Here is a 57,671-nt window from a genome sequence, read left to right as displayed (position 1 = left end):
AAAACTACCTCTCTAAAGTATCATCTTATTATGTTTTTAGTGAATAAAAAAGCCACCTTACGGTGGCTTTCTCAATCTTAAATCAGCAATTACATTGCACGATTCTTGATTTTACGAATGGTTTCAAGCTGAGCCGCTGTTTCTGCAAGCGCAGCAAGGGCAGCAGCCGAGTCCAAATCACTCTTTTGATTTGCTAACAATTGTTCAGCTTGTTTACGAGCTTCCATAATTGCAGCTTCATCCAAGTTGTCAGCACGGATTGCAGTATCTGCAAGCACAGTCACAACATGAGGTTGAACTTCTAACACACCGCCTGATACATACACGATTTCTTCTGTACCATTTTCCAACTGAACACGGATCGGCCCCGGTTGGAGTAAAGTTACAAGTGGCGCATGCCCTGGTAAAATACCTAGCTCACCACCCGCACCTTTTGCGATTAACATGGTTACTTGCCCAGAGTAAATTGACTCTTTGACACTTACCACATCACATTGCATTGTCGCCATGAGAATCTCCTTAAATTAGAGTTGCTAATTAAAGTTTCTCGGCTTTAGCAATCACTTCGTCAATACCACCAACCATATAGAACGCTTGTTCTGGGATGTGATCGTATTCACCAGCTAATAGACCTTTAAAGCCACGAATCGTTTCTTTAAGTGGTACTAATTTACCAGGAGCACCAGTAAACACTTCAGCTACGTGGAATGGTTGAGAGAAGAAACGTTGGATTTTACGCGCACGGTAAACAACCAATTTATCTTCTTCTGCTAACTCATCCATACCCAAAATTGCGATGATGTCTTTAAGCTCTTTATAACGTTGCAATACGTTCTGTACAGAACGTGCAATTTCATAATGCTCAGCACCAACAACCAATGGATCTAACTGACGTGAAGTTGAGTCAAGTGGATCGATCGCTGGATAAATACCAGAAGATGCGATGTCACGGCTCAATACTACTGTTGCATCTAAGTGAGCAAATGTAGTCGCAGGCGATGGATCTGTTAAGTCATCGGCAGGTACGTATACTGCTTGGATCGAAGTGATCGAACCAGATTTAGTCGACGTAATACGCTCTTGAAGAACACCCATTTCTTCTGCAAGTGTCGGTTGGTAACCTACTGCAGATGGCATACGACCTAACAATGCTGATACTTCAGTACCTGCAAGTGTATAACGGTAAATGTTGTCGACGAATAATAATACGTCACGACCTTTACCATTTTCGTCTTTTTGATCACGGAAGTATTCAGCCATGGTCAAACCAGTCAACGCTACGCGTAAACGGTTACCCGGTGGCTCGTTCATCTGACCGTAGACCATTGCTACTTTATCAAGAACGTTAGAATCTTTCATTTCGTGATAGAAGTCATTACCTTCACGAGTACGCTCACCAACACCAGCAAACACAGATAAACCTGAGTGTGCTTTTGCGATGTTGTTGATCAATTCCATCATGTTTACGGTTTTACCAACACCCGCACCACCGAATAGACCAACTTTACCACCTTTCGCAAACGGGCAAAGTAAGTCAATGACTTTAATACCAGTTTCTAAAAGATCAGTAGATGCAGCTTGCTCAGCATAAGAAGGTGCTTGACGGTGAATCGGCAAACGCTCTTCAGTTGCTACAGGACCTGCTTCATCAATCGGGCGACCCAAAACGTCCATGATACGACCAAGTGTCGCTGTACCTACAGGAACAGAGATTGGTGCACCAGTGCTAGTTACGTTAAGACCACGTTTAAGACCTTCAGTAGATCCCATCGCGATAGTACGAACAACACCATCACCAAGCTGTTGCTGAACTTCCAAAGTCGTTTCAGTACCATCAACTTGGAGAGCTTCATAGATCTTAGGAACGCTATTACGTTCAAACTCGACGTCGATAACCGCGCCGATGATCTGAATGATACGACCGCTACTCATTGCTGTCTCCTCAATTCAAAAATAATGTTAAACGGCAGCGGCACCGCCAACGATCTCGGAAATTTCCTGAGTAATCGCGGCTTGACGCAGCTTGTTATAAATGAGTTGTAGGCTCTTGATGAGATCACCTGCGTTATCTGTCGCTGCTTTCATAGCGACCATACGTGCAGATTGCTCACAGGCGATGTTTTCAATCACACCTTGATAAACCATAGACTCGATATAGCGAACCAACAAACCATTTAACAAATCTTCTGCTTCTGGTTCATAGAGGTAATCCCAACCATAAGTACGGTTAAGATCATCACCTGCGGCTGCTGGTGCCAAAGGAACAAGTTGTTCTACTTTAGGCTGTTGTGTCATTGCATTGATGAAGCCATTTGATACGAGATAGATACGATCTAATTCGCCCTTATCAAATGCATCAAGCATAATTTGCACTGAGCCAGTTAACTGTTCCAAACTTGGCGCATCACCTAATTGAGTGGTTGCACCTAGTACTTTACCGCCGTAACTCTTAAAAAACGAAACCGCTTTTTGACCAATCAAAGCAAATTCAACTTCAATTGACTGCTCTTGTTGTGCTTTGACATGCTGCACAACTTTCTTGAACAAGTTAATGTTCAAGCCACCTGCCAAACCACGATCTGAAGACACTACGATATAGCCAACGCGCTTAACAGGGCGATCAACCATATAACGATGTTTATATTCAGGGTTTGCTTGGACCAAATGAGCAATTACACGGCGCATATTATCGGCATACGGACGGCCCTGAGCCATGCGCTCTTGCGCACGACGCATTTTAGAAGCAGCTACCATTTGCATCGCGCGAGTAATCTTTTGCGTGCTCTTGATACTAGCTACTTTGGCGCGAATTTCTTTTAAATTTGCCATACGCTTAACCTAGTATTCGAAAGCCCTTTCGAGCTTCCGAAGGTTGATCCGTGAACCAAACTTAACTAAAGCTTAACTTAGTAAGTTTGAGTCGCTTTGAAGCTCTCAATACCTGCTTTGAATGCTGCTTCGATGTCTTTGTTGTAATCACCAGTTTCATCGATCTGTTGCATTAACGCAGCATATTCAGAACGGAAGTAAGAAATTAACGCAGTATCAAAGTCTACGATTTTCTTCACTTCTACGTCAGTCATATAACCTTCGTTAGATGCATAAACAGAAACAGCTTGGTCAGCAATTGAGTAAGGAGCATATTGTTTTTGCTTCATTAACTCAGTTACACGTTGACCATGCTCAAGTTGCTTACGAGTTGCTTCATCAAGATCAGAAGCGAACTGAGCAAACGCAGCCAACTCACGGTATTGTGCTAAAGCAGTACGGATACCACCAGACAATTTTTTGATGATCTTAGTTTGAGCAGAACCACCAACACGAGATACAGAGATACCCGCGTTCACAGCAGGACGAATACCTGCGTTGAATAATGATGTTTCTAAGAAGATCTGACCGTCAGTAATCGAAATTACGTTGGTTGGTACGAATGCAGATACGTCACCCGCTTGAGTTTCAATAATCGGTAATGCAGTTAAAGAACCTGTTTGACCAGTTACTGCACCGTTAGTGAATTTCTCAACGTAATCAGCTGAAACGCGCGAAGCACGTTCAAGAAGACGCGAGTGAAGATAGAATACGTCACCTGGATACGCTTCACGACCTGGTGGACGACGTAATAACAATGAAATTTGACGGTAAGCAACAGCTTGCTTAGACAAATCATCATAAATAATTAACGCATCTTCACCGCGGTCACGGAAGTATTCACCCATTGTACAACCAGAGTACGGAGCTAAATACTGCATTGCTGCAGGATCAGCGGCCGCAGCTGCGACAACAGTTGTATACGCCATAGCGCCAGTTTCTTCTAGCTTACGTACAACGTTTGCAATTGTTGATTGTTTTTGACCAATCGCAACGTATACACATTTAATGCCAGAGTTTTTCTGAGCGATGATCGCATCGATCGCCATTGCTGTTTTACCAGTTTGACGGTCACCAATAATCAACTCACGCTGACCACGACCTACAGGGATCATGGTATCAACTGATTTATAACCCGTTTGAACAGGTTCGTCGACAGACTGACGCCAAATTACGCCTGGTGCTACTTTTTCAACAGCATCAGTTAATTTCGCATCAATTGGGCCTTTACCATCAATAGGATTACCCAAAGCGTCTACGACACGGCCAAGAAGTTCAGGACCAACCGGAACTTCTAATACACGACCTGTACAACGAGCTTTTTGACCTTCTTGCAGGCTTAGGTAGTTACCTAAAACAACGGCACCCACTGAATCCTGTTCTAGGTTCAGTGCCATACCAAATAAGCCGCCGTCGAATTCGATCATTTCACCGTACATTGCATCCGCAAGACCGTGAATACGCACGATACCGTCAGATACCATGACGATAGTACCTTCATTCTTCGCGGTCGCGCTGGTGTCCAGATCGCCGATACGCTGTTTAATGAGCGCACTGATCTCGGATGGATTCAGTTGTTGCATTGCGCTATTCCTCAATCTTTTTTAAGTTCAGTCTTATTGCTATTACGCAAGAAGACGAGTCCGCATTTTTTCAAGCTTGTTAAGCGCAGAGTCATCTATCACTTGGTCGCCTGCATGAATCACAACACCTGCGATTAACGCTGGATTAACGCTAACAGTCACATGAACAGTTCTGTTAAAACGTTTCTCAAGCGCATGAGCTAAAATATGCTCTTGTGTCGCATCAATTGGAAAAGCAGATTCAATTTCTACTTCCAATGTGTTGTTGTTCTGCGATTTAAGTAACTCATATTCTGCTGCAATTTCAGGCAATAAAACTAAACGATCGTTGTCTGCAAGCAATGTCAAGAAATTAGACACAGCTTGAGTTTGATCTTCACCTAAAACTTTCGCAAAAAGACTTACCTGCTCCGCAGGAGTCAGCTCAGGGCGATTTAAATAAGCGGAAAATGCTTCATCTTGCACCGCAGCACTGAGCACTTGTAACGCATTCGACCAATTGTCAGTTGCACCTTGCTCAGAAGCGAAAGCAAATGCTGCTTTTGCATACGGGCGTGCTAACGTCAAGAGTTCAGCCATATTTCGCCTCGCTTATAGTTTAGCAGCCAGCTGAGTCAGCATGGCATTATGAGCTTCTGCGTCAACTTGTTGGTTCAGAATTTTTTCTGCGCCAGCAACTGCCAAAGCAGCAACTTGTTGACGTAATTCTTCGCGAGCAGCATTGATGTCTTGATCAACAGTTTCTTTCGCCTGTTGACGAATACGTTCACCTTCAGCAGATGCTTGGGTACGCGCTTCTTCGACCAATTGTGCTGCACGACGGTTCGCTTGTTCGATCAATTGAGCCGCTTGTGCTTTTGCTGCGTCTAATTCTGCCTTAACTTGTGCTTGCGCATCAGCAAGGTCAGCTTTCGCTTTTTCAGCAGCATTTAAGCCATCAGCAATTTTACGCTGACGCTCACTAATCGCATTGATTAGTGGTGGCCAAACGAATTTCATACAAAATGCGACAAAGATCGCAAATGATATCGCCTGACCAATCAATGTGAGGTTGATATTCATTTCGCTATTCCTCAAATGGTGGATTTAGAAATGAAGCCAATTAACCTACAAATGGATTAGCGAAGATGAAGAACAAGCCAATACCAACACCGATCATAGGCACAGCATCAAGAAGACCCGCAATTAAGAACATACGAGTTTGAAGTTGTGGAGCCAATTCTGGTTGACGAGCAACAGCTTCTAAGAAGCGGCCACCTAAAAGACCGAAGCCAATCGCAGTACCTAAAGCACCGAAAGCGATCAAGATAGCAGATGCAATTGCAACTAGACCTAAAGTGAGTTCCATGAAAAATTCCTCAGAGGTTAGGTTATTACCAAATTAAACTAAAATTTAAGCCTAACTATCGGTTGATAATTAGGCAATACCATTAATGCTTTTCGCTTGCCATGCTCAAGTAAACGATGGTCAGCATCATAAAGATAAATGCTTGCAGCGTGATTACAAGAATGTGGAAGATAGCCCAAGGCACAGATAACGCCCACTGGATATAGAACGGTAATAACGCGATTAAGATGAAGATTAACTCACCTGCATACATGTTACCGAACAGTCGTAGAGCCAACGAAACTGGACGAGCAAGGAAAGTTACTAATTCCAAAATTAAGTTCACTGGAATCAATAACGCTTTTGCAACTGGGTTACTTGGGTTAAATGGGTTAAGTGCCAATTCACCGACGAAACCGCCGATTCCTTTTTCACGAATACTATAAAACAAGATAAGAACAAATACAGACAATGACATACCAAGGGTAATGTTAGGATCTGTAGATGGAACAACCTTGAAATATACGTGGTGAGGATCCATACCAAATACGCTTGCACCAATCTGTTGAGCTATGAATGGAATCAAGTCAACAGGAATCAAGTCCATTGCGTTCATGAGGAAAATCCACACGAAGATGGTCAAAGATAATGGAGCAATTAAACGCGATTTGCCGTGGAAAGTATCACGAACACTTGAGTCCACAAACTCGATAATCATTTCAATTGCAGATTGGAATTTAGTTGGAACGCCAGCATTTGCAGCTTTCGCAACTGTCCAAAATAACAAACAGAAAATCACACCAAGTCCGATAGACCAACCCATTGAATCCAAGTGAATTGCAGTGAACCCCATCGAATGAGCTTCTTCAGCAGTCTCAGCCAACTTCCATGATCCATCTGGCATTTTGCCATAGGTCATATTAGTCAAGTGATGCTTGATATACTCGGTCGAAGTCAGGGCATGTTCTTCAGCAGCCATAAATCACACCTGGTCAATGTCAATCATTAAAAAGAAGCGAAACAAATCATGCGAACTGCAATAATCTCGTTCCTACTTCCAAAAATCTCAAAATGTGCCTTACACTCGTTTTTTTAAACGTGATGCCCAAAAAGGTGCAACCCACGTCATTGCTTGAACAAGTATAAATCCACCAAACAACGCAACCGGTGACAACGGTTTTACATTGCTTAAAATTAAAATAAAACCCACAATCACAATTGCAAACTTGCCGAGCATCCCTCGATACATATTGAGCATGACTTGTTTTGATGCTCTTGCGCCTGCCGTTCTAAACGACTGCCAAGCAAAATAACAATGCGCCAACCAACAGACCAAAGCCCCAAGCGCAGCACTCAAGGCAGCAATAGTGTCCTGAACACCCCATGCAAGCAAAGCCGCAACAGGAATCATACACGCCTGTAAGAAGACCAAAGCTTTTGCTAATCGTCGGTCAATCATACGACTAGTTTGGCTCATTTTTTACCCACTTACAGTACAACTGCTTGACAAGTTTTATTGATGATCGTTTCGAATCGCAGGCATTATAGAGTTACACCCTTGAACATGCAATCTTTTCTCGACTTAAGTCGGTTTTTTTCGTTAGCATATTTTTCGACGCTAGAGTCAACTCATTTTTATTTTTTTTATCAATTTTGAGCACTTAGTACGCACTTGTCAGTTTTTGCAGCCAATTTCTTCCACGCTGTTACAAAATTATCCTCACCACGCATACTCTCATCAACAGATTGAAAGATGACTGGATTTAATTTTTGATATTGACTGCTGCTTGCTGAAGTTTCCGCCAACAAACACATTTCAACTTTAGGGCGGCTGTCTTTTAAGTATTTAATTTGCGCAATTGTGGGTGCAATATGCGGATCATCAGTTAATGCACCTGCAAATTTTAAATTCAGTGCTCGTTCTAAATATTGATATGCATCATGATACGACCAATAAGGTTTCGCTTTATTCGAGCTTTCATATTGCTGTGAAGCCTGTAGCATTTGTTGTGCAAAGCTTTTCGCGTTATTTAAGTACTTTATTTTATTATCTGGATATTGTTGCGAACGTAATGTTGCGATAAAAAATGCAATCCGCACTGCATTATTCGGGTCTAACCATACATGACTATCTACCGTATTTGCTAAAGCGCCACCACGTAAATTACGTTGTGGAAGCGTTGTTAAGATACCTGAATTTAAGAGTGCGATTGCTTTACGATTCTGACTTAACAATTTTTCCAAAGGTGCTTCATGCGCTTTACCTAACCATAACACCAATGAAGCATCTTGAATGGCTTTACGGTGCGCTGGTGTAAGTTGAACATCATGACCCGTTTGATCTCGAAGCAGTAGTACAGGTTCTTCTATACCCTGAGTCACTGCTTTTGCAATCAAGTAAATCGGATGTGTTGAAACCACCAAACTTTGAGTCCATCCCCATGTACTTAACATCGAAAAGAAAACAAAAACAAAAAGGCGCAACATCGCAATAGTACTCAATTTAGCAAACACGTTATAATATAACAAAAGTTAAAAAATGCCTATGCCTATTTTAGATTGATTACGCTATCTTCCACACGCTTAACTTATATAGATCGTTATTCTGAATTGCATGTTATGATAGCGAGTCTATTGAAATGCCAATAAAAGCTACGGCTCATGAACAATCAATAGATTCTACAAAAATAATGGGGTCAAATTATGGGTTCTTGTTCTCATGAACATGACAATGCTTTACATGGTGTCCACGGTCATCATGATATTAAAGCTCGACTTGCTGAAGCAGAAAGTTTATGTACTGCGGTTGGCGCTCGCCTAACCCCTTTGCGTAAAGAAGTACTTGAACTCATTTTAAATGCATCGGCACCCATGGGAGCTTATGATTTATTGGCTAAAATTAAAGGACAAGCAGACCGCCCTGCTGCCCCACCAACAGTTTATCGCACTTTAGACTTTTTATTAGAGAAAGGCTTAATTCATAGATTAACCTCTATTAATGCTTATATTCCATGTTGCCATCCACGTGAAGGACACCAAGCTGCATTTCTGATTTGCACTGAATGTCATTCGGTCAAAGAAGCTTCAGCACAAGGCTTGATTCAACAGCTTGATCAACTTGCTGCTTCTGACCAATTTTCTGCTCAACACAGCATTATTGAGATTTCTGGAAAATGTCATCAGTGCAACACACCTCAGTAAGTACTCCACTTATTCAATTGGAGAATATTTCGGTTCGACGGGATGAGCGAGATATTTTGAGAAATATTGATTTTGCATTACAAGCAAAAGAAATTGTAACGCTCATAGGACCAAATGGTGCAGGTAAGTCGACGTTAATTAAAGTCTTACTTGGCATCATGTCACCCAATAAAGGAAAAGTTCACTTTTCTAAGAAATTAAAACTGGCTTACGTCCCACAAAAATTCAACCCTTCGGCTAGTCTCCCCTTACGTGTTCAGGACTTACTTGATTTAGAAATTTGTGCCGCTGATTTACGTGAAGAAATCAGTCGTGATACAGGGATTCAAAAACTGCTGTCCTCAAAAGTACAACAACTGTCAGGCGGTGAACGACAACGGGTTTTACTCGCACGCGCTTTACTACGTCAACCTGATATTTTAGTGCTTGATGAGCCAATGCAAGGTTTGGATATTCAATCCGAAGCTGAACTCTACGACTATGTCCGCAGCTTACCTGAACGTTATGGTTGCGCAGTGTTAATGGTCTCCCATGATTTGCAATGGGTGATGCAAGGTACGCATCGCGTGGTCTGTCTCAATAAGCACATTTGCTGTAGTGGTTTACCTGAAAGCATTCAACAGCATCCTGAATACCAAGCGATTTTTGGCACTCAGCGCATGTTCTACCAGCATCATCACAATCATTGTGGGCATAGTGACCATGCCGAACCATGTTCACATGATCCGCGCCCACATATTCACCCCGAACCAAAGGTCTAAGCAATGATGGAATGGTTACAACTCCTATTACCTGCTTGGATTATGGGGTCGCTACTGGTATTCCTGACAGCACCACTCGGCTGCCTGATGCTTTGGCGCAGAATGTCTTTTTTTGCCGACACCATGGCGCACGGAACTTTACTGGGTGTCGCTATTGCAGGTTTATTGCATTTACCCTTTTGGTTAGGTGTAGCCAGTTTAGCTGCATTATTGGTAGCGATTTTATGGGTTCTGCATGATTCTCGCCTACCCAATGATGCCCTCCTCGCTCTAAGCTCAGCAACCTTACTCTGCTCAGGCTTGCTCTTGATTCAGCATATTCCGAGTTTACGTCCCGAATTATTGAGCTATTTGTTCGGTGATCTACTCAGTATCGAATGGGCTGATTTACCCATGTTTGCCGTAGTCATTGTGAGTTCACTGGCTGTGCTTTATCGCTCATGGTCAGCGCAAATCCAAATTGCGATTGACCCTGATATTGCCATGAGCGAAGGAGTCAGTGCCAACTGGCAACGTTTAATTTTCATGCTATTACTGGCTTTATTTACTGTACTTGCGCTACGTGCAGTGGGTTCGCTACTGATGGGCGCATTGCTCGTCATTCCTGCGCTGAGCGCACGTTTGCTCGCACACTCACCGAAGCAAATGGTGATTTGGGCATTTTTACTGGCACAGTTCGGTGTCACTGTCGGTTTATGGTCAAGTGCAGCATTAAATATTGCCACAGGTCTGAGTATCGTTTTATGTATGGCGCTTTGCTTTGCACTCATTTTTACAGCGCAAAAACTCTTACCAAGTTTCAAAACCAATTAACCGTTTAGATAAGCAACCCACTTCTTCTCATTATTCCTATTTGCAATGATGAGCATCGTAAAATTCGTCAGAAATAAACTATTCAGCTCTGCCGACATCAGGCACAATCATGGCATTAAGTCACTTAAAAATAATGAACTAAGGAGAGCTTCATGACTGCTCAATCTGTCATTCTTCCATTACCGTCCGACCATGCTCGTTTTATTGTTTTACGTTTAAAAGATTTAAGTATTTCGGAACTCAAGCAGCAGATTGAAGCTCTGCTTTCAACTCGTGATCGTCTTATCACTCAACACCCAAATGATCAGATTAAAACTGCGATTGCATTTGGCCCTGAGCTTTGGTCGAGACTTTATTCACAAACGCCTGAGGGGTTTAAACAACTCGACCCTCAACAAGGGGCGTTTAATATGCCTGTCGTACCCGCCGATGTGTTTATTCATATCGCCAGCGCTCGTGCCGATATTTGCTTTGCCATCAGTCAAGCATTCTTCAGTGGCATTCAAAACAAAGTTGATGTTTTAGATGAACGCGCGTGTTTCCGTTTCTTTGATGGTCGCGATATGACTGGCTTTATTGATGGCACAGAAAATCCACAATTTCCAGATGACCGTGCTGAAACGGCATTACTTCCAGCAACAGCAGACGCTTTTGCGGATGGAAGTTTTATTTTTGCACAACGCTATATTCATGATTTGGCAAAATGGCAACAGCTCAAAGTCGACGCTCAAGAACATGTCTTTGGACGTACCAAACTTGAATCTATCGAACTCGATGATGAAATCAAACCTCAAAACTCACATGTCGCACGTACCGTGGTGGAAGATGAGGATGGCGAAGAGATGGAAATTCTACGTCATAGCTTACCTTATGGAGATGGTAGAGGAGAACAAGGTCTATTTTTTGTTGCCTATACCAACAATCTCAGTATTCTCGATGCAATGCTAGAACGCATGTTCGGTACAACAGGTGATGGTATACATGACCGTTTATTGCATTTTACCACAGCGATTGATGGTGCTTATTATTTCGCACCGAGTGATGAATTATTAGAACAAATAATTAAATAATAGAATTGAAAAAAATTAGATAAAATTTAATATAATCATAAAATGCTTTGCGGTATAAAAACTAAGATCAGGTTATTTAAATGTACTGCAAAGCCTATTACCTTAATTATTTAATATGTAAAGAAAAATATGAACGACATACAAAAATCGACAAATGAGAAATTTGAAAAACTAATTATTAGATTACAGGATAAAATCAAGAGAAATCCAAAAGGCTATCAACTACAGGTATTTATTCTCGCTCTTCTAGGAAATCTATACATTGGAGGTATGATTTTATTTTTATTAGCACTTATTCCATTATTATTCTTATCTATTCTCGTTTTAAAAGCCTTTGCAATTAAACTCATTTTAATTGTAGGGTTTTTTATTTGGGTCATTTTACGATCATTATGGGTGAAACATGCTCCACCACAAGGCTATGCAATTACCGCAACAGATGCACCTGAATTATTTAGTATTATTCAAAAACTACAACGGCAATTAAATGCACCTCATTTTCATAAAGTCATTATCGTTGAGGACTTAAATGCAGGTGTTGTTCAAATCCCACGTTTTCTAGGTTTAGGCTCATCTCAGAATTACCTGTTACTAGGCTTACCATTACTCAAATCTTTAACCATAGAGCAATTTACTGCTGTCTTAGCGCATGAGTTTGGGCATTTAGCCAAAAATCATGCGCAATTTTCGAATTGGATTTATCGTCAACGTATTCGCTGGGCACAACTGGTTGAAGTTTTAGAACAAAACCAAAGTCGTGGAGATTTTTTATTTAGACCCTTTCTGAGTCGTTTTGTTCCTTATTTTACTGCATATTCTTTTCCCCTTGCTCAAGCGAATGAATATGAAGCAGATATGATTGCCGTTCAGTTAACCTCTGCTCAGGCAGCGGCAGAAGCGCTGACAACAGTCAGCATTATTAGTCAGTATCTGGATGAAAAGTATTGGACTGAGATCTACAAACGCGCTGATGATACACCTCAACCACTGGTTGCTCCTTTCTTTCAACTTAGCCATGCACTGGCACATGATTTGGAAAAAGAAAATACAGCTGCTTGGCTATCGTTATCCATGCAACAAACCACAACACATCAAGATACGCATCCCTCTCTACAAGATCGTTTAAAAGCGATTGGTGTATTTCCTGAGTTTAAATATCCTTCTGCGGGGCAAAGTGCAGATCGACTTTTGGGACATCAGCTCGAAAAAGTCACTACAACGTTTGATCAAATGTGGCAAAGCAATATTGCCTCTTCATGGCAAGATAGATACCAAGTTATTCAAGGTGGAAAACAACGTCTTACAGAGTTGGAGCAAAAAATTCAACAAGCTGAGGAACCCAGTATTGATGAGGCTTTTGAACGTGCTCAACTCACCCTTTTTATTGCAAAACAAACTGATTCAGCTTGTGAACAACTTGCGATACTTTATGAAAAAGCACCTAATCATGCTGAAATTTGCTTGGAATACGGCAAACTTTTATTAGAAAGAGAAGATGATCAAGGCTGTTTCTATATTGCTCGCGCGGCAGAACTGAATGAATTTATGATGACAACTTGTTATGAATTGCTGAGAGATTTTTATTGGCAACAAGAACAACATGAGCAAGCACATTATTATCATGGTTTATTCTTAGCACGATTTGAGCTTGAAAGTCATGCGCAACAAGAACGGAACCAAATTCACTTAAAGAACAAATTCATTTCTCATGATTTAACTGAGGTAGAATTAAATCAACTTACTAAATCATTAAAGAAAATTAAGGCGCTGAAAAAAGCTTATTTTGTCAAAAAGAAAGTGAATTATTTGCCGTATCTTCCCTGTTATGTTCTCGCATTTTCAACGGGCAGTTGGTATCAACTCACCAATAAAAAACGGATCGAAGATGTCTTACAACAAATCCAACAGGCGATTAGCTTAGATCAACAAGTTTTGATCCTCAGCATCGAAGGTGAAAATTATAAATTTGGTCGAAAAATGCGATGGATCAAACGCTCTCGCATCATTTAATAACGCTGATTTTAGAAAAGAGATTCTGTTCATACAGGGTCTCTTTGCATTTAACAAAAAAGATTTATGTGAATATGTTAATTCCACTTCAATCACTCTCCCCTTAAGCCCCCAAAATTTGCTATATTTGACGTTTTTCCGCGACATTTATTTCGGTAACTATGAATACGGCAATACAAGCAGCTCTTGATCATGCGGTGCAATCCCTTCAACAACAAGGGGTACTTCCTTCAGATTGGACAAATACGAGCCATTTAACCCGTACTAAAGACCGAAGTCACGGTGATTTTGCTTCAAATATTGCTATGATTGGCTCTAAAGTCGCGGGTATGAAACCACGTGATCTTGCTGAAAAAATCTTGGCTGCCCTCCCTGAAGTAGCTGATATTACTAAAGCAGAAATTGCAGGTCCTGGTTTTATTAACTTCTTCTTAAACGCAGACCAACGTTTCGCTGTACTGGATCAAATTCAAGCACAGAAAGATCATTACGGTCGCACTCAAGCCAATGCAGCTAAAAAGATCCAAGTCGAATTTGTTTCTGCCAATCCAACCTCTAGCCTACATGTAGGACATGGTCGTGGTGCAGCTTATGGGATGACTGTTGCTAACCTACTCGAAGCAACAGGTGCAAAAGTTGACCGTGAATATTATGTCAACGATGCAGGTCGTCAAATGGATATTTTGGCAACCTCAACGTATTTACGTTATTTAGAACTCACGGGACAAACACTGGTTTTCCCTAAAAATGCATATCAAGGCGACTACGTCAAAGAAATCGCACAAAGCATTATTGATAAAGATGCAGATGCGCATGTTCGTCCAGTTGCTGACATTTATAAAGATGTGCCTGAAGACGTTCAATATGCAGAAGAACTCGATGCTGAAGGCAACAAAGTTGTCCTTACTGGCGACAAAGAAAAACATATTGATGGTTTAATTGCCAATTCACAGCAATTGATTGGTGCTGGCTACCGTGTATTCCACCAAGCAGCGTTACATGCCATTTTAGATGACATCAAAGATGACCTTGCTGACTTTGGCGTGACCTTTGATCAATGGTTCAGTGAAGCTTCATTGGCTGACAAAATTGATGAAGCGCTCGAAACTTTAGATCAACGCGGTTTCCTCTATGAGAAAGAGGGTAACATTTGGTTTAAATCGACTGAATTTGGTGATGAAAAAGACCGTGTTGTGAAACGCCGCAATGGTCAAACCACATATTTTGCATCTGATATTGCTTACCACTTAAATAAGTTACAACGTGGCTATACCGACCTCATTGATATTTGGGGCTCAGACCACCACGGCTATATTTCTCGTGTGAAAGCAGCCATTGATGCAATGGGTTATGACTCGAAGAAATTGACCGTGCTTTTGGTTCAGTTCGTGAGCTTATGGCGTGGTGGCGAGATGGTGCAAATGTCATCTCGTTCGGGTCAGTTCGTGACTTTACGTGACCTACGTAAAGAAGTGGGCAACGATGCTGCACGTTTCTACTACGTGATGCGTAAATCTGAACAACACATCGACTTTGACTTAGACCTTGCAGTTTCACAAAGCAAAGATAATGCGGTGTATTACATTCAATATGCACACGCCCGTATTTGCCGTATGTTAGAGAAAGCAGCATCTACAGATCTCAGTTTTGATGCTGTTTCGGCACGTGAACATGCAAATCGTTTAGAACTTGACGCTGAAACTGAAATTCTAGCAAAACTTGCCGCTTATCCAGATATTTTAGTACGTGCAGCAAATGCGTATGAACCACATCAAATCGGCAACTATCTGAAAGAGTTAGCAGCCTTATTCCACGGTTGGTACAACGAGCATAAAGTCCTTGGCGATGATGTGACACTTACACAAGCACGTTTATTACTTTCAATCAACGTACAGCAAGTTCTGCGCAATGGCTTAGAATTACTTGGTGTATCTGCACCTGAGACAATGTAACTAGCAAAGCAACGCTTTGCACATTGTCGCAAGACAAGGGCTATGCCCGCGTAGAAATGTAACTAGCAAAGCAACGCTCTTGCAACATTACCCAGATCGTAAAACAAAGCATTATTTTAAACATAATGCTTTGTTTTTAAGCAGTTTCAAGTTACAAATAACCTAATAGGATTAGGATCAAGAGGAATTTCAGGTGTTTGGAAAAACGCAACGTGGTGTATCTGAACGACCCAACAAGCCCAAGAAACCACTTGTACCCAAGTGGTTAGGAATGCTTGTCGCAATTCTTGCGATCCTTTGTGTGGGTGTCATGCTGATGCTATGGCAACCTTGGCAACCCGTTCCCGCAAAGAATCAAGTCACATCTGAACACTACCAAGAAGAAGATACCAATAAAGACTATCGATTCTACGATCTATTACCTCAACAGCAAGTCACACCAATTCCTGAACAAGCAGTACCTGAAACTAAGCAGCAAGGTAGTGTCGTAATTATTGAATCACCTAAACCTGAAACAACAACCACAGAAGACCCAACCAATATCACCTCAAGTGAACAAACTACATCAACTCAAGCAAGCTATATTTTACAAGTACGTAGTTATCCTGATCCCGATAGTGCAGATGCGCGTCGTGCAGAAATTATTTTGAATGGTTTATCTGCCGATGTTATAAAAACCGTTGAGAATGGTCAAACATGGTATCGTGTTTTCTCTGGTCCTTATGATAGCCAAGATGCAGCACTTGCTGCTCAACAAACCTTGCAACATAGTGGTATTGATTCGATCGTGATTAAACGATAAATTGCTAGATCAGTTGATATTTTCAACAAAAAAGGAACGATTAATCGTTCCTTTTTTGTTATTGAGGATATTACGCACACTGTGAATGTAAACTTGCTTGTTCGGCCCGTTGAAATGCTGAACGCTGCTGAACACGTTGAACAAAGGCTTGAATATTCGGATATTTGCCATGTAAACGTTTTTGAATTGCAATCAGTGGGAATGCCATTTGAATATCTGCGAAAGAAAACTCTCCCGCGAAATAATCATGTTCTGCCAAATACTGCTCAAGATAGAGAATATGTTCTTTTACACGAGGACGAACAAAACCAGCTTTTATACCATTGGTAATTTTTTCAGCAACAGGGCGAATAACCCACGGAACATGCTTGCTTACATTATTGATGACGAGAGTCATCACCAACAATGGCATAAGAGAGCCTTCTGCATAGTGCATCCAATATGAATATTGAAGCTGATCTTTGAACTGCTGTGGTTTAAATTGTTGTGATTCATCATACTGTTGTTGTAAATAATCTAGGATAACAGCCGATTCAACAATGACCTCCTGATTATCTACCAAAATCGGTGCTTTACCTAATGGATGAATTTGTTTAAGACTTTCAGGGGCTGCATAACTAGGTGACCTTTGATAATACTCAACTTGGTAATCCACACCAAGTTCTTCTAATGCCCACAGGATACGGAATGAACGTGAGCATTGTAGGTAATGTAAGGTAATCATTTTTGTGCCTGCTTTTTTACTGTGTAACTGCGGTTCTAATCCCTCTCACAGTTACACTTAGAATTATGTTTCGCCCAAGCACAATAGCACTTTAGTCTTAAACAATCACGGTCTGTATGTCTAAACTGCGTAACAAAGTTTTAGTAACTGGTGTTTTGCTACATACATTGAGAAGTTTTTCTTGTAAGTCTTGTGAAATCGGTTGTTTAAATATTACTCGACGCTCGATTCGTTCCTGTTGTTCACGATTGGTGTGAAAATCGACTTCAACGCTAAACTGACCCAGATCAATTTGCTTATGCTGTGCATACATGCGTAAGGTAATCATGGTGCATGATGCTAAACTTGCAGTCAGAAAATCATAGGGCGCTGGCCCTGTATCATGACCTCCAAAAGATTCTGGCTTATCGGTAAGAAATTGATGTGAGCCACTTGTCACCTCTCCTTTCCACGGTTCGACTAAAGCCTGAACTTTTGCACTCGCAATCACACTCATTTCGACGCCCTCATTTGCTCAGGTAATACAGGTGCTTCGAGACGCTTACCTTGATAATCAGGAATTTCACCAAAACGGGGATCATGATTGATCCAATCTTCTCGTGCCTGCTGTAAATCTTGCATCGTACGTCCAACGAAGTTCCACCACAGCAAAATTGGCGATTCAAACGGTTCACCCCCGATGAGTAACACACGATGACCTTCAGTCAGTTCGACTTCGATTTCAGTGAGTCCCGTTTCCAACACCACCATATTATCGGCATTGAGTTCATGCCCATTTACCTGAGCAATGCCTTCAAGTGCCATAAATGCATATTCAAAGTTTGGATTGAGTGGAATACGAGTTTTAGTATTTGCTTGTGCAGTTAAGTCCACACCAACCAAAGGTGTATGTACTTGCACAGGAGAAACCGTATCAAGGAAATCCCCCACTAAAATGGTAAATTCAACCTGATCTTTAGTTACGACAGGTAGCTCTGGATAGTGTTCAAACTTTGGCTCCATATTGCGCTTGTCATCAGGTAATGCGATCCACAATTGCGCTGCATGCATCTTAGTTTCAATATCTGGTGCAACTTCAGTATGCGAAATCCCACGACCTGCAGTCATCAAATTCACCTGTTTAGGACGAATCAGCTGTTTTGAACCAAGGCTATCGGTATGCATCATGGTGCCTTCAATCATCCATGTAAATGTCTGCAAACCAATATGTGGATGCGGCCCAACATCTAAACCATCTCCCGCAGGGAAACTCACAGGCCCTGCATGATCAAGGAAACACCACGCCCCCACCAAACGCTTCTGACGACTCGGCAAGGCACGTTTAATGATTGTGCCCTTACCAATTTCCGCTGATCTAATCGTAAAGTCTTGAATAAATTGATTGATATAAGTTTTACAATCTTTTGAATCAGAAATATCGTAATCGTTATTATTGCTCATGATATCGCTCTCTTTTACCTATGCTATTGCAATGAGTTGTTTTACTGATCTTAACAATACAATCATCATTCAATATAGTCTTTTGGTAATACGCAGAGTGCTATCAATGAGACAATCTTTATTGTTATTCAACAGCCTGATATATCAATGTGGTGACATTTCCACAATAAGGTTTGTTAAGCGTCGAACAACAGGCAAAAACATGAGAACGACAGGATAGGCAATCAACCATGAAAACAGCCAACCAAATCACTAATCACCCGATAAACTGTTGCCAAACTCAATCGCTGTTGTTGTGAGTGCAATAGCTGATAAATTTGCTTAACGGTTAAGTCTTCTGTGTGCTGCTTTAATAAAGTCAAAATCGCAAGTCGTGGATGCGTTACTCTTAACCCAGCCTGTTTAATTTTCTGTTGTAGCTCTAACATCTTTCGCTCCCAACTTATAAACGTCCGATCGCAATCGCAGCTTGATCAATCTTTTCAGCAATTTGATAAATTTGTTCTTGCTGTAGATCAGCAATATTGAGTTTTAATCGTAATGCTGTTTTTAGATTTTCCATTGCTCGATGGATCTCTATCAGTTGATCGTTGTTATGGATTTCACGTCGAATCCGTAGTTTTTCCAACAAAGCTGCCAACATTTCCTGCTGATCTTTTAGATAAGTCTCGCCATATTCAGTGACTTGGTATTGCTTACGTTCGACATCGAGTAAAGAAATACAGTTCATTTCTTCTAAACTGGTGAGAGTTGGGTAAATTGTTCCTGCGCTTGGTGTATAGCCATCACCGACTAGATCACTAATTTCTTTAATAATTTCATAACCATGTTTTGGGTTTTGCTGAATTAAATGCAGAACTAACAGTTTCATACGTCCTGATTCAAATAAACGTCCACGACGACCTGTACGCTGATGCTCTCGATGGTGAATATCTCGTTCGCTTTCGTGATGGTGATCTGATTGATGTCTCATCTTTATTTTTCTCATATTGCACAATTTATGTATATTAAGATATATCTTAAACAATCTTATAGCAAGTTAAGATATATCTTTAAATTTTAAGATTCTGATATTTAATGAATTATTTATTTTTCAGGAGGAAAGTTAAGTAATAAAAAAGAGTGTTCAAGCACTCTTAAAAAACTATTCTCATAAAACTAACCTTGTTTTATTTCTCTCATTTAAAATTCATTTGCCAAAAGCTAAATTTGGCATCCAGCTTTAAACCAGTTCATTAAGGAATCACTAATTTTACTCATGTCATTAGGATCCATGCTGCCTTGATCTACGATAAAAACACCCGTCCCTAGAAATGGTATAAGAATTGATATTCCACCACTATCAACACCTATAGCTAAATAATCTTCAGCATACTTTTGTACTTCAAAAGTTTGATTTCTTTCAAAAACCTCATCAGGAGAATAAATAACTACGCCACTTTCAAATAAAAAACCATTTGAAAATTTTAATAATTCAAAATATATATCTGGTAGTTGTCTATGGAAATCTCTTTCAATTTTGGTTCTTATTTCATTTAATAGTGGCATAACCTTTAGACCTTAAAATTAGGTAAAACCAATCCAGCATATAAAATATTATATTCAACCCTCTATATACAGTTCCTTGAGCTAATATATTCACTATTATTAAAATCGTTAAGTAATAAAAAAGGACGCTAACGCGTCCTTTTCTTTACCAACTAACAGGGGAAAATTATTCCCATTCAATCGTTGCTGGTGGCTTAGATGACACATCATACACCACACGAGAAACATCTTTGATTTCGTTCATGATACGCGTTGAGATTTTATCAACTAAGTCATACGGTAAATGAGCGAAACGCGCTGTCATAAAGTCAACCGTTTCAACCGCACGAAGCGCAATCACCCATGCATAACGGCGACCATCACCAACAACACCCACCGATTTAACAGGTTGGAATACCGCAAATGCTTGCGCAGTTTTGTCGTACCAACCACTTGCACGAAGCTCTTGCATAAAGATGTCATCCGCAAGACGAAGAATATCAGCATATTCTTTTTTCACTTCACCCAAGATACGCACGCCCAAACCTGGACCTGGGAATGGATGACGATAAAGCATTTCGAATGGAAGACCGAGTGTCGTTCCTAAACGGCGTACTTCATCTTTAAACAAGTCACGAATTGGCTCAACCAATTCAAAAGCTAAATCTTCTGGTAAACCACCCACGTTATGGTGTGATTTAATCACATGTGCTTTACCATTTTTAGTTGCAGCAGATTCGATCACATCTGGGTAAATCGTACCTTGAGCAAGGAAGTTTACGCCATCAAGCTTACGTGCTTCTTCAGCAAACACTTCGATGAATTCACGACCAATAATTTTACGTTTCTTCTCAGGATCAACTTCACCTGCAAGCGCAGTTAAGAAGCGCTCTTCAGCATCAGCACGAATCACACGGATACCCATGTTTTTCGCAAACATGTCCATCACTTGTTCACCTTCGTTTAAACGAAGCAAACCATTGTCTACAAATACGCAAGTCAACTGATCGCCAATCGCACGGTGTAAAAGTGCAGCAACAACAGAAGAATCAACACCACCAGAAAGACCTAACAGAACTTTTTGATCGCCAATTTGCTCACGTAATTGTTCAACACGTAAGTCGATGATGTTTTCAGAATTCCAAAGATTACGACATCCACAAATATTGTGAACAAAGTTAGATAATAACTCAGCACCTTTCGCTGTATGTGTCACTTCAGGATGGAATTGAACACCATAGAAACGGCGTGCTTCATCACTTACTGCGGCAAATGGACAGCTTGGTGTACTTGCAGTAACAGAGAAACCTTCTGGAATCACACTGACTTTATCGCCATGACTCATCCAAACATTGAGCTTGTTGTCACCATCATTGAGATCACCCAACAATTGATCACGAACCAATACATCAACAGCAGCATAACCAAATTCATGTACTGTGCCTGGCTCTACTTTACCGCCTAATTGCTCAGACATGGTTTGTAAACCATAGCAAATACCTAAAACAGGTACGCCTAATTCAAATACTAACTGAGGCGCACGCGGACTACCTTCTTCATGTACGCTTTCAGGGCCACCTGACAAAATAATCCCGTTCGGATTAAATGCACGAATATCTTCTTCAGACATATCGTATGCATACATTTCAGAGTAGACACCTGCTTCACGCACACGACGTGCAATCAGCTGGCTATATTGAGAGCCGAAATCCAAAATAAGGATGCGATCTTCAGTAATTTGAGTATTGGTCGTCATAGCTAATCAGAAAGGCAAATGAATTAAGCGCCATATTCTAACATTTTTCACACTTTGGCGCATCGCAATTCATCATCTATCTTACTTTTTAACATCGCTTATCAATAAGCACTGATATTTAAACTAAAATTACGCAACATGCCCCCTATAAAAGAGAATGAAATCAAAAAATCTTGCCCATTCTGCTCAACACAAAACAAAAATTTGGTGCTAAGATGATGAGTCGAAAAGGTGAATTACCATGGAAAGGTATTCAATCGTCACTATCGTTTCCTTTTTGTGCAGCTGCACTATCCTTGGAAAAAGGACAATTAAAAGGTAACTAAAAGCCTAAAAGATATTGGTAATCTGCCAATATCCTAAAATATTTCACTATCATCTATGGCTTGCCCTTTATCACGAGCAACAATTAGGACTTGAAGGACCAATAAAATAATGTTTCAAGAAATGATTGCGGATTTTCAACAGAATTTCTGGTTATATATTTCAATCCCGTTTATTAGTGGTTTTATTGGCTATGTGACCAAAGTCATTGCCATTCAAATGATGTTTGCACCACTTGAATTCAAGGGGTTAAAGTTATTTGGTCTCCCACTAGGATGGCAAGGAATCGTCCCCCGCAAAGCGGAAAAGATGGCAACCATAGCCGTTGAGTTGATGACTTCCAAGCTGATCAAACCTGAAGAAATTTTTGCCAGACTTGATCCAAAACGTATTGCTAAAGAAATTGAAAAACCATTAATGGCTGCTGCCGAAGACATTACCCGTGAAGTTGCGCAACAATATCAGCCGGGTTTATGGGAAGGCATGCCTGAGTTTGCTCGTCAGAAATTGATTAAACGCGTTCAAACCAAAGCACCCGAGATTGTTGAACATATTATGACTGAGGTACAAAAGGATGTTTCCAAGTACTTCGATATCAAACATATGGTGATTAGCAATCTCCTCAAAGATAAACGTCTGCTCAATGAAATTTTCAAAAAAGTCGGCAAACAAGAGTTTAAATTCTTTAGTAACGTCGGCTTTGTCTTTGGCTTCGCTATTGGTGTGGTGCAAATGTTGTGTTGGGTAGTCACTCAAGGGAAATATCCTTGGATGCTGCCAATGTTTGGTGGATTTGTTGGCTTTTTCAGTGACTGGATGGCTCTACAAATGATGTTTAGACCACTGTATCCCAAAAAGGTATTGGGTTATACGTGGCAAGGTTTATTCATCAAACGTCAAAATGAAGTTGCAGCTGATTATGCAGCCTTAATTTCCAAGCAACTACTTACATCACGCAATATGATGGAAGAACTTTTTTCTGGAACTCATTCAGATAGAGTGATCGAACTTGTCAGCCGCCAAGTCAAGCAAGAGATTGATTTACAGGCAGGTATTGTTCGTCCACTGGTTGTTTATGCGATTGGTGGGGAAAAATACCAAAATCTGAAAGCAGAAGTTGCAGAGCGTATTTTAAAGCAACTTCCAGAAACCATGCGTTATGTAGAGTCTTATGCTGAAGATGCCATGAATGTTCGTAATACCTTAGTCGAACGAATGCAGAAGTTGAGCCCCGAAGAATTTGAAGGCATGCTCCGTCCTGCATTTAAAGAAGATGAATGGTCATTGATTCTTGTGGGCGCAGCACTTGGTTTTCTTGTTGGGGAAATGCAAATTCACTTTATGCTCTAAAGCAATACTATCAAAATCAAACAAGGAAGCTTCGGCTTCCTTGTTTTTTATGACTAGTGCATCTGCTTTTCAATTTTGATGACCTCAATATCGGTTGGCTTGTGACGATGAGTATCTACCTCTCCCACTAAGCGAACATGATCACCGACTTTCAAGCCTGCTTTACGCCAAATATCATCATCAACTTCAATGCTAATCGTGCCACTCTGATCTTTAAATTCGTAATGATCACTTTGCAAATGCTTGGTAATCTGCCCCGTAAGTGTCACACCGGTTTCATCAGCTAACTTAGCCACCTGACTCACAGTGACCACATGCTTTGCTGCCTCTTGAACAAGAACATGGTCATCCTTACCCGCCCATGTGAACGTTGATAATCCTGTTAGCACCACAATGCCACAACTCATCATCATTTTTTTCATTGTATATTCCATTCTGTCTTAACCTCTTATGATCTAAGCAGAAATAAGCCATGGTGTCGGCTTCAGTTTGTAATAAACAGTAAATTTTGTTAACACGCATACAAAAAACCCGCTGATCAAAGCGGGGGCAATTCAAATGATTTTTATTTTTCAATCACATGATCTAGACTCAAGCGACCTGCACCATGCAACATTAAGTAAAATAAACCACCCGACATGGCTAAGTTTTTCATGAAGTTAATGTGTTGCATTTGATCATCCGCACCATGAAAGATAAATGCGGTAATGATGCTAAAAACACCCAAACCAAATGCTGCAAAACGTGCTTGGAAACCAAATAACAAGGCTAGACCACCACCAAACTCAACCAAAATCGTTACAGGTAACAATACAGCTGGCACTCCCATTGACTCCATATAACCAGCAGTTGCGCCATACGCAGTTAACTTACCCCAACCTGCGATAATAAAAATATAAGCCATTAAGATACGAGCAACCAGTGTCACAATATTTTCGACACCTGATTGCGTTACGATATTTTTTACAACAACATTCGGATTAAACATGATTGGTTCCACACTGTTTATTTTTTAACATAGGAATAGTTTATGTATCTTTTATTTTGCAATAAACACTAGATTTGTGAATACATCGTTCCATATTTGCAACAAAATCACATTGCAATCTGCTCAAAAAATATATAATCCCATCATGTAAAGTTACCAATTAATTTGCATTTTATACTGACATTCTATAGTTGCACTGCTAGGATTTAGCTCAAATTTATACTGTTAACACCTTCATGGAACTCATTGATTTTATTCTGCACGTTGACGAACATCTTTTAGAATTTATTCGCAATTATGGTGTATGGATTTATGCCATTTTATTTTTAATTATCTTTGTTGAAACTGGCTTAGTGGTGATGCCCTTTTTACCAGGGGATAGCTTATTATTTGCTGCGGGTGCGCTTGCAGCATCAACTGGTGCAATGGATCCATGGGTACTCGGGGTTTTATTATTTATTGCAGCAGTCTTAGGCGACACCGTAAATTATCACATCGGACGTTATATTGGCCCGCGAGTATTTGAAACCAACTCTCGTTTTATCAATAAACAACATTTACTCAAAACACAGCAATTCTTTCAACGTCATGGCGGTAAAACCATTATTTTTGCTCGCTTTGTTCCCTTTGCACGAACATTTGCACCATTTGTCGCAGGTGCAGGTAGCATGAATTATAAGTTTTTCCTGACCTATAATGTGATTGGTGCTTTGTGTTGGATCGCATCATTTATTACGCTAGGCTATATTTTTGGTAATATGCCAATCGTCAAAGATAACTTCACCCATTTAATTTTTGGCATCATTATCATCAGTATCTTACCGGGCATTATTGGTTTTATTCGCCAAAAATTAAATGAGCGCAAAACCAAATAAGCTTCGATTAAAATAAACGAAAAATCATCGGTAACATACAAGCCAACAGTAACATTGCCGACCCTTTATATAAATGGTCGGCTTTGATTCGATGCGAACTACCAGTCAGCAATGCACGCCCAAATAGCATCCAAAAAATACTCACGGGTACAAGCAGTAAACTAAAGACTGTAAAAACCAATCCTGCATTCTCAATCGAGTTCCACGTTTCAGTGGGAAAAATACCCGCAGCCAAAAGTACTGTTTTAGGATTTTTGAGCGTCGAGACAAACAACTGTGCTTTTCTGATCTGTTGATGACGTTGATCATATTGTTGTAAGTGTGAACGTTTCCATAGATGAAATGCCATCCAAAGTACATAAACCAAACTGCCTGTATGCAAAATTACATCAATGGCTGACCAAATCGGTTCAAATAGATGAATAAACAGTGACCATAAACTGATGCCATATACATATCCCAACCATTCAACGGGGATAAAAATCATGGTTTTAAATAGTCCGTGTTGATGTGTTGCGCTCGCGAGTAAAGCATTGCTTGGACCTGGAATAAGTAACACTGCCAACATCGCCAAAACAAAAAACCAACTGTCAATCATAAAGATACCGAACCACTATATAGGTCGCCACCTTAAACGAATTTGGCGTAAAAATAAAATTTCAGAGGGAATACCTGTACGTAAAAATCAAAGAATACCGTACAGCCAAAAATTCAAATGATTGATTTTTATTAAAATAGGTTGAAACATTTTGCTAATATTTAGTGATATATCACTGTAATCATCAACAGTGATATATCTCTTTTGACTTATGATTTTGGACGCTGCTTGATAAGCATTGGACAACCTTTGAACTGTGCAGCTTGGACAATTGCGTCTTGCTGACCGAGTAGGTTGGCAAGTTCAGTATTCTTGGTATTCATCGACTGCCCCATATTCACTGAAATTGTTGGGGAAATTCCCCAACCACCACCTCTCGCCCAACCGCCGCCGAGCCCAACACCGACACCAACGCCTGTACGCTTCGCTGGTTGCACACCATTCTCGATGTATTGTTGAATACGATTATACTCTGCTTGCAACTGTTGACAGTTTAAAGCTTGGTATTGGGTTGGTGAAACATAAGCGGGTTTAACCGTCGATGCGCAAGCACCCAATAACATACTGAGTGCTAACACAGGCATCCAATATAAGCGTTTCATAAGATTCTCTTATTTTTTTGATTCAATCTCACCAAATAAAGTGACATACGCCAAGGTCAATTTATGTTCTGATGCCAAATGAATCAGGGGTAAATTCTTTTGATGTGATTCTTTCATCAATATCGATGGCGGTAACATGCTTGCTAAAACAGGTAAACCTTCATCTTTTAATTGTTGAACCACTTCACGCGGTAATTTTGCCTGAGATTGGAATTGATTCACAACAATTCCCTCAATCTCTAAGCGATCATTATGATCATCTTGGGTTTCGAGTACATTTTCAATCAAAGTTTGTAACGCACGTTTCGAAAACACATCACAGTCAAATGGAATCAAGACACGATCTGCGGAAATTAATGCAGACAAGGTAAAGAAATTAAATGCAGGTGGCGTATCAATGAAAATACGATCATAACGCGCACTGAGTGACTGAATCGAATCACGCAATTTATAGATTTTATGTTTGCTTTCTAAAGCATGTTCTAGCGCACCAAGGCTTGGGCTGGCAGGAATCACATCTAAATTTTCAAAAGATGTTCGGTGAACATAACTCTCTAAACCTTTGCCTCGTGGTGATTTTAGGATCGAACCGATGGCATTACTAATTAATCCCTTCTGCTGCGTGCTGCCTAAAATATCATCAAAGAAATTCTCAATGTTTGGCTCTAATGCGGCTTTATCCGCAGAATATGTTGCATCTTCACCTAAAAGGTATTGGCTTGAGTTTGCTTGTGGATCAAGATCAATCACCAAAGTTCTTAAACCTTGCTTAGCACTAATTGCAGCTAAGTTGACTGTAATACTTGATTTCCCCACACCACCTTTTTGGTTAAACACCACACGAGTTAACATGATTTCCCTCTACAATATTTTTGTAAACTGCACGCAGTTTAACTTAGTGCCAAAACAATTACTAAAACAATGTCAAACAATTACGCAAAAACAGGTTTAATAATCACTAAGCCAACAATACCTGCCAATGCGACTGTACCGATCAACAAACCAGCACGGCGCTGTTGCAATAACACACTGCTGTCTTTTTTATAGGTTTTGATCAAAGATGACCACAATACAAAAAACAAAATCACTTTGGCATAAAACCAAGGTGCTACGTCAAAGTTCTTCATCACGACTAAAATAGCCCCTGTCAAAATAATCAGGGTCAGCGACAAATGTTGTAAACCGACGAGACCTTTAAAACCCTTTGGATTGGGTTGTTGGTTTTGCACACCTATAAATAAAGTCGCTGCACGGAGAACAAAAGCAATGATCAACAAGCTCACTGCGGACATGTGAATAATTTTGGTGAGTAAATGTGCGTCCATGATCAATCCTTAACTTTTAGGTGCATGCGCGCATTCAGGACTTGCAGGTGCTTGCCCTTGCCATTCACTTGCCACATAAGCATGAATCGCTAAAGCATGGATTTTCCCAGGATTCATTAACTCAGTCGCAACAGCATAGATTTTTTGATGACGCTGTACCAAACGTAAGCCCTGAAATTCATCACTCACTACAATCACTTTAAAGTGTGATTCTTTACCAGGAAAATAACCACCATGCCCTGCCGACTCATTGATAACTTCAAGATGGGTAGGTGCTAAAGTTTGCAAACGTTCAATCAACTGTTGTTCTAAGTTCATCAGTCACTCTATTAAGGTCAGATTGAGATAGCCCATTAGTATACATGACCCGACCTCTAGAGAAAATTTTGTACAAAATTTTGCCTTTCCGCTTTTTAAAAGCGCAGAAATGCTTTTATTTTATGCAATTAATCATTTTCTTTGCATAAAATTATTGACCCTATTTTTGCATAATGTATTATACACGGCATGCGGGAATAGCTCAGTTGGTAGAGCATAACCTTGCCAAGGTTGGGGTCGGGAGTTCGAGTCTCCTTTCCCGCTCAAATTTTTTAGTGTAAGTTTTAGTAAAAACTGCTCGATAAGCGGGAATAGCTCAGTTGGTAGAGCATAACCTTGCCAAGGTTGGGGTCGGGAGTTCGAGTCTCCTTTCCCGCTCCAGATTCAAAAAAAACCCTAATCGAAAGATTAGGGTTTTTTTCTTGCCTAAATTTAAGCAATCATCAATAACGACAATAAAAAAGGTGTTTCCATCTGCATAGAAACACCTGTGTTTTTATTTAAACCAACATATCAAACTAAGCACCAGACTTTTCCTGTAATCGGCGCATTCTTGGTTTATACAGCACACGATAGGTCACACTTAAAATCACAATCCAAACGGGGCTGACATACAAGGCTTTCAATGTATCGGGTTCAAGTGCCAAAATCACTAAAGTAAACATCAGGAAGGCGATCACGACGTAAGACATGAATACCCCACCCGGCATTTTAAAGGTCGATTGAGCATGTAATTCTGGGCGTAACTTACGATAGCGGATATAGCACACCATAATCAGACTCCATACACTGATAAATAGAATCACACATAGAGAGCTTGCTAAAGTGAACGCTTCAATCGTATTGGGAACGAAGTATTGCAGTACCGCACCCCCCATAATGAAAACACAAGAGAAAATTAAACCATTGGCTGGAACAGCACTTTTTGATAAGCGACCAAAAGCATTCGGAGCCTGACCATCTTTAGATAAACCAAACAGCATCCGACTGGTCGAGAACACCCCACTATTCATGGATGACATCACCGACGATAACACCACAAGATTCATGATAATCGCTGAGGTGACAATTCCTGCATTTAAGAACAATTCAACAAACGGACTTTTATCCGCACGAATATGATCCCACGGCGTCACAGACATCACGACCAGTAAAGCCAATACATAGAATAGAATGATACGAATGGGAATCGCATTAATTGCTTTCGGTAAGTTCTTATGTGGATCTTTAGTTTCAGCAGCAGTCGTTCCAATCAACTCGATACCCACAAAGGCAAAAACTGCAATTTGGAAACCTGCCAAGAAACCATCGACACCTTTCGGGAACATACCCCCATGCGACCAAATATTGCTGAATGAGGCAACTGTGCCATGCGGTGCGGTAAAATGACTGAAAATCATATAACCACCCACCGCAATTAATCCCATAATTGCCAAAATCTTAATTAAGGCAAACCAAAACTCGACTTCACCAAATAATTTGACTGTAAGCAAATTCAAAGCCAAGACGAATAAGACACAAGCTGCACTAATCATCGCCTGTCCGACTGGTGTAAAGGTCATACCTTCGGGCAGCCAAAAGCCCAGATAGTTAATCACCGCAGCCAAGTCTGCTATCCCGACCAAAACCCAACCGAGCCAATAGGTCCAACCCAAATAATAGCCTGCCCATGGGCCAATCAGGTCATGTGCCATATCCACGAAAGATTTGTACTGTAAATTTGCGAGTAATAGCTCTCCTAATGCACGCATCAGGAAAAAGAACATTCCTCCAATAATCATATAAATGAACAGAATGGAGGGGCCTGCGAGGGAGATGGTTTTGCCTGAACCCATAAAGAGTCCTGTACCAATCGCACCGCCGATTGCAATCAATTGCAAATGGCGATTGGAAAGTTTCCGTTGTAAGTCTTGAGGCGCTTGTTCGCCTTCTGACTGATTTTGAATCACCGTCATAATAAAAGTTCCTTTTTACTACTTCCTAAAATGAATCCGTCGCTAATTTATACGCTTATCTCGCGGTCTTTTTTAAATGACGAATTCATTTTGATTACTCGAAAGTACATATCTGAAACCGTTTGAGTGATTGCAAATACGTTACTTTTCTTGTTTTTAATCCTGTTTAAACAAAAATAAAGCCCATGGCTTTATTTTTGTGCTGCAATCACTGCAATTTCAATCAACCATTTTGGATTGACCAAATCCGCTTGAATGGTTGCACGCGATGGTGCAACGCAGTCTTTTAACCAATCCACATAGATCGCATTGACCGTAGGAAAATCCGCAAGGTCTTTGAGAAAAAGCTGGACTGAAAGTAAACGCGATTTATCACTCTTTGCTAGAGCAAGTAATTGTTCGATCGTTGCAAGAATATCTTTCGTTTGTCCTTCAATATCTAAATCTGCATTCTTAGGGACTTGTCCTGATAAATACACCACTTGATTAAAGACAGTGACAGCGCTCATGACTTCACTACTGTTAATCTTTTGAATATCTGAATGTGACATGGTTATTTCCTTATTCCTGACTCTTAAAGTTGACACGTGCAGTAACCCCACACATCAGTTCATAACCGACAGTGCCTGAAGCTGCGGCAACGTCATCAATTGCTAAAACAATTCCTGTACTCGACTTGCCCCAAAGCACCACTTCACTGCCAAGTTCAGCGTTGGGAACGGGTGTTAAATCAACAGCGAGCATGTCCATACTGACTCGACCAATGGTTCGGGTCCGAATGCCATTGACCAAGATCGGTGTCCCTGTTGGAGAGATTCGCTGATAACCATCGGCATAACCGCAAGCCACGATTCCAACTTTGATTGGCTGTTCAGCAATAAAATTTGAGCCATAGCCCACACTTTCGTTCGGGTTAAGTTGTTGGATCGCGATAATTTCGCTGCGTAGACTCATGGTTGGGGCAAGCCCCCAGTCTTGAATGCTATGCTTAGGATAATCGGGAGAACTTCCGTACAACATGATGCCTGCTCGAACGACATCAGACTGGACATGGGCTTTGTAACGTAAAATAGCAGCACTATTACAAACAGATCTTTCGCCTGCTAAGCCTTGAAGCATCACCTCAAATTCAGCGAGTTGATAATCAATACCTGTCTGCCCTAATCGGTCTCCATCCGCATCAGAGAAATGCATCATATGCGTTATTTTGGCGACCGAATTTAGACGCTTGAGATGTTGCCAAGTCTTAAAATACTGTTGTGGTTTGAAACCCAAGCGATTCATTCCACTATTCATTTTTAGAAAAATATCAAACTGTGCAGGGTAAATATGCTGCTGTACCCATTCCACTTGCTGTTCGTTATGAACAGTGAAACTGAGTTGGTACTGAACACAATCAAATAAGTCTTGAGGAGAAAAAATCCCTTCAAGCAACAGAATTGGTCCAGTCCAACCTAACGCACGCAGTCGTTTTGCTTCTTCAATATCCAGTAAAGCAAATCCATCTGCACTTTTAAATGATTCATACACACGTTCAATACCATGCCCATAGGCATTCGCCTTGACCACAGCAAAGACTTGACTTGTAGGTACTGATTTTCTCACCACCTCCAAGTTTTGGCGCAATGCCTGAGTATGAATAACGGCGGTAATAGGGCGAGGCATAATAAACTTCCTTGTACGCTGTAATTATGCTGCGTGTGAATAACGCTGAATGGACAAACCATCGGTACTAATATCTGGGCGATGATTCAGCACAAGATCGCTGATCAACTTTCCTGAACCACATGCCATCGTCCAACCTAAAGTGCCATGCCCAGTATTTAAAAATAGGTTCTTATACTGCGTTGCACCAATAATTGGAGTGCTATCTGGTGTCATTGGACGTAAACCTGTCCAGAACGAAGCCTGTTGTAAATCGCCACCAGGGAATAAGCCTTGAGTCACCATTTCTAAAGTGGCACGACGGTCTTCATTCAAACCCAGATTAAAACCACTCAACTCCGCCATACCACCGACACGAATACGTTGATCAAAACGTGTAATCGCAACTTTGTAGGTTTCATCTAATACGGTGGATTGTGGTGCGAGCGCTGGATCAACAATTGGGATTGTTAATGAATAGCCTTTGACTGGATATACAGGTAAATTCAGTGCCAATGGTTTGAGGAAATCACGAGAATAACTCCCAAAAGCTAGTACAAACCGGTCAGCGGTCAATACAGCACCATTGACCATGACGCCTTTGATTTCATCGCCTTCAACAATTAAGTTTTCAACATGCTGATCGAACTTAAACTCCACACCTAAATCTTGTGCGAGTTTTGCCAAAGCATTGGTGAATAAATAACAGTCGCCTGTCTCATCATTGGGTAAATGCAGACCACCAACCAACTGATCGGTGTGAGCTAAAGCAGGCTCTACACGTGCCAACTCTTGTGCATTGAGTAAATCGAAATCCACACCACATTCTTTAAGTACTTGAATATCCCGTTGCACCGCTTCAAGTTGAGCTTCATTACGGAAGACTTGCAGCGTACCGCTTGAACGATTTTCGTAGTTAATTCCTGTTTTTGTTCTTAAATCACGTAGACAGTCACGGCTATATTCCGCGACGCGCATCATACGTTCTTTATTTACAGCATAGCTTTGTGGATTACAGTTTTTCAGCATTTGAGCCATCCACTGTAACTGCCACATACTGCCGTCAATATTAATAGCTAGTGGTGCGTGATGTTGGAACATCCATTTAACCGCTTTAAAAGGAATGCCGGGCGCTGCCCATGGTGTCGAATACCCCGGAGAAATTTGCCCTGCATTGCCAAAGCTGGTTTCTTTAGCAGGTCCTGACTGACGATCAAGCACAGTCACTTGAGCCCCTTGTTGCGCAAGGTAATAAGCACTTGCTACACCAATCACACCACTTCCTAAGACGATGACGCGCATAATAGTCCCTCACACACACTAGTTTATTTAACTAGTATATTTTTGCATCAATAGTTTTTTTCACTATTTTTAGGCTTATAATCTAGGTAATTTCATGTTTTCGTCGTGAAAAAAGTGAAATAAAAGGAAATAATCTATGCGTAAATTAGACCGTATTGATCGCCTGATTTTAGACATTTTGCAGCGTGAGGGTCGGATTGCGATTAGTGAGCTGGCTTTACGTGTCAATTTGTCCACCACCCCGTGTTCAGAACGTGTTAAACGCTTAGAGCGTGAAGGCATCATCATGGGTTATTACGCGCGCCTCAATCCTGCCTATGTTGATCGTAGCCTTTTAGTATTTTTAGAAATTAAGCTTTCAGCCAAATCTGGCGATGTTTTTGATCAGGTTGCACGTGATCTGGTTGATATTCCTGAAGTGCTAGAATGCCATCTGATCTCAGGTGAGTTTGATTATTTAGTCAAAGCCAGACTGAAAGAAATGAGTGCTTATCGACGTTTATTGGGTGATCTACTTAAAAAACTGCCTGCCTCGGCCTCGTCACATAGCTATGTGGTGATGGAGGAAGTCAAAGAAGGCTTATACCTTGATGTCAGCAAATAAAGTACGCATGGTTCAGAGCGTACTTTAGAGCTAAAGTCAGAAGAGCTAAAAATATTTTAAGATCGAAATCTGTTTATTTTGATGCTTAAAATTTGAGAACCATTGCACTGCAGGATAAAGTGCAAAAGACAGTGCAATACTCATCAGCCACATCATCCACACATGGTCGACAGAAAAATAGTGTCCATGATTGAGACCCCAGATATTCACTGCAAGCACATACAGCAGTTTCAAGACATATAAATGCAAGAGATAAAAGAACATTGGCACAGAACCAAATACAACCAGTGGTCTAAACCATTGTTGTTGCTGCCAACGCTCAAACAGCACCAAAATAATCAGCCCAACACCAACATTCCATAAAATAAAAAGCAATGACGGTGGATATTTGGTCAAATTAAAAAAGCTCATGAGGCTTAGTGAAAATGCGTCAAAGTGCTGCCAAGGCTGATCGCCATAGATATTGATCAAACGTAGTACAATAAACAAACCGATACTGAACATAGCAATTGAAACCAAGTAGGTATTTCTTTGTTTTGCCGTATATTTTTGACTGAAAAAATGTCCCAAAGCAAAACCTAACAAAATCACGCCGATCCACGGTAAAACGGGATAAGAACTTCGCAATTTAATCCCAGAAAACTCCATCCAACCACGTTCATGTAAGATCAGCCAAAGTGTCTGCATCCAACTTCCTTCGGCAAAATGAACCGAGTCCAGTAAGTTATGCCCAAAAATAATTGCACATGCACTCAGCACAATTATCGGTAAAGGCAAGCTAATACATGCTGCCAAAGCCAACATGCTCACGCCAATTGCCCAAATGACTTGCAGATAGATGACCTCAGGTGGAAAAGTTGCAGTCCAAGCAAAATTAACCAACGTCAGCTCAAGCCCAATCAGAAATAAACCACGTTTGAATAAAAAAGTTCGCGTTTGCTGCACGCTTTGCGTCTTTGAATAAAACAAAAATGCTGAAATACCCGTTAGCAGTACAAAAACAGGCGCACAGAGATGTGCCAATAATCGACTTCCAAACAATGCAGGTTCGGTCATGACGATGTCCATCGGGTCACTGACCTGCTTATGCAGATAAAAGGTTTCCCTCACATGATCGAGCAACATAATCAGAATAACCAAACCACGTAATGCATCTATCGACTGTAAACGTTGCGTATTTTTTTCGACTCGCATAGTAAAAATAAACAAATTAATGTAATGTTATATTATTACATAAAATCTATTTTGTCTTTATTTGGCTGATCATTTATGCAATACAAATTCGGATTATGCTCATGTTTGGGGCTTGGTTTTATTTCCACTATGGCGTGGGCAGAAGATAAAACTGCTGCACTCGCTACCATCCATATTCAAGCAGATGCGACACAACCCAGTCATGAAACAAGTCCTGCAACCACGAAGTTCTCTCATGATGTAGTCGATGTCCCCTTTAGCCGTTCATTCCTGTCAAAACAGCAACTCGAACAACAGGATGTACAACGGATTGATGATGCATTAACACTGGTCAGTGGGGTCTTTCACCAAAATAGCTTAGGTGGAGGTTTTTGGGATAACTACTCAATACGAGGGTTTAGTACAGATCCAAATTGGGGAGCAGCCATGATCCGCAATGGTTTAAGTGTCAATCGTGGCATTAGCGCACCTAAAGATATGGTCAATATCGAATCCCTCGATTTCTTAAAAGGCCCAATGGCAGCTTTATACGGTCGTGGAGAAACAGGGGGATTACTCAATCTGAATAGTAAAAAACCACAATGGCAAAGCGAAAATGAAGTGAATTTACGTGCAAACAGCCTTGAAAAATACCGTATCAGTGTCGAACACACCGCTCCCATCAATGATGAACTTGCTTACCGTTTCGCCATCGCCCATGAGGACAACCAAAGCTTCCGAGAAAATGTGAGTAGTGAACGCTGGTTTTTTTCACCCCAACTGACATGGAAAATCTCAGATCAAACTCAACTTGATTTTGATAGTGAATTGACTCAACAACGGGGTACTTTTGATCGTGGTGTCAGCACCTTTCAGAAAAAATTTGTGATGAACCCCAAAACATTCACAGGTGAACCAAATGATGGTGACATGCGAGTGAAAGATCATTTCTATCAATTTCGTCTAAATCACACGTTCAATGATACGTGGACACTAAACAGCGCACTCAGTTATAAAGACGCGCAACTGGTTGGCTTCTCTACCGAACCACGCCGTATACAAGCCGATGGACAAACGTTAGAGCGTCAGCGTCGTTATCGTAATTATCAAAGTGAAGACCTACTGTTGCAAACTGAACTACTGGGCAAATTAGAACACTCATGGGCAAGGCATGAACTTTTAGTGTCCAGTGAAATTGGGCAACTGGATTATCGCCAGTACCAACAACGTCGTAATCACAGCGCAAGCAATCCAAATACCATCAACATTTACCATCCGATTTATGCGCAATATCTTCCAAGTCTCGCCCCCTTTACGGATACAGATGAACGCCAACGCTATTTCGCCCTCAATCTGCAAGATCAGATCTTTTTCAATGATCAATGGAGTGTGTTGCTCGGTTCACGTTTCGATCAGGTTGAGCAAAATTTTGAAAATCATCGAACCCAAGCTCAGCATAGTCAAACCTTGCACCAAGCCAGCCCACGTGTTGGGATTAATTTCAAAGTATCAGATCAATGGGCATTTTATACAAACTATGGTCATTCATTTGCCATGAATAGTGGCATGAACCGTAATGGAGGAAATTTTGCCCCTGAAAAAGGACGAAGCTATGAGATCGGGAGTAAATATCAAATCGATGACCAAAGTTTAGCCAGTGTTGCATTGTTTAAAATGCAAAAACAGAATGTCCTGACCACAGACCCAATTGATGCAAATTTTCAAACGGCTGCGGGAGAAGTGAGTAGCCAAGGCATCGAGTTCGATTTTAATCGTCAGTTCAATGATCAATGGTCATTCAATGCCAATTATAGCTACACCGATGCCAAGATTGAAAAAGACCAAGACTTAGCCAAGGGGTCTCGACTTAGTAATATTCCTCAGCACCAAGCTTCGATGACGAGCAATTATGAGTTTTTACAACAAGGCTCAACGAAAGCAGGTGTAGGCGCAAACATCAGTTATGTTGGGCAACGTAGTGGACATAATTCAGACAATGGTTTTAATTTGCCGAGCTATACTTTGGTCAATTTAAATGCGTATTACGCCCCTTCAGATCGCTTACGCTATCAGTTCAATCTCAATAATCTGTTGGATAAAATCTATTATCTTTCTAGTTATAGTGAGCTATGGATTCAACCTGGCGAACCGATCAATGCTTCAGTTTCAGCACAGTTTAAATTCTAATCCAACAGCCTTCAGCCTTCAGCCTGCTTGGTACAGGCTGAAGGTTTCAATATTAAAGTTATTCAGCTTCATCGTCATAGATATAGCTCATACAACCCCAACCATCGTATTCACCATCAAATTCTTGTGCAATACGCGTCATCCACTCTTCCAAATCGGCAATATCTTCATACTCAAGCATCATATTGATATGGATATTGAGTACCCACATATCCGATCCATCAGAATGTAGTTCTTCTTGATACAGCGAAATTTTTTGCTCTTGATGTAACAGGTGCAAGGCACATTTTTCAACTTGTTCTTGTTTCTCAAACACAATTGAAAATTCGACCTCGTGCGGCTCACTCAAGTCATTGCCATCTTCAACCATCTGCCATAAGACATTGCCATTATCATTTTCTGGAAATTGCTCGTAGTCGCGAGTCATATAAATATCCTTTGTTATGTTTTGATTTCATGATTGGCTATAGATTAACCTATTTTTATGTCAGTTTTTAGACCTTAACTCTAGATTAAATTTTATTTCCTGTAACACAATTTTTTAATTGGTCGCGTGCTTTTAAACCATCTTGCCATTCTGCTTCTACAATTTTTTTGCCATCTTTTTCAATGATAAAGTGCTCTTTTTCTAACATATTATCAAACAAGGCTTGTGCACTTGGTATCGCAAAACTGATCGCAGCATATTGATAGTTTGGTAATTTATAATTAAATACCCGAACTGTCTGCGCTTCACCTGTACTCTGTTTTAACGTGACTTGAATTGTTTCCGTTTTCTTTGGCTGTGGGATATTTTCGCCCCAAAACGTGAGTATCGCACCTTGGTACTCGCCCCCTGGCCCTGAAACTTTAATTAAACTCTCTTTCTTCCAAAAGAAAGCTGCACAATATTCCCCTTTTTTAGGATTTTGGTTGTCTTGAAAAAAATCCCAACCACCATTGATATAACGGTCATAGCGAGGATCTTGTGTCAATGTCACTGCTTGCTGGTTTTTTTGTGCAGTTAAATCAAGCATTCCTGTTGCAACTTGAAGTCTAGTTTGCATGGGATCATCACTAGAATAATCAGGGTATGATGCTTGTGCTTCATATTGTTCTTGTTGCTGCCAATAATATGCTTCAGCCGCTTCACGACCATAATCTTGCATTTGTTGATGGTGCTGTGCATTCATTTCACAAATATTCGGCAAATCAGAGCATGCCCATGCTGATAATGAGAAACTGCCCAAAACCCCAACCACGATTGCTTGAAGCAAATGCATCTTTATTCTCTTGTGGTATCCGTATTGCAGATATTTTAAGCAGCTTATTCGCTAAAACATAGCAGTCAGCTTAAAATATTAGAAGGGAATCTTCGACTGTATCTCTAAGTGCTTATCTTGAAGTGGATGTTTAAATGCAAGATAGGCTGCATGTAGTGCCATACGTTTTAAATAAAATTGGGCTGGTTCAGGATGATACAACTTATCTCCCATAATCGGATGACCAATGTGCATCATATGCACACGAAGCTGATGAGATCGACCCGTTACAGGCTCTAAACGCACTCGGCTTTGATCGGTTTCAGCATCATATTGCATCCGTTGAAATAAGGTTTTAGCATGCTTACCTAATTCAAAATGCACTATCTGACGTGGTCGATTTTCCCAATCCGTAATCAATGGGACATCCACACTCCCTTCCGCCTGAATCTGCCCCTGTACCAAAGCAACATAGTACTTCTTTACAGTTCGTGCTTGGAACATTTTACTCACTGCCACCTCTGCATCACGATGCTTGGCGAACATAAGCAAACCCGACGTTGCCATATCTAAACGATGCGTCACTTTTGCAGTTGGATGTTGGTCTAACACACGCAAATAGGCACTATCTTGATGTTCTGGCAAACGCCCCATCACCGACAATAAACCAGCTGGCTTATTCACCACCACCAAGTCTTCATCTTCATACATGATCTCAAGCGGATCTTGTGGTGGCATATAGATAAAATTGTCATTTAAGGGCATGGGAAATAAACAAATTGAATAAAGCGCGGCAATTATAGCGACTTCTAAACCAAAAACGAATTTAGAGATCACACACAAGACCGAGAAATTATTTTATTCCTTTAAATATAATTAAGCATGTTTCGAGTTAATGTCGTTGCCTTTTAGATTGTTATTGTTTCGACATTAACCCTAATATCTATTTCTTATGATGCTGTTTTAATGGTTTTATTTAAACTGTCTTTATAAAGCTGCTCTAAAGTTGCAATGTCTCGATTTAAAAAAGTAATCAAATATTCTTTGGCACGACTCAAGGTTAAGTGATTAAAAGAAATCGTGTCTTTGCTCTTACGTGTCACCAATCCGAATAAATCTTTTTTCGGAATAAATACAGGAATATCACTTTCTAATTTAAATTCAAGCTGCTGCGTTTGTGAAAAAGCATCTATCGTGATGCGTAGAGTTTGTTCAGTGTAGTCATCTCGTACAATAAAACTGGTGCTTGCACCATCCAATTGTAGTTGACGAACCATTTGTAGTCGCCATCCCATTTCGTCGAACCGAGTAACGATCGTCTCTAAATCAAAAGCACCCAAATGATCAGCTTCATTTCGATTAGTTTGATGCGGATAACGTATTTTAAGATCGAATTCTTTCATTATTTTTATGACCTCTTCCAATATGATCAATTTTATAGTTTCAATTATATCATTTTGTTTTTTATTATAAAAATAGGAGATTATATTCAAAAAACCAAGATAGTTAGACATATCTCACACTTATATTTAAATTTATTGATCAGGTTTTTATTATTTATATCTGATGGGTCATATTCTGTTAATAATAAATTTTTTAGGGTGTCCAGGGAAAACTTGTTGTTTACTTCAACACCTATGACTTTGTAAGCCATAACCTTCGCCTATAAACTTTTGATCTATAGCGTCCTAAGCCGAATCGAGACCTTTTGGGTACGTACACACTTGCTTGATAAGCATCGGTGCATGCTGCTCTTTTCGATCCCTTTCACACCCTTGAGACATAGTTTAGGCACATCAGTATGGGATTGTTTTCCTAAAAATCGACATTTTTTGCCACTAATGAAATAATTTTGCATACCATGTTTTATAATTAGAATTATTTCCCACTTCAAGAAAAAATAGCTGATTTAAATTTCAATATATTCAAATTTATATGTGTATTTTTTCATTTAGGCTCTAAATTTAAGCCCAGATGACCATAATTGCTGCCACAATCACCAGCCATAAACCTAAATGATCTGTTTTAGCGAGCTTTTCTTTAAAGAAAAATGCTGAGATCAGTAAACTAAATAAAATTTCAACCTGACCCAGTGTTTTGACAATCGCCACAGTTTGCATACTCATGGCACTGAACCATCCAACAGATGCTAAAAAGCTGCAAACACTCACCCGAAACGTCAGCCCAAGACGTTGCCACATGTTATACAGCGTTTGACGACTAAAAATACCCAAGTACAGTAATAGCACAATGCACTGAAAACTAATCAAGCTACATAGCACCCATCCTGCACGATGCAAAAAGGGCAACATGCTCAACTCTAAGCTGGCTTCACGTACCAGTAACGAGGTAATCGCAAAACATAAACCACTGCCTAAACCAATCATTAAGGTATTGAATGAAAGTTGCGTACTATGCCGACCTTTACTCAGTAAAAAAACGGCAACTGCACCAATCATCACCCCGACCCAACCCCAAGTGGTCAACCGTTCTTGCAAGAATGCGACGGCAATCAAGGCAGCCAAAATCGCTTCGCTTTTAGCCAGTCCAATGCCAATCGCATAGTTCTTTTGTTGAAATAATTTCACCATCAAAGCAGTTGCAAAAATTTGGCTGATCCCTGCGACCACCACATACAACCAAAATGTATTGGAGAAATGTACTTGAGCAGTGACAGGTTGATGTAGATAAAGAAATGCTAAATAGCTAAAGGCAAAAATTGGAGCAAAGATAAATCGAGCCAGTGTTGTGCCATACGCATCAACAGTGGTGCTGAGTTGTTTTTGAAATGCATTGCGCCATGCCTGCATAAATGCAGCCATGATCGTGAATAGAATCCAAGTAAAAGCCATAAACGCCAACGCACCATCAAAATGTGTGTGTAATTTACTCGCTTCATTGTGATTTTTCGAGCATTGCTTCGGAAAAAATAGATTCTTTGCAACGTGAAAAAGTGCTTTGTACTTAAATCATCAAGCACTCATAAAAACGGTATTGGCTTTTAACATCGATGGGGCAAAATCTACCATACGGCGTAAAGTTCGGGTGAAATGGGCTTGATCTGAAAAACCTGATTCAACCGCTATCTCAATCAAAGTTTTACCCTCCATCCACAGTTTGATGGCATATCGAATACGCAGCCACAAGATATATTGCCGCATTGAAAGCCCAAGTTGCTGACTAAACAAATGCATCAGACGTGACTCTGATAATCCCACCTGTAGCGCAACATCTGCGATGGTTGGGATCTGATGGGGCACACACCATTTGATGTATTCACATGCCCGCTGAATCCGTTGATCCCGCGGCAAAGCCATTAATGGCTGAGGATTGAGTACTAATAACACTTCTATCAGCAACTGCTTCACTTGCTCTAAGCTGAGTTGGGCGGTCATCAACTGCTGAAATTGACTTTGAAATGATTCAAGTCGAGCAGCAGGCAAAGAACAAAATGCTTGTCCATTCAATAAAGGATGCAGATAAGCGTAAAGCCCATGATCAGGGTCAATCAAAATCGCAATATAAGGTTGATTCTGTGAATCGGTACTGTGGCTTATATTGGGTGCCATCACCACAACTTCATGATAGCGAGCAGGTTGACCTTCAACAGCCAATGCGAAAGCAGTGCCCAAACCGATTTGTAATAGTGCTGGAAAATGCGCGTGTGCTTTATTCAAATGATCTTGAGTCACATAAACAATCACGCCCTCCCACGCATAGACCAAGCTTTTATGCGATGTGGTCGAGTCTAATTCCGTGTGTTGAGATAGCATATTCGTTCAAGACCATTTCGGGTGGAGTGTTCAAAATGAAGACGACTTTAAACGAAAGGAATAGTCGTATGTCTCACAATACTCAAGAACTGATAAAAAACAATACTGTGCAGATGGAAGCCAGTGATATCCGTTATAAAACCCTTGCTGAATTTTATCCTTTTTATCTTTCGCAACATGAAAATGCGACTTGTCGTCGTCTGCATTTCGTAGGAACAAGCTGCGTGATTGGTATCGCTGCTGCATCTGTTGCAACTGGAAATGCCAAATTACTTTGGGCTTTACCTGTGGTTGGATATGGCTTTGCGTGGGTGGGTCATTTCTTTTATGAACATAATAAACCTGCGACATTTAAGCAGCCATTCTTTAGCCTCGCCTGCGATTTTATTATGTATAAAGACATCTTATTAAAACGTGTAAAGTGGTAATACACATAGGAAACTTAGATTATAAAATTAGGTCTAAGTTTCCTGATTCCACTAAATTTAAAAACTTACGATGTTGAATGGCTGATTTTTTGTTGGCGTTTTGAGTGAACCCAACGTGCGACCACAATCACCAGAATAATCACAAATACCGTCATCACCACAGGCATCACAAATGCCAAGATCGACAATATAATCGAGCCAATCAACTCACCTGTCGCCACAACAAAATTACCCAATCCACCTGTAGTTGCGGTCGAGACACCACGTGCAGCCACGGTACTCATTTGCACGATGCCTGCCGTCCCACCACCCACAATCAGTGCGGCTGCCCACATCGCAAACTGTGACATTTCCCCACTACTGACTGCCATTGTACTCAGTGTACCTGCAACGACGGCGGCAGGTGTGGCAATCGTATCCAATAGATTATCCACCCACGGCACATAGTAGGCTGCGATTTCACAGAGGGTTGCAAATCCAAGTGCAGCGCATACAGATGGAATGGCTAACCATTCAAAGCCTTTGGCAGGTTCATACCAACCCAACAAAGTTGCAATACTCATCACCAATAAAGGCACAAAGACACGGAAACCACAGGCTGCGCTTAACCCTACACCGATACAAAGTCCCAATATTGTTTCCATGTTGGTTTTCCTTATTTTTGCTTAATGAATCTATGTTGTTATTTCATATTTTAAACGAACAAAAAAGCCCTATCGAGTGATAGGGCTTTTATTCAAAACAGTGGGTAACTGTTTGCTGTTTGCGGCTTAGGCATTCTTACTGTTGAATTGATTGCCAAGGCATTTGGTACACGGAGGTAAACGATCAGTACCAATTTCTAAATAAGCGCGATGTCCGCACTGAATACAAAAATAGAAGCCAGTTCCAGGTCTTTCGCCAGCAGTAACCATCTTTGTTCTCCATAGATTTTAGAAATGGTACATATACTATAACGTGATAATGCTGATTGTTTATTGACCTTTCTGACGGGTAGTGATGGCAATTTGGCAAAATAACAGCCCAATATTCTCAAATTCTTATGCTTCTGTTTAATTTCTAATATTTAAAATATTTTTTAGATCTAATTATTTGACTTATAAATAAAAACCAATAACATTTTAAATGTTTTCTTTAAAGTACTGACTATGAGTATTATTGAAATTCCAACAATTAAAAGTGATGAGGCAGGATTTGAGTGTATTCTCAAAATATTCCAAGAAATTTGTAATGATCCAGTGGACTATTTTTTATTTGATTTTAAACATTGCTCAAAAATTTCACACAATGGGGTTGTCCTACTTGGGGGTTTAAGCCGATACATTGCCAATCAGAAACTAACCTCAACCGATCTACTGAAGAAGAAAATTCCTTACATTGGATGCAAATTTCTCGTTGAGAGTATGTCTTCTGTTGTATCCGACAACCTTATCGGAAATAATTTTTTAAGTTATTTTTCACCCATTGATGTAAAAGAAAAACCCTATCCCAAGGGAGAGTATATTGGTTATCGTGAACATGATATAACACTTGATGATGGAGCATTAGCTGAACATTTAGAAAGTGAATGGTTATCTGATGATAAACTAAAGTTAAGTGACAAATTGAAACAAGCAATTATTAGTAGAATTCTTGAAATATTTATGAATGCTTATGGCCATGGAGTATCAAAACAACTTAATTCAAAGTTGAAAATTTATAGTTGCGGTGAATACGACAAAAAAAATAAAAAACTTCATATAAGTGTCTTAGATTTTGGTCCTGGGATTGTTCATAATGTAATTAAATGTACAGATATTAAAGATGATATAGAGGCAATGACTTGGGCGCTAAAACAAGGTAATTCAACGAATACTGATAGTTCTAATTACAATTTGGCTAGAGGCCTAGGGTTCGAACTATTAAGACAATTTGTTAGTGTAAACAAAGGTGAACTACGAATTTATAGTAATAGAGTTAAAGTATGTACAGATCAATCTGGCGAATATAAAGTTACAAAACTTGCAGATTTTTTTCCAGGTACCTTTGTAAGTATCACTATAAATTGTGATGGAAAAAATTACTGTTTTTCCTCAGAACAACCTCAGAAAAACTCTTTTTATCAGTAAATTATTAGGATATGACGAATGAATACAATAAAGGTATACGACCTAACTGGTAGAAATGCTATTTCCATGCAGAAGGGAGATAAAATCTATCAAATTTTAATTGAAAATATAATGGAAAAACAAAAAACTATACTAGATTTTAAAGACGTTTCTTTATTTGCATCTCCATTTTTTAATGCTGCAATTGGTCATCTACTTAAAGATATAACAATTGATGAGTTATTGATTTATATGGAGCCAACAAATTTAAATGATACAGGTAAAGAACTACTTAACCTTGTAATATCAAATGCTCTTAGCTTTTACTCTGAAAAGGAAAATAAGAGTGAGTAAAACATCTGAAATTTTTGATATATCGCGTACTACCCCAGATCAAGAAGATCAATATTTTTTAGATACAAATGTATGGTATTGGCTTACTTATTGTGGTTCAAAAAAATTCTACAGTACAAGAAAACCAGCTCCTTATCAGCTTAGAATTTATCCGAATTTTGTAGAAAAGATACAGGATGAAGGAGCAAAAATCTTTCATTGCCCACTTACTTACACGGAATTAGCCAATATTATTGAAACTGCTGAATATGAGGAATATTTAAGTAAACACTCTGCAATAGCAAAAATAACAAAAAAGGAATTTCGAAGTATTCCAACAGAGCGAAAGAATGTAATTAAAGAAATCGATACTGCTTGGAAAGCTATAAGTTCAATGTCAGAGTGTTTGAAATTAGAAATTGATAATGAAACTATCAATGCTACACACAACTTCCTATCCACCTCTGTTCTCGATTCATATGATGCTCTTTTTATTCATTTTATGAAGGCACATAATATAAGGATGCTTGTTTCAGATGATATAGATATGGCTTCTGCCGAAATAGATCAATTTTTTACAGCGAATAGGAAAGTTTTAGTAAAATAGTTTTAAATTTTGTAGAGTGCTACTAATATTTATATATTAGTAGCACGAACTAATTATTAAACCACTTGACCTTCTAAAAAGTCTTGTGCAAAACGCTGTAAGACACCACCTGCTTCATACACAGAAACTTCTTCTTCTGTATCTAAACGGCAAGTGACAGGCACTTCAAGAATTTCTTCTTTACCATCCGCTGTGGCACGTTCAATTACTAAAGTTAAAGTCGAACGTGGCGCAATATTACCAATCACGCTATACAGCTCAGTACCATCTAACTTTAAGGTTTTACGGTTTACACCTGCTTTAAACTCAAGCGGTAAAACACCCATACCGACTAAGTTAGTACGGTGAATACGTTCAAAACCTTCGGCAACAATCGCTTCAACACCTGCAAGACGCACACCTTTGGCAGCCCAGTCACGGCTAGAACCCTGACCATAATCCGCACCTGCAATGATGATCAACGGTTGCTTACGGTTCATGTAGGTTTCAATCGCTTCCCACATACGCATCACTTCGCCTTCTGGCTCTACACGCGCTTTTGAACCTTGCTTAATCGTGCCGTCAGAACGAACCACCATTTCATTAAACAATTTCGGGTTGGCAAATGTCGCACGTTGTGTCGTGAGATGGTCGCCACGGTGGGTTGCATATGAGTTAAAGTCTTCCTCAGGCACACCCATTTTCGCCAAATACTCACCAGACGCACTATCAAGCACAATCGCATTCGATGGTGACAAATGATCGGTGGTGATGTTGTCACCCAAAATTGCAAGTGGACGCATATTGGCTAAAGTACGTGGTGCAGCCAACGCGCCTTCCCAATACGGCGGACGGCGAATATAGGTACTCATTGGACGCCAATCATACAGTGGGCTTGCCGCTTCTTCATTAACACCCAAATCGAACATTGGAATGTAAATTTTACGGAACTGTTCAGGCTTCACTGCTTCTTTCACAAGCGCATCAATTTCTGCATCCGAAGGCCAGATATCTTTCAGGTAAATTGGATTACCATCTTTGTCATTTCCGAGTGAATCTGTTTCGATGTCAAAACGAATCGTTCCTGCAATCGCATAGGCAACCACTAACGGTGGTGATGCCAAAAACGCTTGTTTTGCATAAGGATGGATACGACCATCGAAGTTACGGTTACCCGAAAGTACCGCAGTTGCATACAGGTCACGATCAATGATTTCTTGTTGAATCACTGGATCAAGCGCGCCTGACATACCGTTACACGTGGTACATGCATACGCGACAATACCAAAGCCAAGTTTCTCTAGGTCTTTCAGTACGCCAGCTTCTTCAAGATACAGCGCAGCCGCTTTAGAACCTGGTGCAAATGATGATTTCACCCAAGGCTTACGCACTAAACCCAGTTCATTGGCTTTACGTGCCAATAGACCAGCCGCCACGGTATTACGTGGGTTTGAGGTATTGGTACAAGAAGTGATCGCAGCAATAATCACAGCACCATCAGGAATTAAACCTTCTGCTTCTTGTGCTTTCGCAACATCCAAATTCCCTGCAATACCTTTGGCTTTCAAGTCAGCAGTAGATACACGTGCATGTGGGTTTGATGGCCCTGCAATATTACGAGTCACGGTTGAAAGATCGAAACGAAGTACACGTGGATACTGCGCTTTGGTCATATCCGATGCCCAAAGACCGATTTCTTTTGCGTATTGCTCAACCAACGCCACTTGTGCATCTTCACGACCTGTCAGACGTAAATAGTCGATGGTGTTCTGGTCGATATAGAACATCGCAGCTGTTGCGCCATATTCTGGGGTCATATTTGAGATGGTGGCACGGTCGCCCACAGACATGCTGTCAGCGCCTTCACCGAAGAACTCTAGATATGCACCGACCACGCGTTCTTTACGCAAGAACTCAGTTAATGCTAATACGATATCCGTTGCGGTAATACCTGCTTGACGCTGACCGACGAACTCAACACCAATGATGTCAGGTAGGCGCATCCACGATGCACGACCCAACATGACATTTTCAGCTTCTAAACCACCGACGCCAATTGAAATTACACCAAGCGCATCGGTATGTGGTGTGTGTGAATCTGTACCCACGCAGGTATCAGGGAAAGCCAAGCCATCACGATTTTGAATCACTGGAGACATTTTCTCCAAGTTGATTTGATGCATGATGCCGTTGCCCGCAGGGATCACATCGACATTTTTAAAAGCGGTTTTGGTCCACTCAATAAAGTGGAAACGGTCTTCGTTACGACGATCTTCAATCGCACGGTTTTTCTCAAACGCGTCAGGATCAAAACCACCAAATTCCACTGCCAACGAGTGATCGACGATCAACTGAGTTGGAACCACTGGATTGACTTTTGATGGATCACCACCTTTTTCAGCAATCGCATCACGCAAGCCCGCAAGGTCAACGAGTGCTGTTTGACCTAAGATGTCATGACACACAACACGCGCAGGATACCAAGGGAAATCCAAGTCCTGACGGCGTTCGATCAATTGTGTTAAATAGGCAGTTAAGTTTTCTGCATCAGCTTTACGTACAAGCTGTTCTGCCAACACTTTAGACGTGTATGGCAAAGTTTCATATGCGCCTGGCTGAATGTCTTCAACGGCTTGACGCACGTCATAGTATTCGAGCTGGGTACCTGCCAGCGGTTTACGGTATTGATTTGACATTAACCACGCTCCGCCAATGGTTTGAATTCGAGGTTTTCAGGGCCTGTATAGTTCGCGCTTGGACGAATAATTTTGCCATCTTGACGTTGTTCGATCACGTGTGCTGACCAACCTGCGGTACGTGCAATTACGAATAATGGCGTGAACATTGCCGTTGGCACACCCATCAAGTGATAGCTCACCGCACTGAACCAATCGAGGTTCGGGAACATGTTCTTCACTTCTTTCATCACCGCTTCTAAGCGCTCAGCGATGAGGTACATTTTGTTGTTCTCTTGCGCTTCACCAAGTTCACGCGCCACTTTCTTGATCACTTCGTTACGTGGATCAGAGATGGTGTAAACAGGGTGACCAAAGCCGATGATTACTTCTTTCTTTTCTACACGGCTACGGATGTCTGCTTCTGCTTCGTCAGCGTTGTCATAACGTTGTTGAATCACAAATGCAACTTCGTTCGCACCACCATGTTTAGGCCCACGCAGCGCACCGATACCGCCAGTAATTGCTGAATACATGTCTGAACCTGTACCTGCCACTACACGAGAGGTAAAGGTCGATGCATTGAACTCATGCTCTGCATACAGAATCAATGACGTATGCATGGCTTGGATCCATTCTTCAGATGGCGCTTCGCCATGAAGGAGATGCAAGAAATGTGCAGCAATCGAGTCATCATTGGTTTCAACTTCGATACGACGACCGTTGTTGCTGAAGTGATACCAATACAACAACATTGAACCTAAGCTTGCCATCAATTTATCAGCGATGTCTTTAGCACCCGCTTCATTGTGGTCTTCATGTTCAGGCGTTAAACAACCTAAAACTGACACACCTGTACGCATCACATCCATTGGGTGGGCAGACGGTGGTAATTGTTCAAGTGCTGTTTTTAATGCTGCTGGTAAACCACGAAGTGCTTTAAGTTTTGCTTTATAGGCTTTAAGTTCAGCTTTGTTTGGCAATTTGCCATGTACAAGCAAGTGTGCAACTTCTTCAAATTGGCTACCGACTGCAAGGTCAAGAATGTCATAACCACGGTAGTGTAAGTCATTACCACTACGACCTACGGTACACAGTGCAGTGTTGCCTGCAACTTGACCACTTAACGCAACTGATTTTTTTGGCTTGAAGCCGACTGGTGTTTCATTACTGCTCATAAGATTGTCCTTTTTATGGTGTTTATTTATTTACTTTTAAGACCCCTCCTAGCCTCCCCTAAAAGGGGAGGAATTACACAAATTCAATCAATTATGATTCGTGTTGTCCCCTCTCCTCTGAGGAGAGGGCTAGGGAGAGGTGAAGAACGGGGAAATTACTTATTCTTCGCAAAAGTGCCATCAAGATACTGTTCAAACGCATGGTAATTAATACGTTCATATAATTCTTGACGGGTTTGCATGGTGTCAACAACGTTCTTCTGTGTGCCTTCTTTACGCAGCGTCTCATACACATTTTCCGCTGCTTTGTTCATCGCACGGAATGCTGAAAGTGGATACAGTGCAATGCTCACATCCGCAGAAGCCAATTCTTCAGTGGTAAACAATGGTGTAGAACCAAATTCGGTGATATTCGCTAATACTGGAACTTTGGTCAGATCAGCAAATTGCTTGTACATTGCCAATTCAGTGATTGCTTCAGGAAATAACATATCCGCACCTGCTTCAATGTATGCCCCTGCACGGTCAATTGCTGCTTGCAAACCTTCAACTGCAAGTGCATCGGTACGCGCCATAATCACAAAGTTTTCATCAGTACGCGCATCAACCGCTGCCTTGATACGATCCACCATTTCTTGTTGTGTCACGATCGCTTTATTCGGACGGTGACCACAACGTTTTGCGCCCACTTGATCTTCGATATGCATCGCTGCTGCACCGAACTTAATCATTGATTTAGTGGTACGTGCAATATTGAAAGCAGATGCACCAAAACCTGTATCCACATCAACCAACAATGGTAGGTCACAGACATCGGTAATACGGCGTACATCCGTTAATACATCATCAAGGTTACTAATCCCCAAATCAGGTAAACCTAACGAACCTGCCGCAACCCCACCACCTGACAAATAAATGGCTTTATAGCCTGCACGTTTTGCCAATAACGCATGATTGGCGTTAATTGCACCCACCACTTGTAATGGTTTTTCATTTGCGACCGCGTCGCGGAATAACTGACCAGCAGATTTAGCCATGTTGATGTTCTCCTTGGGTTTGCAGCAATGTTTGCTCAACAATTTTGTAGGATGCATTGATGTGACGGTGCATCAGCATTTCGGCAAGTTGGCCGTCACCTTCTGCGATCGCATCTAAAATGCGGATATGTTCATCCAAAGCTTTGCTTGGACGATCAGGGGTATTTGAAAATTGGATTCGATACATACGGATGAGGTGATACAGCTCATCACATAACATTTTTTCTAAGGTTTTATTGCCACTGCTTTTAATAATGCAGTAATGGAAATCGTCTTGCCCTTCTTGCAGGTAATAGCCTTTCCCCGCTTTAAAATTTTCATCTTCAGCATGCATCCGCAATACATCACGCAATGCCAAAATCTGTTTTTTATCAATATGCTGAGCAGCAAGTTTACAGGCTAAACCTTCGAGAGAGGCTCGAATCTGATAAAGCTCTTGAAACTGTTGTAATGATAAGGAAACGACACGTGCGCCCACATGCGCAGTACGTTCAACCAACTTCTGCCCTTCCAGACGATGGATCGCTTCACGTAAAGGACCACGACTAATGCCGTAAATCCGTGCCAGTTCAGGTTCAGAAATTTTACTGCCCGCAGGAATCTGTCCTAAAACGATTGCTGACTGAATTTGCTTAAATACATGTTCCGTCAGGGTGATACTCTGACTTGTGCTGATGGCTTGAGGAACAAGGGTATCTTGCATATTGTCGACAATCTCTACAGTTTTGATGATTTTATAACGATATAAGACAAAAATTGCAATAGGATTGTCGACAATAAATTAGACTCCCCAGCCAATTAGCTTGGATGAATAGATTCAAGATATTGCTTAGAAATAAAATCACAATTTAAATTAAAATAATATAAAACAGATAGTTAAAATACACTCTAAGCCTTATATCGATTCAGCCTTCTATGTGATTACCCCTTTATTCTTCTTATCCTAAGACGATGGTATAACAGCTTGATTGTAGACAATCCTTATAATCGGCACTTTTAGAATCAATTTTGTAATTAAATACTACGACAATAATGCAAAGAATAGGGTGCTTCATACTCGCTTTATTGGTACATTATTGGGCATTCCAAAACACATCCATGCACCTTGTTGAATAAAAGGACATTGTTAATGTTTCAACATATCCCACCTTATGCAGGCGATCCAATTCTTTCACTTATGGAACAGTTCAACACTGATCCACGCGCTGAAAAGGTTAATTTGAGTATTGGTTTGTACTATAACGAAGACAGTATCGTTCCTCAGCTTGATACCATTATCGAAGCGCAGAAACGTATTGCGCCTAAGAATGATAAAACCAAACTTTATCTCCCAATGGAAGGTTTCAAACCTTACCGTGAAGCGATTCAAGCACTTTTGTTTGGTGCGAATAGTCCAGCAATCCAACAAGGTCGTGTTGCAACCATTCAAACACTGGGTGGTTCAGGTGCATTAAAAGTTGGTGCGGATTTCTTAAAAACCTATTTCCCAAATTCAGAAGTTTGGGTCAGCCAACCGACTTGGGATAACCACGTTGCGATCTTCAATGGCGCAGGCATCAAGAGCAATTTCTATCCATACTTTGATGCTGAAACACGTGGCGTTGATTTTGATGGCATGTTGTCGACACTAAATACGTTGGCAGAACACAGCATTGTGTTATTACACCCTTGCTGCCACAACCCGACAGGTGCTGACTTAAATCCAGCACAATGGGATCAAGTGATTGCCGTATTAAAAGAGCGTAATCTCATCCCATTCCTCGACATTGCTTATCAAGGCTTTGGCGACGGTATGGAACAAGATGCCTATGCAATTCGCGCTTTAGACCAAGCAGGTCTTAACTTCATCGTGAGCAATTCATTCTCTAAGATCTTCTCACTTTATGGTGAGCGTGTCGGTGGTCTAACTTTTGTTTGTGATGATGCTGAAGCAGCACAATGTACATTTGGTCAGCTCAAAGCAACAGTACGTCGTAACTATTCAAGCCCACCAACAACAGGTGCATGGTTAGTCGATCAAGTGTTAAATGACACTGATCTTAACCAACAATGGCAAGTTGAAGTGCAAGAGATGCGTGAGCGTATTATCAAAATGCGTAGCATCTTAAAAGATGAATTGACAAAAGCATTACCAGACCGTGATTTCAGCTATCTTGTCAATCAAAAAGGTATGTTCAGCTATACAGGGTTAACAGGTGAGCAAGTCGATACCTTACGTGAAGAATATGCAATCTATTTGGTGCGCAGTGGTCGTATCTGTGTTGCGGGTCTAAATATGAATAATATTTATAAAGTGGCAAAAGCGGTCGCAGAAGTTTTAGCGAAATCAGCTTAAAATCCCTCTAAATCTCCCTTTTAAAAGGGAGACTTTATGGATCAAAAAGGGTTGTTTCACGTGGAACAACCCTTTTTGTTTTTACATGATGAGAGTCTTTTAAATTTAAGATTGGTCATCTAGCTAAAACCAAGAAAAATTGCTAAATGATTAAATCTGTATCTATGAATGTTCAAGCCTAGCGAGTCTTTGTATACTGCAACACATGAATAAACAACAAACAGCACTTTTGAACATGACTCAACTGACTTGCTTTAAAGCCTACGATATTCGCGGAAAACTAGGCACTGAACTCAACGAAGAAATCGCCTATAAAATCGGTCGTGCATACGGACAAATCTACCAACCTAAAAAAGTCGTGATTGGTTGTGATATCCGCCTCAGCAGTGAAGGCTTAAAACACGCCACCATTCGTGGTTTAAATGATGCGGGTGTCAATGTGCTTGATTTGGGTATGACAGGCACAGAAGAAGTTTATTTCGGTGCTTTCCATCTCGATGTGCAAGGTGGGATCGAAGTCACGGCAAGCCATAACCCTATGGACTACAATGGTATGAAATTGGTACGTGAAAATGCGCGCCCAATCAGTGCTGATACAGGCTTAAAAGACATTCAAGCATTGGCTGAGTCTGGTGATTTTGTAGAAGTAGAACAAAAGGGTTCAACTGAAAACTATAATATTTTGCCTGAATTCATCGAACATCTTCTCACTTATATTGACCCACTCAAAATTAAGCCACTGAAACTTGTGGTCAATTCAGGCAATGGTGCAGCAGGTCATGTGATTGATGCAATTGAGCAAAAATTTCAAGAACTCAGTATTCCTGTTGAATTTATCAAAATCCATCACGAAGCCGATGGCAATTTTCCAAATGGTATTCCGAACCCACTCTTGATTGAGAACCGAGATAGCACACGCGATGCCGTTCTTCAACATCATGCAGATATGGGCATTGCTTGGGATGGTGACTTTGATCGTTGTTTCCTATTTGATGAGAAAGGCGAATTCATTGAAGGATATTACATTGTCGGTTTATTGGCACAAGCTTTCCTGATCAAGCAATCAGGTGAAAAAATCGTACATGACCCACGTTTAATCTGGAATACCTTAGATATTGTCAATCAATATCAAGGAACTGCAATCCAGTCAAAATGTGGACATGCCTTTATTAAAGATGTGATGCGTGAACACAATGCTGTTTACGGTGGTGAAATGAGCGCACACCACTATTTCCGTGATTTTGCTTATTGTGATAGCGGTATGATTCCTTGGTTACTTACCATTGCCCTACTCTCTGAAACAGGTCAATCTCTTTCGACACTGGTTGAAAATATGATTGCCAAATTCCCTTGTAGCGGTGAAATCAATTTTAAAGTGGCAGATACGCAAGCAACGGTTCAAAAAATCTTTGACTTTTATGCTGACCAAAATCCACAAGTAGACCGTACTGATGGCGTGAGTCTTGATTTTGGTGTATGGCGTTTAAATGTTCGGGCATCTAATACTGAGCCTTTGCTTCGTTTAAATATTGAAAGTCGTGCAGAGCAAAATCCGCAACCAATGCAAAGCTATGTCGATGAGTTGACTGCTTTGATTCAAAAATAGATTGATCAAATTTTAAAAGGAGCATTTAGCTCCTTTTTTAATCTCTTAGTTATAACCATTCGGATTTTGTTTTTGCCAATTCCAACTATCTGCCAACATATCTTCTAAAGTATATTGTGGTTGCCAACCCAATTCCGTTACTGCGCGAGAATTATCTGCACATGAAGTTGCAACATCACCTGCACGGCGTGAGGAAAGTTCAAATGCAATAGGGATTCCTGTGACCTCTTCAAAGCTGTTTTTGACCTGCAATACCGATGAGCCACGACCTGTACCAATATTCCATGCTCGACAACCTTTTGCCCCAAGACGATTATTTAACGCACAAAGATGAGCATTCGCCAAATCAACAACATGAATATAATCACGAACACCTGTACCATCAATGGTGTCATAGTCATGTCCATAAATAGATAATTTTTTACGGCGACCTACCGCGACCTGAGTGATATACGGCATCAAATTATTGGGAACTCCCTGCGGGTCTTCACCAATACGTCCACTTTTATGTGCACCCACTGGATTGAAATAACGGAGTAAAGCAATTGACCAACGTGAGTCTGCCTTGGCAATTTGCTGCAACATTTGTTCAGTAATCAGTTTGGTATAGCTATAGTTATTCTTTGACAATACTGGCACATCTTCATGTAGTGGGATATCACCTATTGCTTCATAAATCGTTGCTGAAGAGCTAAAAATCAACGTAAAGACTTTCGCCTTTTCCATTGACTTCAATAGCTGAGTTCCTCCTACAACATTATGATCAAAATAAGTCAATGGTGTTTCTAAGCTCTCATTTATCGCCTTTAGACCTGCAAAATGAATCACCACATCAATATGATGGTCACTAAATACTTGATCAATTTCATCTTGATAACGAATATCACCTTGTACAAAGGTTAAAGATTTATGCGTTAACTCTTGCACACGATTTAAGGCTTCTTCACAACTATTTGATAAATTATCAAAAACGACAACATCGTGCCCAGCACTTAATAATTCAACACATGTATGTGAACCTAAATAACCTGCACCACCTGTGACTAAAACACTAGCCATCAGTCTTACCTAATAAGATTTTAAGTAACCCTTTCGTTGATGCATCGAAACCAGACAGGTCATCTTGTTCACGATTTAAAATCGGTAATAGTTGATTGGCAATCTCTTTACCTTTTTCCACCCCCCATTGATCAAAGGGGTTAATATTCCATAAAACAGATTGCACAAAAACCTTATGCTCATAAGTTGCAATCAACATCCCCAAATTATAAGGATTGAGTTCTTTCAACAAGATTGTTGAGCTTGGTTGATTGCCTTGATATTGCTTATAAGCAGGTAAGTCCCCTAACTCATCTACTGAGAGCGCCTGATTTCCAAATGCCAATAAACGAGACTGGGCTAAACAATTTGAGAGTGCTAAATGATGTTGTTCAACTAAGGCATCCGCATTCTCAGCATACGTAAATTGATTTGAGTTATAGCGTTGTACTGGTGCAATAAAATCACAACTTACTGCATGCGTTCCTTGATGTAGCAATTGATAAAATGCATGTTGGGCATTGGGTCCCACCTCGCCCCAAACAATTGGGCATGTCGCAGAATCAACTTTTTCACCATTTCGCTGAATAGACTTCCCGTTTGACTCCATTTCGAGTTGTTGCAAGTATGAAGCAAAATATTTCAATCGCCCATCATACGGGAGTACAGCATGGGTCTGGATATCAAGAAAATTATTATTCCAAGCACCTAACACCCCCATCAAAATCGGGATATTCTGAGCAAACGATGCTGTTTGAAAATGCTGATCGATCGCATAAGCACCTGCTAATAATTGCTTAAAGCCCTCTACGCCAATGGTGAGTGCGATCGGTAAACCAATACATGACCAAAGTGAATAACGACCACCCACCCAATCCCACAACAGAAGCTGTTTATCCGATGCGATTCCCCATTCTGTCATTTTCTCAGGTTTGGTCGAAATCCCAATAAAATGGTTTTTCAATACTCGCGTATCCGTACCCAAGGTTTTTTCTAACCATTGGCGTACAGTTTGTGCATTAGAAAGTGTATCAATCGTGCCAAAAGACTTCGATGAGATAATAAACAGGGTTGTTTCAGGGCGAAGTTGATGCAATAAATCCGAGAGTTGACTACCATCCATCGTGGAAACAAAATGAATACCTAAAGGTTTCGCTGTTGCCACTTTAAAATCAGAAAGTGCATGTGTCACCATCAATGGCCCTAAATCAGAGCCACCCACACCGATGTTAACCACATCCTGAATCACTTCACCTGTCGCGCCACGATACTGCCCAGCATGGATTTTCGCAACTAGAGCATACATACGTTCTAGCTGTTCGTGAACATCCCGATTGATCTCAGAAAAATACTGTTCAGAATCAGGCAAACGCAGTGCCCAATGCATTGCTGCCCGTTGTTCCGTATAATTAATTTGCTCTAAAGAAAATAATCTTTTGATCCATTCAGTAAGATTTTGATTTTGAGCAAACTCAACCAATTCATTCAATATATTCTGATCAATTCGTTGCTTACTAAAATCTAAAACAATTTGATCATATTCAACTGAAAAATGCTGAAACCGTGCCGAATCTTCTGCAAACAATTGATTAAGATGGATCTCTTTGAATTTTTTCTGTAATAAGGCTAAGTTTTTCGATTTAGCATTTTGAGCTTTCATTGGTGATAATTGAAGATGATCTAGCATGCTTAACGCCCCACGCCCATATAAGCAAAACCTTGAGCCTTAACAAAATGAGGGTCATAGATATTACGCCCATCTAAAATCAACGGATGTGTCATGCTTTGCGTGAGTTGCTTAAAGGCTGGACTCCAATATTGCTTCCAAGCCGTTAAAACACACAAACCGTGTACATTTTGCACCGCTTCATATTGATCATCACACAGAATAAGATCCGCTCGCTGCCCGTACATCATCTTGATTTCATCTAAAGCTTGAGGGTCATGTAATCGTACAATCACTCCTTGTGCCCACAATGCCGCTAACATTTGATGAATCGGTGATTGTTGAATACTAGAGGTATTTTCTTTAAAAGAAGCCCCCCAAATGGCAATCGTCTTGCCTTGTAAATCACCATGATAATAATTCCATAACTTACGGAATAGAATTTCTTTCTGTTGCTCATTAATGTCCCAAACTTGAGCCAATAATTGGCTTTTAACACCCGTATTCGCAACAGTATTAGACAAGGTTAGGATATCGTGCGAGAAATTTTCCCCACCAAAACCTGCACCAGGTGATAAATAAGCGGTCCCTATGCGACTATCCGCAGCC

General features: G+C 40.6%; 60 protein-coding genes, 2 tRNA genes and 2 pseudogenes (1 of these 64 only partly in view). 19 read left to right on the top strand and 45 right to left on the bottom strand.

What is annotated here, in order from left to right:
- Positions 1–89 precede the first annotated feature (89 nt).
- The 10 genes from C502_RS0108600 to C502_RS0108555 all read right to left on the bottom strand — a co-directional run bounded on the left by C502_RS0108600 (position 90) and on the right by C502_RS0108555 (position 8,265).
- Complete coding sequence (locus C502_RS0108600) at positions 90–509, bottom strand: F0F1 ATP synthase subunit epsilon (protein ID WP_004665198.1); 420 nt, start codon at positions 507–509, stop codon at positions 90–92.
- A 28-nt stretch (positions 510–537) separates the two neighbouring features.
- Positions 538–1,932: a F0F1 ATP synthase subunit beta gene (gene atpD, locus C502_RS0108595; RefSeq protein WP_018678430.1), complete on the bottom strand. Its 1,395-nt coding sequence runs from the start codon at positions 1,930–1,932 to the stop codon at positions 538–540.
- A gap of 27 nt (positions 1,933–1,959) precedes the next feature.
- Positions 1,960–2,829, bottom strand: coding sequence for a F0F1 ATP synthase subunit gamma (atpG, locus tag C502_RS0108590; RefSeq protein WP_018678429.1), 870 nt, complete (start codon positions 2,827–2,829; stop codon positions 1,960–1,962).
- Between the two features lie 77 nt (positions 2,830–2,906).
- Positions 2,907–4,451 (bottom strand): F0F1 ATP synthase subunit alpha, encoded by a 1,545-nt coding sequence (gene atpA, locus C502_RS0108585; RefSeq protein WP_018678428.1) that lies wholly within the window; start codon positions 4,449–4,451, stop codon positions 2,907–2,909.
- Between the two features lie 42 nt (positions 4,452–4,493).
- A complete protein-coding gene (locus C502_RS0108580; protein WP_018678427.1) occupies positions 4,494–5,030 on the bottom strand; it encodes a F0F1 ATP synthase subunit delta in 537 nt (178 codons plus the stop codon).
- Positions 5,031–5,042: 12 nt separating this feature from the next.
- On the bottom strand, positions 5,043–5,513 hold the full coding sequence (locus C502_RS0108575) for a F0F1 ATP synthase subunit B (RefSeq protein WP_018678426.1): 471 nt from the start codon (positions 5,511–5,513) through the stop codon (positions 5,043–5,045).
- Between the two features lie 40 nt (positions 5,514–5,553).
- Positions 5,554–5,799: a F0F1 ATP synthase subunit C gene (gene atpE, locus C502_RS0108570; RefSeq protein WP_000424060.1), complete on the bottom strand. Its 246-nt coding sequence runs from the start codon at positions 5,797–5,799 to the stop codon at positions 5,554–5,556.
- 82 nt (positions 5,800–5,881) lie between these two features.
- Complete coding sequence (gene atpB / locus C502_RS0108565; RefSeq protein ID WP_018678425.1) at positions 5,882–6,757, bottom strand: F0F1 ATP synthase subunit A; 876 nt, start codon at positions 6,755–6,757, stop codon at positions 5,882–5,884.
- 99 nt (positions 6,758–6,856) lie between these two features.
- The gene (locus tag C502_RS0108560; RefSeq protein ID WP_018678424.1) at positions 6,857–7,255 is read right to left on the bottom strand and encodes an ATP synthase subunit I; all 399 of its coding nucleotides are present in this window, start codon (positions 7,253–7,255) and stop codon (positions 6,857–6,859) included.
- Positions 7,256–7,425: 170 nt separating this feature from the next.
- The gene (locus C502_RS0108555) at positions 7,426–8,265 is read right to left on the bottom strand and encodes a metal ABC transporter solute-binding protein, Zn/Mn family (protein WP_018678423.1); all 840 of its coding nucleotides are present in this window, start codon (positions 8,263–8,265) and stop codon (positions 7,426–7,428) included.
- A gap of 216 nt (positions 8,266–8,481) precedes the next feature.
- On the opposite strand from C502_RS0108555, the gene C502_RS0108550 reads away from it, so the two are divergent.
- The 7 genes from C502_RS0108550 to C502_RS0108520 all read left to right on the top strand — a co-directional run bounded on the left by C502_RS0108550 (position 8,482) and on the right by C502_RS0108520 (position 16,387).
- Positions 8,482–8,979, top strand: a complete 498-nt coding sequence (locus C502_RS0108550; RefSeq protein WP_018678422.1) for a transcriptional repressor — start codon at positions 8,482–8,484, stop codon at positions 8,977–8,979.
- Positions 8,952–9,740, top strand: a complete 789-nt coding sequence (gene znuC, locus C502_RS0108545) for a zinc ABC transporter ATP-binding protein ZnuC (protein ID WP_018678421.1) — start codon at positions 8,952–8,954, stop codon at positions 9,738–9,740. The genes C502_RS0108550 and znuC overlap by 28 nt, the downstream gene beginning before the upstream one ends.
- A 3-nt stretch (positions 9,741–9,743) precedes the next feature.
- Positions 9,744–10,553: a zinc ABC transporter permease subunit ZnuB gene (gene znuB / locus C502_RS0108540; protein ID WP_018678420.1), complete on the top strand. Its 810-nt coding sequence runs from the start codon at positions 9,744–9,746 to the stop codon at positions 10,551–10,553.
- 152 nt (positions 10,554–10,705) lie between these two features.
- Positions 10,706–11,623: a Dyp-type peroxidase gene (locus C502_RS0108535; RefSeq protein WP_018678419.1), complete on the top strand. Its 918-nt coding sequence runs from the start codon at positions 10,706–10,708 to the stop codon at positions 11,621–11,623.
- Between the two features lie 270 nt (positions 11,624–11,893).
- Complete coding sequence (locus tag C502_RS0108530; protein WP_018678418.1) at positions 11,894–13,633, top strand: M48 family metallopeptidase; 1,740 nt, start codon at positions 11,894–11,896, stop codon at positions 13,631–13,633.
- Positions 13,634–13,794: 161 nt separating this feature from the next.
- Positions 13,795–15,585, top strand: coding sequence for an arginine--tRNA ligase (argS, locus tag C502_RS0108525; RefSeq protein WP_018678417.1), 1,791 nt, complete (start codon positions 13,795–13,797; stop codon positions 15,583–15,585).
- A 193-nt stretch (positions 15,586–15,778) separates the two neighbouring features.
- Positions 15,779–16,387: an SPOR domain-containing protein gene (locus C502_RS0108520; RefSeq protein WP_018678416.1), complete on the top strand. Its 609-nt coding sequence runs from the start codon at positions 15,779–15,781 to the stop codon at positions 16,385–16,387.
- Between the two features lie 70 nt (positions 16,388–16,457).
- On the opposite strand, the gene C502_RS0108515 is transcribed toward C502_RS0108520, so the two are convergent.
- The 8 genes and pseudogenes from C502_RS0108515 to guaA form a co-directional block, all read right to left on the bottom strand.
- Positions 16,458–17,111, bottom strand: coding sequence for a glutathione S-transferase family protein (locus tag C502_RS0108515; RefSeq protein ID WP_018678415.1), 654 nt, complete (start codon positions 17,109–17,111; stop codon positions 16,458–16,460).
- Between the two features lie 97 nt (positions 17,112–17,208).
- Positions 17,209–17,607 (bottom strand): OsmC family protein, encoded by a 399-nt coding sequence (locus C502_RS0108510; RefSeq protein ID WP_018678414.1) that lies wholly within the window; start codon positions 17,605–17,607, stop codon positions 17,209–17,211.
- Positions 17,604–18,551: a pirin family protein gene (locus tag C502_RS0108505; RefSeq protein ID WP_018678413.1), complete on the bottom strand. Its 948-nt coding sequence runs from the start codon at positions 18,549–18,551 to the stop codon at positions 17,604–17,606. Before C502_RS0108505 ends, C502_RS0108510 begins: the two co-directional genes overlap by 4 nt.
- A 144-nt stretch (positions 18,552–18,695) precedes the next feature.
- Positions 18,696–18,794, bottom strand: a pseudogene (locus tag C502_RS18835) (DUF2798 domain-containing protein); the annotation flags it as partial.
- Positions 18,794–18,979, bottom strand: a pseudogene (locus tag C502_RS18200) (transcriptional repressor); the annotation flags it as partial. The pseudogenes C502_RS18835 and C502_RS18200, both read right to left, overlap by 1 nt.
- A 14-nt stretch (positions 18,980–18,993) precedes the next feature.
- Entirely contained in the window at positions 18,994–19,524 is a 531-nt protein-coding gene (locus C502_RS0108495) for a PadR family transcriptional regulator (RefSeq protein WP_018678411.1), read from the bottom strand.
- A gap of 230 nt (positions 19,525–19,754) precedes the next feature.
- The gene (locus tag C502_RS0108490; protein ID WP_018678410.1) at positions 19,755–20,099 is read right to left on the bottom strand and encodes an SMI1/KNR4 family protein; all 345 of its coding nucleotides are present in this window, start codon (positions 20,097–20,099) and stop codon (positions 19,755–19,757) included.
- A 166-nt stretch (positions 20,100–20,265) separates the two neighbouring features.
- A complete protein-coding gene (gene guaA / locus C502_RS0108485; RefSeq protein WP_018678409.1) occupies positions 20,266–21,834 on the bottom strand; it encodes a glutamine-hydrolyzing GMP synthase in 1,569 nt (522 codons plus the stop codon).
- A gap of 447 nt (positions 21,835–22,281) precedes the next feature.
- On the opposite strand from guaA, the gene C502_RS0108475 reads away from it, so the two are divergent.
- Positions 22,282–23,508, top strand: a complete 1,227-nt coding sequence (locus C502_RS0108475; RefSeq protein ID WP_171067624.1) for a DUF445 family protein — start codon at positions 22,282–22,284, stop codon at positions 23,506–23,508.
- Between the two features lie 53 nt (positions 23,509–23,561).
- Here C502_RS0108475 and C502_RS0108470 read toward each other — a convergent pair whose 3' ends face one another.
- On the bottom strand, positions 23,562–23,930 hold the full coding sequence (locus tag C502_RS0108470) for a NirD/YgiW/YdeI family stress tolerance protein (protein ID WP_018678406.1): 369 nt from the start codon (positions 23,928–23,930) through the stop codon (positions 23,562–23,564).
- Positions 23,931–24,073: 143 nt separating this feature from the next.
- On the bottom strand, positions 24,074–24,496 hold the full coding sequence (locus C502_RS0108465) for a DoxX family protein (protein WP_018678405.1): 423 nt from the start codon (positions 24,494–24,496) through the stop codon (positions 24,074–24,076).
- A 236-nt stretch (positions 24,497–24,732) separates the two neighbouring features.
- Here C502_RS0108465 and C502_RS0108460 point away from each other — a divergent pair, with 236 nt between their 5' ends.
- Positions 24,733–25,371 carry a DedA family protein gene (locus tag C502_RS0108460; RefSeq protein ID WP_018678404.1) on the top strand — a complete coding sequence of 213 codons (639 nt, stop codon included), beginning with the start codon at positions 24,733–24,735 and terminating at the stop codon, positions 25,369–25,371.
- A 7-nt stretch (positions 25,372–25,378) separates the two neighbouring features.
- Here the strand turns inward: C502_RS0108460 and C502_RS0108455 are convergent, their stop codons facing one another.
- The 5 genes from C502_RS0108455 to C502_RS0108435 all read right to left on the bottom strand — a co-directional run bounded on the left by C502_RS0108455 (position 25,379) and on the right by C502_RS0108435 (position 28,214).
- Positions 25,379–25,969 (bottom strand): LysE family transporter, encoded by a 591-nt coding sequence (locus C502_RS0108455; protein ID WP_018678403.1) that lies wholly within the window; start codon positions 25,967–25,969, stop codon positions 25,379–25,381.
- A 209-nt stretch (positions 25,970–26,178) separates the two neighbouring features.
- A complete protein-coding gene (locus C502_RS0108450) occupies positions 26,179–26,571 on the bottom strand; it encodes a hypothetical protein (protein WP_018678402.1) in 393 nt (130 codons plus the stop codon).
- Positions 26,572–26,580: 9 nt separating this feature from the next.
- Positions 26,581–27,423: a ParA family protein gene (locus tag C502_RS0108445; protein WP_018678401.1), complete on the bottom strand. Its 843-nt coding sequence runs from the start codon at positions 27,421–27,423 to the stop codon at positions 26,581–26,583.
- A gap of 80 nt (positions 27,424–27,503) precedes the next feature.
- Complete coding sequence (locus C502_RS0108440; protein ID WP_018678400.1) at positions 27,504–27,896, bottom strand: SirB2 family protein; 393 nt, start codon at positions 27,894–27,896, stop codon at positions 27,504–27,506.
- A 9-nt stretch (positions 27,897–27,905) separates the two neighbouring features.
- Complete coding sequence (locus tag C502_RS0108435; RefSeq protein WP_018678399.1) at positions 27,906–28,214, bottom strand: BolA family protein; 309 nt, start codon at positions 28,212–28,214, stop codon at positions 27,906–27,908.
- Positions 28,215–28,405: 191 nt separating this feature from the next.
- On the opposite strand from C502_RS0108435, the gene C502_RS0108430 reads away from it, so the two are divergent.
- Positions 28,406–28,478 (top strand) — tRNA-Gly (locus tag C502_RS0108430).
- Between the two features lie 41 nt (positions 28,479–28,519).
- A tRNA-Gly gene (locus tag C502_RS0108425) sits at positions 28,520–28,595 on the top strand.
- Positions 28,596–28,732: 137 nt separating this feature from the next.
- Here the strand turns inward: C502_RS0108425 and C502_RS0108420 are convergent.
- The 4 genes from C502_RS0108420 to C502_RS0108405 all read right to left on the bottom strand — a co-directional run bounded on the left by C502_RS0108420 (position 28,733) and on the right by C502_RS0108405 (position 33,115).
- Positions 28,733–30,169 (bottom strand): amino acid permease, encoded by a 1,437-nt coding sequence (locus C502_RS0108420; RefSeq protein ID WP_018678398.1) that lies wholly within the window; start codon positions 30,167–30,169, stop codon positions 28,733–28,735.
- Between the two features lie 191 nt (positions 30,170–30,360).
- Positions 30,361–30,720 carry a RidA family protein gene (locus C502_RS0108415; RefSeq protein ID WP_018678397.1) on the bottom strand — a complete coding sequence of 120 codons (360 nt, stop codon included), beginning with the start codon at positions 30,718–30,720 and terminating at the stop codon, positions 30,361–30,363.
- A gap of 10 nt (positions 30,721–30,730) precedes the next feature.
- On the bottom strand, positions 30,731–31,834 hold the full coding sequence (alr, locus tag C502_RS0108410) for an alanine racemase (RefSeq protein WP_018678396.1): 1,104 nt from the start codon (positions 31,832–31,834) through the stop codon (positions 30,731–30,733).
- Between the two features lie 24 nt (positions 31,835–31,858).
- Positions 31,859–33,115: a D-amino acid dehydrogenase gene (locus tag C502_RS0108405; protein WP_018678395.1), complete on the bottom strand. Its 1,257-nt coding sequence runs from the start codon at positions 33,113–33,115 to the stop codon at positions 31,859–31,861.
- Positions 33,116–33,251: 136 nt separating this feature from the next.
- On the opposite strand from C502_RS0108405, the gene C502_RS0108400 reads away from it, so the two are divergent.
- Positions 33,252–33,719, top strand: coding sequence for an Lrp/AsnC ligand binding domain-containing protein (locus C502_RS0108400; RefSeq protein WP_018678394.1), 468 nt, complete (start codon positions 33,252–33,254; stop codon positions 33,717–33,719).
- A 45-nt stretch (positions 33,720–33,764) separates the two neighbouring features.
- On the opposite strand, the gene C502_RS0108395 is transcribed toward C502_RS0108400, so the two are convergent.
- Positions 33,765–34,913: a DUF1624 domain-containing protein gene (locus C502_RS0108395; protein ID WP_018678393.1), complete on the bottom strand. Its 1,149-nt coding sequence runs from the start codon at positions 34,911–34,913 to the stop codon at positions 33,765–33,767.
- Between the two features lie 75 nt (positions 34,914–34,988).
- Here C502_RS0108395 and C502_RS0108390 point away from each other — a divergent pair, with 75 nt between their 5' ends.
- A complete protein-coding gene (locus C502_RS0108390) occupies positions 34,989–37,079 on the top strand; it encodes a TonB-dependent receptor (RefSeq protein ID WP_023274517.1) in 2,091 nt (696 codons plus the stop codon).
- Positions 37,080–37,137: 58 nt separating this feature from the next.
- Here the strand turns inward: C502_RS0108390 and C502_RS0108385 are convergent, their stop codons facing one another.
- The 6 genes from C502_RS0108385 to C502_RS0108355 all read right to left on the bottom strand — a co-directional run bounded on the left by C502_RS0108385 (position 37,138) and on the right by C502_RS0108355 (position 42,093).
- The gene (locus tag C502_RS0108385) at positions 37,138–37,506 is read right to left on the bottom strand and encodes a ribonuclease E inhibitor RraB (RefSeq protein WP_018678391.1); all 369 of its coding nucleotides are present in this window, start codon (positions 37,504–37,506) and stop codon (positions 37,138–37,140) included.
- Between the two features lie 85 nt (positions 37,507–37,591).
- The gene (locus C502_RS0108380; RefSeq protein ID WP_018678390.1) at positions 37,592–38,341 is read right to left on the bottom strand and encodes a hypothetical protein; all 750 of its coding nucleotides are present in this window, start codon (positions 38,339–38,341) and stop codon (positions 37,592–37,594) included.
- A 78-nt stretch (positions 38,342–38,419) separates the two neighbouring features.
- Positions 38,420–39,085, bottom strand: coding sequence for an RluA family pseudouridine synthase (locus C502_RS0108375; protein ID WP_026315772.1), 666 nt, complete (start codon positions 39,083–39,085; stop codon positions 38,420–38,422).
- Positions 39,086–39,270: 185 nt separating this feature from the next.
- Positions 39,271–39,723, bottom strand: a complete 453-nt coding sequence (locus C502_RS0108370; RefSeq protein WP_018678388.1) for a hypothetical protein — start codon at positions 39,721–39,723, stop codon at positions 39,271–39,273.
- A 561-nt stretch (positions 39,724–40,284) separates the two neighbouring features.
- A complete protein-coding gene (locus tag C502_RS0108360; protein WP_018678386.1) occupies positions 40,285–41,172 on the bottom strand; it encodes a DMT family transporter in 888 nt (295 codons plus the stop codon).
- Positions 41,173–41,292: 120 nt separating this feature from the next.
- The gene (locus C502_RS0108355; protein ID WP_018678385.1) at positions 41,293–42,093 is read right to left on the bottom strand and encodes a helix-turn-helix transcriptional regulator; all 801 of its coding nucleotides are present in this window, start codon (positions 42,091–42,093) and stop codon (positions 41,293–41,295) included.
- Between the two features lie 68 nt (positions 42,094–42,161).
- Here C502_RS0108355 and C502_RS0108350 point away from each other — a divergent pair, with 68 nt between their 5' ends.
- Complete coding sequence (locus C502_RS0108350) at positions 42,162–42,521, top strand: DUF962 domain-containing protein (RefSeq protein ID WP_018678384.1); 360 nt, start codon at positions 42,162–42,164, stop codon at positions 42,519–42,521.
- Positions 42,522–42,586: 65 nt separating this feature from the next.
- Here C502_RS0108350 and C502_RS0108345 read toward each other — a convergent pair whose 3' ends face one another.
- Both C502_RS0108345 and C502_RS18825 read right to left on the bottom strand, forming a co-directional pair.
- On the bottom strand, positions 42,587–43,165 hold the full coding sequence (locus tag C502_RS0108345) for a DUF4126 domain-containing protein (protein WP_018678383.1): 579 nt from the start codon (positions 43,163–43,165) through the stop codon (positions 42,587–42,589).
- 126 nt (positions 43,166–43,291) lie between these two features.
- The gene (locus tag C502_RS18825; protein ID WP_018678382.1) at positions 43,292–43,435 is read right to left on the bottom strand and encodes a zinc ribbon-containing protein; all 144 of its coding nucleotides are present in this window, start codon (positions 43,433–43,435) and stop codon (positions 43,292–43,294) included.
- 234 nt (positions 43,436–43,669) lie between these two features.
- Here C502_RS18825 and C502_RS0108335 point away from each other — a divergent pair, with 234 nt between their 5' ends.
- Genes C502_RS0108335 through C502_RS0108325 form a run of 3 tightly spaced genes read left to right on the top strand, consistent with a single transcriptional unit; the run spans position 43,670 to position 45,548 of the window.
- Positions 43,670–44,629: a hypothetical protein gene (locus C502_RS0108335; protein WP_018678381.1), complete on the top strand. Its 960-nt coding sequence runs from the start codon at positions 43,670–43,672 to the stop codon at positions 44,627–44,629.
- An 18-nt stretch (positions 44,630–44,647) separates the two neighbouring features.
- Positions 44,648–44,962: an STAS-like domain-containing protein gene (locus tag C502_RS0108330; protein WP_018678380.1), complete on the top strand. Its 315-nt coding sequence runs from the start codon at positions 44,648–44,650 to the stop codon at positions 44,960–44,962.
- Positions 44,955–45,548 (top strand): PIN domain-containing protein, encoded by a 594-nt coding sequence (locus C502_RS0108325; protein ID WP_018678379.1) that lies wholly within the window; start codon positions 44,955–44,957, stop codon positions 45,546–45,548. Before C502_RS0108330 ends, C502_RS0108325 begins: the two co-directional genes overlap by 8 nt.
- A 56-nt stretch (positions 45,549–45,604) precedes the next feature.
- Here the strand turns inward: C502_RS0108325 and acnD are convergent, their stop codons facing one another.
- From acnD to C502_RS0108305, 4 genes are all read right to left on the bottom strand, one after another.
- Positions 45,605–48,223, bottom strand: a complete 2,619-nt coding sequence (gene acnD / locus C502_RS0108320) for a Fe/S-dependent 2-methylisocitrate dehydratase AcnD (protein WP_018678378.1) — start codon at positions 48,221–48,223, stop codon at positions 45,605–45,607.
- Positions 48,223–49,380, bottom strand: a complete 1,158-nt coding sequence (gene prpC, locus C502_RS0108315; RefSeq protein ID WP_018678377.1) for a bifunctional 2-methylcitrate synthase/citrate synthase — start codon at positions 49,378–49,380, stop codon at positions 48,223–48,225. Before prpC ends, acnD begins: the two co-directional genes overlap by 1 nt.
- 155 nt (positions 49,381–49,535) lie before the next feature.
- Positions 49,536–50,417, bottom strand: coding sequence for a methylisocitrate lyase (gene prpB / locus C502_RS0108310; RefSeq protein WP_004665301.1), 882 nt, complete (start codon positions 50,415–50,417; stop codon positions 49,536–49,538).
- Positions 50,410–51,120, bottom strand: a complete 711-nt coding sequence (locus tag C502_RS0108305; RefSeq protein ID WP_018678376.1) for a GntR family transcriptional regulator — start codon at positions 51,118–51,120, stop codon at positions 50,410–50,412. The genes prpB and C502_RS0108305 overlap by 8 nt, the downstream gene beginning before the upstream one ends.
- A 426-nt stretch (positions 51,121–51,546) precedes the next feature.
- On the opposite strand from C502_RS0108305, the gene C502_RS0108300 reads away from it, so the two are divergent.
- Both C502_RS0108300 and C502_RS0108295 read left to right on the top strand, forming a co-directional pair.
- Positions 51,547–52,752 carry an amino acid aminotransferase gene (locus C502_RS0108300; RefSeq protein ID WP_018678375.1) on the top strand — a complete coding sequence of 402 codons (1,206 nt, stop codon included), beginning with the start codon at positions 51,547–51,549 and terminating at the stop codon, positions 52,750–52,752.
- A 235-nt stretch (positions 52,753–52,987) separates the two neighbouring features.
- The gene (locus tag C502_RS0108295; protein ID WP_026315770.1) at positions 52,988–54,358 is read left to right on the top strand and encodes a phosphohexomutase domain-containing protein; all 1,371 of its coding nucleotides are present in this window, start codon (positions 52,988–52,990) and stop codon (positions 54,356–54,358) included.
- A gap of 45 nt (positions 54,359–54,403) precedes the next feature.
- Here C502_RS0108295 and galE read toward each other — a convergent pair whose 3' ends face one another.
- The 3 genes in view from galE to C502_RS0108280 are tightly spaced (at most 2 nt apart) and all read right to left on the bottom strand, a layout consistent with a single transcriptional unit that may run on beyond the window.
- Positions 54,404–55,417, bottom strand: a complete 1,014-nt coding sequence (gene galE / locus C502_RS0108290) for a UDP-glucose 4-epimerase GalE (protein WP_018678373.1) — start codon at positions 55,415–55,417, stop codon at positions 54,404–54,406.
- Complete coding sequence (gene pgi, locus C502_RS0108285; RefSeq protein WP_018678372.1) at positions 55,410–57,083, bottom strand: glucose-6-phosphate isomerase; 1,674 nt, start codon at positions 57,081–57,083, stop codon at positions 55,410–55,412. The genes galE and pgi overlap by 8 nt, the downstream gene beginning before the upstream one ends.
- A 2-nt stretch (positions 57,084–57,085) precedes the next feature.
- Positions 57,086–57,671 carry the 3' portion of a nucleotide sugar dehydrogenase gene (locus C502_RS0108280; protein WP_023274519.1) on the bottom strand. The gene runs 671 nt beyond the window's last position, so the window shows 586 of its 1,257 coding nt (coding positions 672–1,257); the start codon falls outside the window, past its right edge; it ends in the stop codon at positions 57,086–57,088.

The organism is Acinetobacter tjernbergiae DSM 14971 = CIP 107465 (assembly GCF_000374425.1).
Classification (GTDB): domain Bacteria; phylum Pseudomonadota; class Gammaproteobacteria; order Pseudomonadales; family Moraxellaceae; genus Acinetobacter; species Acinetobacter tjernbergiae.
Note: the sequence above shows the minus strand (reverse complement) of the source record. Positions and strands in the feature narration are given on the sequence as shown.

Coding starts and splice junctions, on each gene's coding strand:
- C502_RS0108400 (WP_018678394.1), top strand. CDS start 33,252: ATGCGTAAATTAGACCGTATTGATCGCCTGATTTTAGACATTTTGCAG.
- C502_RS0108510 (WP_018678414.1), bottom strand. CDS start 17,607: ATGAGTGTGATTGCGAGTGCAAAAGTTCAGGCTTTAGTCGAACCGTGG.
- C502_RS0108600 (WP_004665198.1), bottom strand. CDS start 509: ATGGCGACAATGCAATGTGATGTGGTAAGTGTCAAAGAGTCAATTTAC.
- C502_RS0108515 (WP_018678415.1), bottom strand. CDS start 17,111: ATGATTACCTTACATTACCTACAATGCTCACGTTCATTCCGTATCCTG.
- C502_RS18825 (WP_018678382.1), bottom strand. CDS start 43,435: ATGGTTACTGCTGGCGAAAGACCTGGAACTGGCTTCTATTTTTGTATT.
- C502_RS0108390 (WP_023274517.1), top strand. CDS start 34,989: ATGCAATACAAATTCGGATTATGCTCATGTTTGGGGCTTGGTTTTATT.
- C502_RS0108445 (WP_018678401.1), bottom strand. CDS start 27,423: ATGTTAACTCGTGTGGTGTTTAACCAAAAAGGTGGTGTGGGGAAATCA.
- C502_RS0108465 (WP_018678405.1), bottom strand. CDS start 24,496: ATGTTTAATCCGAATGTTGTTGTAAAAAATATCGTAACGCAATCAGGT.
- C502_RS0108345 (WP_018678383.1), bottom strand. CDS start 43,165: ATGGAAACAATATTGGGACTTTGTATCGGTGTAGGGTTAAGCGCAGCC.
- C502_RS0108370 (WP_018678388.1), bottom strand. CDS start 39,723: ATGAAAGAATTCGATCTTAAAATACGTTATCCGCATCAAACTAATCGA.
- C502_RS0108455 (WP_018678403.1), bottom strand. CDS start 25,969: ATGATTGACAGTTGGTTTTTTGTTTTGGCGATGTTGGCAGTGTTACTT.
- znuB (WP_018678420.1), top strand. CDS start 9,744: ATGATGGAATGGTTACAACTCCTATTACCTGCTTGGATTATGGGGTCG.
- C502_RS0108385 (WP_018678391.1), bottom strand. CDS start 37,506: ATGACTCGCGACTACGAGCAATTTCCAGAAAATGATAATGGCAATGTC.
- C502_RS0108580 (WP_018678427.1), bottom strand. CDS start 5,030: ATGGCTGAACTCTTGACGTTAGCACGCCCGTATGCAAAAGCAGCATTT.
- C502_RS0108335 (WP_018678381.1), top strand. CDS start 43,670: ATGAGTATTATTGAAATTCCAACAATTAAAAGTGATGAGGCAGGATTT.
- galE (WP_018678373.1), bottom strand. CDS start 55,417: ATGGCTAGTGTTTTAGTCACAGGTGGTGCAGGTTATTTAGGTTCACAT.
- prpC (WP_018678377.1), bottom strand. CDS start 49,380: ATGAGCAGTAATGAAACACCAGTCGGCTTCAAGCCAAAAAAATCAGTT.
- C502_RS0108295 (WP_026315770.1), top strand. CDS start 52,988: ATGACTCAACTGACTTGCTTTAAAGCCTACGATATTCGCGGAAAACTA.
- C502_RS0108440 (WP_018678400.1), bottom strand. CDS start 27,896: ATGGACGCACATTTACTCACCAAAATTATTCACATGTCCGCAGTGAGC.
- argS (WP_018678417.1), top strand. CDS start 13,795: ATGAATACGGCAATACAAGCAGCTCTTGATCATGCGGTGCAATCCCTT.
- C502_RS0108490 (WP_018678410.1), bottom strand. CDS start 20,099: ATGCCACTATTAAATGAAATAAGAACCAAAATTGAAAGAGATTTCCAT.
- guaA (WP_018678409.1), bottom strand. CDS start 21,834: ATGACGACCAATACTCAAATTACTGAAGATCGCATCCTTATTTTGGAT.
- alr (WP_018678396.1), bottom strand. CDS start 31,834: ATGCCTCGCCCTATTACCGCCGTTATTCATACTCAGGCATTGCGCCAA.
- C502_RS0108420 (WP_018678398.1), bottom strand. CDS start 30,169: ATGACGGTGATTCAAAATCAGTCAGAAGGCGAACAAGCGCCTCAAGAC.
- C502_RS0108575 (WP_018678426.1), bottom strand. CDS start 5,513: ATGAATATCAACCTCACATTGATTGGTCAGGCGATATCATTTGCGATC.
- atpA (WP_018678428.1), bottom strand. CDS start 4,451: ATGCAACAACTGAATCCATCCGAGATCAGTGCGCTCATTAAACAGCGT.
- C502_RS0108300 (WP_018678375.1), top strand. CDS start 51,547: ATGTTTCAACATATCCCACCTTATGCAGGCGATCCAATTCTTTCACTT.
- C502_RS0108415 (WP_018678397.1), bottom strand. CDS start 30,720: ATGTCACATTCAGATATTCAAAAGATTAACAGTAGTGAAGTCATGAGC.
- atpD (WP_018678430.1), bottom strand. CDS start 1,932: ATGAGTAGCGGTCGTATCATTCAGATCATCGGCGCGGTTATCGACGTC.
- C502_RS0108330 (WP_018678380.1), top strand. CDS start 44,648: ATGAATACAATAAAGGTATACGACCTAACTGGTAGAAATGCTATTTCC.
- C502_RS0108530 (WP_018678418.1), top strand. CDS start 11,894: ATGATTTTATTTTTATTAGCACTTATTCCATTATTATTCTTATCTATT.
- C502_RS0108450 (WP_018678402.1), bottom strand. CDS start 26,571: ATGAAACGCTTATATTGGATGCCTGTGTTAGCACTCAGTATGTTATTG.
- C502_RS0108375 (WP_026315772.1), bottom strand. CDS start 39,085: ATGCCCTTAAATGACAATTTTATCTATATGCCACCACAAGATCCGCTT.
- C502_RS0108535 (WP_018678419.1), top strand. CDS start 10,706: ATGACTGCTCAATCTGTCATTCTTCCATTACCGTCCGACCATGCTCGT.
- C502_RS0108395 (WP_018678393.1), bottom strand. CDS start 34,913: ATGCGAGTCGAAAAAAATACGCAACGTTTACAGTCGATAGATGCATTA.
- C502_RS0108360 (WP_018678386.1), bottom strand. CDS start 41,172: ATGGCTTTTACTTGGATTCTATTCACGATCATGGCTGCATTTATGCAG.
- C502_RS0108460 (WP_018678404.1), top strand. CDS start 24,733: ATGGAACTCATTGATTTTATTCTGCACGTTGACGAACATCTTTTAGAA.
- acnD (WP_018678378.1), bottom strand. CDS start 48,223: ATGTCAAATCAATACCGTAAACCGCTGGCAGGTACCCAGCTCGAATAC.
- atpE (WP_000424060.1), bottom strand. CDS start 5,799: ATGGAACTCACTTTAGGTCTAGTTGCAATTGCATCTGCTATCTTGATC.
- C502_RS0108550 (WP_018678422.1), top strand. CDS start 8,482: ATGGGTTCTTGTTCTCATGAACATGACAATGCTTTACATGGTGTCCAC.
- atpB (WP_018678425.1), bottom strand. CDS start 6,757: ATGGCTGCTGAAGAACATGCCCTGACTTCGACCGAGTATATCAAGCAT.
- C502_RS0108355 (WP_018678385.1), bottom strand. CDS start 42,093: ATGCTATCTCAACACACGGAATTAGACTCGACCACATCGCATAAAAGC.
- C502_RS0108470 (WP_018678406.1), bottom strand. CDS start 23,930: ATGAAAAAAATGATGATGAGTTGTGGCATTGTGGTGCTAACAGGATTA.
- C502_RS0108305 (WP_018678376.1), bottom strand. CDS start 51,120: ATGCAAGATACCCTTGTTCCTCAAGCCATCAGCACAAGTCAGAGTATC.
- pgi (WP_018678372.1), bottom strand. CDS start 57,083: ATGCTAGATCATCTTCAATTATCACCAATGAAAGCTCAAAATGCTAAA.
- C502_RS0108405 (WP_018678395.1), bottom strand. CDS start 33,115: ATGCGCGTCATCGTCTTAGGAAGTGGTGTGATTGGTGTAGCAAGTGCT.
- C502_RS0108495 (WP_018678411.1), bottom strand. CDS start 19,524: ATGAGACATCAATCAGATCACCATCACGAAAGCGAACGAGATATTCAC.
- C502_RS0108555 (WP_018678423.1), bottom strand. CDS start 8,265: ATGTTGCGCCTTTTTGTTTTTGTTTTCTTTTCGATGTTAAGTACATGG.
- C502_RS0108350 (WP_018678384.1), top strand. CDS start 42,162: ATGTCTCACAATACTCAAGAACTGATAAAAAACAATACTGTGCAGATG.
- C502_RS0108475 (WP_171067624.1), top strand. CDS start 22,282: ATGATTGCGGATTTTCAACAGAATTTCTGGTTATATATTTCAATCCCG.
- atpG (WP_018678429.1), bottom strand. CDS start 2,829: ATGGCAAATTTAAAAGAAATTCGCGCCAAAGTAGCTAGTATCAAGAGC.
- znuC (WP_018678421.1), top strand. CDS start 8,952: ATGTCATCAGTGCAACACACCTCAGTAAGTACTCCACTTATTCAATTG.
- C502_RS0108560 (WP_018678424.1), bottom strand. CDS start 7,255: ATGAGCCAAACTAGTCGTATGATTGACCGACGATTAGCAAAAGCTTTG.
- C502_RS0108505 (WP_018678413.1), bottom strand. CDS start 18,551: ATGAGCAATAATAACGATTACGATATTTCTGATTCAAAAGATTGTAAA.
- C502_RS0108380 (WP_018678390.1), bottom strand. CDS start 38,341: ATGCATTTGCTTCAAGCAATCGTGGTTGGGGTTTTGGGCAGTTTCTCA.
- prpB (WP_004665301.1), bottom strand. CDS start 50,417: ATGGCTAAATCTGCTGGTCAGTTATTCCGCGACGCGGTCGCAAATGAA.
- C502_RS0108435 (WP_018678399.1), bottom strand. CDS start 28,214: ATGAACTTAGAACAACAGTTGATTGAACGTTTGCAAACTTTAGCACCT.